This is a genomic window from Nonomuraea sp. 10N515B (genome assembly GCF_052245915.1).
Taxonomy (GTDB): domain Bacteria; phylum Actinomycetota; class Actinomycetes; order Streptosporangiales; family Streptosporangiaceae; genus Nonomuraea.
Genome location: NZ_JBQQBQ010000002.1, coordinates 168,802 through 225,201, shown reverse-complemented (window position 1 = coordinate 225,201; position 56,400 = coordinate 168,802). Strand labels below are relative to the sequence as shown.

The window sequence follows — 56,400 nt, the reverse complement described above, 5'->3', positions numbered from 1 at the left end:
GGATCGGCGACCAGACCCGCAGCGTCTCCTCCAGGATGCGCGCGATGACGTCGAGCTTCATCACGGTCTCGTACGAAGGCGGCTCGTCGCCCGGCAGCAGCCTGTCCACCTCCTCATAGGCGCGGGCCAGTGTGTGGGGCTCGCGCAGCAGGTTGTACAGGGCGAAGGAGAGCAGGCCGCTGGTGGTCTCGTGGCCGGCGATGAGGAAGGTGAGGACCTGGTTGCGGATGTTCTCGTCGGACAACCGCGCGCCGCTCTGCGGGTCGGAGGCCTCCAGCATCAGGCCCAGGAGGTCCTTGGAGCCGGTGGCGCCCTCGGCGCGCCGCTGCTTGATCACCTCGTCGACGAGCTCCTGCATGGTGGCGATGTCGCGCCGGTAGCTCTCCTCCTGCTTGCGCTTGAGCTTGGTGACGAACGGCAGCTGCTGGTTGCGCAGCATGGCCGCGGTCAGCGCACCGCCCATGGCCTGCAGGAACGGGTGCAGCCCAGGTGAGTCGAAGGAGTTGAACCGGTAGCCGAACCCGGTCAGCGAGATCGTGTCGAGCGTGAGCCTGGTCATGTCGTCGGCGACCGGCAGGTCCTCCCCCTGGCGACCTGCCCACGACGCGACGAGCTGCTCGGCGACCTCCAGGAACTGGGGATAGTACGCCTTCATCGAACGCTGGCTGAAGGCGGGCATCAGGATGCGGTGCGCGTGCCCCCACACCGGCTCGTCATGGTCGGCCGTGAAGAGCCCGTCGCCACCGAAGTCGCGCACGATCGACAGCGGCGGCTTGATGCGCTTGACCAACCGGCTCTCGTCGCACGCCTCCGCGACCAGGTCGGGGTCGAAGACGAGCACGATCGTGCGCCCGGCGACCTCGAGCCGGAAGATGCCCTCCTCCTGGTATCGGGATGCCACCTGGACGAAGTGCTCGATCGGCGCGTGTGAGGGAATCTGCAGCGTGTTGCCCAGGATGGGCAGGCCCTGTGGGGCGGGGATGCGCGACATGAGTGCTCCCTTGGAGTAGCCATACACCGTATGGCTGACGCTACCATACGGTGTATGGCAGCGAGTGCGCGCAGGGGTGCGCCCCTGACGCTTCAAGAGATCAGCTCCACGGCTCTGCGTCTGATGGACGAGGGGGGCGTGGAGGGGCTGTCCATGCGCAAGCTGGCGGCGGAGCTGGACGTCAACCCGATGTCGCTCTACCACCACGTGGAGAGCAAGGAGGCGCTGCTCGGGCTGGTCTGCCAGGGGGCCGCGCAGCGCATGCACCTGCCGCCGGACGACGGCGCGCCCTGGCAGCATCAGCTCAGGGCGCTGGCCCTCGCCTATCATCGGCACGCGCTCGAGCATCCCGCCCTGTGGACCTACGTCCACAACCATCCGGAGATCGTCTCTGACCGGCGGATAGCGCTGTGGGAGGTGCTCGACCGGATCCTGCGGCTGGCCGGGGTCCCGGAGGAGGAGCTGATCAGGACGGGGGACGTGCTGCACGCGTTCGTCTCCGGCTTCGTGATCTTCGAGACCCACGGGCACATGGCCGACGATCCCGAGGAGATCGACCGCACCTTCGACACGGCCATCAACGTGATCGTGCGCGGCCTTACAAGACCCGATTAGTCACCCGGCCACCACACGATCCACGCCCTCCTCCTCCCGTCGTGGCCTGTCGCCAGGGCGTCGATCAGACGGGCCCCGCATCGACGCCCTGAGGTGAAGGTCCTGCTCGCCGGAGGAGGTGAACGGCGAGCGGGTGAGCGCGGGCGGCTCAGGCCGACGCCTCCCACACGGCCTCGAAGGAGGCCTGAGGGATCTCGGTCAGCTCCCAGATCTCCAGCGGCTGGTCGGTGAGAAACCCCCGCTCGTCCTGCAGGTGCCGCCACCAATATCGGCGGGCGAGGCGATCGGCGCCGACCTCGACCTGCCGGACCGCCCAGTGTTCGCCCTCGCCCTCGACGCTCTCGAAGAGCCAGGCGCGGCCGTCCTCGTCGGCCATGTGCCAGTAGTAGCGGGGGGCGTCGGACTCGGCGAGCTGCCTGACCAGTGGTTGCCGGAGATCGTGGTGCACGGGCCCACTCTAGAGATCGGAGCCGTCAAAACTAGCGCTGGTACGCCCCGGCGTCCGGTGAGCCGGCCACGGGCTTGCCCGCCGCGTCCTTGGCGACGGCCTTGCCCCCGTACCACTTGGCGGTGAGCGAGAGGCCCCGGTCGAGCGCCGGGGAGCCGGGCCGCAGGCGCAGGTCCGTGCGGGAGACGAACTGCGGGTTCGCCATCACCGACTTGGGGCCGAGCTTGAACTTGGCCGTGCGGCCCTGGTAAACGCTGCCGGCCTCGTCCGCGCCCTGGCCGTCCTCCCAGCCGGCTTCCCCGCCCACGACGACGACGTTGTTGCGGAGCTTGAGTATCGACGGGGAGCAGCCGTCGTGGCAGGACCAGCCGATGGTGTCCTTGGCCGGCAGGTAGACCGAGTTGTGCACGGCGACGGTGCCCTTGACGGGTCCGACGATGTGGCGGGCGCCGCGGGTGATGAGGAAGGAGCCGCGGCTGCGCGAGGAGGTCACGACGTTGAAGGCGTAGACGTTGCCGGTGGCGGTCTTGCCCTTCTGGGCTCCCAGCTCGGTGAAGGTCTCGTTGTTCCTGGCGATGTTGTGGGTGACGCGGTTACGGTCGCCGTTGAAGATCTCGACGGCGGCCCCGTCGGTGCCGTAGTCCTGGCTCTTGGCGAAGCTGCCGGTGATGGTGTTGCCGGTGACGACGTTGTCGTCGCCGTTGAGCAGCACGCCGAAGGCGCCGGAGTCGTTGTCGCCGCCCTCGTCGTTGACGCTCATCCGGTTGTTGTCGGTCAGCACGCTGTCGCGGATGGTGTTGCGCGAGCCGGCGGCCGTGACGAACACGCCGGCGATGTTGCGGTCGGCCTGCACGCCGGTCAGCTCGTTGTGGTCGCCGTCGATCTGGAAGCCGGCCCAGCGGCAGCCGGAGGCCCGCAGGCCGCTGACCCGCCAGTGATCTCCCGAGATCACGACGCAGTCCGCCTCGTCACCGCTGATCTTGGCGAGCGTGCCCTTGCCGTACGGCTTGATGGAGATCGGCCGGGCCGCGGTGCCCTTGGCCGCCAGGGTGAGCGTGCCGGTGAAGGCGCTGCCGCGCTTGACGGCGACGGTGTCGCCGGGCTTGAGGTCGGCCGCGTTGACCTTGTCCAGCGACTTCCACGGCGCGGTCGCGCTGGTGCCCGCGGCGGCGTCGTCACCCGCCCTGGAGTCCACGTAGTACGTGGTGCCCGCCTGGGCTGATGCCGTGACCGGTGCGGCAGACAGGAGCGAAGCCATGACGGCTACGGACAACACCCTCATACGTGCACACCACTATCTAGTTAAAGCGCGGAATAGGCAGAGGACACCGTAGCGTGATCAATGCGTGAGGCGCCAGACACGCAGCGAAGGTCCGTCACCCGGGATGACGTCGCCGTCCTCGGCGTCGTACACGCCTTCCGCGCGCATCCCGATGTGCAGCGGTTCGCCGGGGGAGCGGCGCGCGCAGACCAGCAGCGTCTCCTGGTACGTCTCGCGCGCGAACACCAGACAGTCGGCGTCGGCGTGCAGCCAGCGCAGGCCGCCGTGGCGCAGCGCGGGCTCGGCGCGGCGCAGCCCGAGCAGGTCCTGATATCCGGCGAGGGTCCGGGGGTCCTGGTCGGCGGGCCGGTTCCAGGGCATGGGGGTGCGGGAGTGCTCGCCGTTCACGCCGGTCAGGCCGAACTCGCTGCCGGCGAACACCATCGGTGTGCCGGGCAGTGTGGCCTGCAGGCCGAGGGCGAGCAGGTGCCGCTCCCGGGACCCCGTGACGGTGCGGATGCGCGGCGAGTCGTGCGAGTCGAGCAGGTGCCAGGAGTGCCGGTACGACCGCCAGGACATGTGCGAGGCGAACGAGCGGAACGTGGCCAGCGTGGCCTGCCCGTCCCGTGCGGGCACGCCGCCCGGCACCCCCAGGAAATGCTCCAGGTCCAGCTCGGGGCCGCGCAGCCAGGTCCAGACGGGGCGGGTGAAGCCGCCGTAGTTCATGGTGCCGTGCCAGCCGTCGCGGTCCAGGTCAGGCGTGGCGTCGTGGTTGTGCTCGGCGATGAAGGCGGCCTGCGGGCCGAGCGCGCGCCGCAGCATGCGCGCGACCTCGTGGTTGTGGTCGGCGGCGCCGAGCCTGCCGGTCATGTTGGCCACGTCCACGCGCCAGCCGTCCAGCGGCCCGAGCCACTTCGTCAGCACGTCCCGCATGGCGGCGCGCACGCGTTCGCTGGCCCAGTTGAGTTTGGGCAGCGACTTGACGCCCCACCAGCTCTCGTAGTCGCCGGTCTCGGGGTCGAAGAAGAACATGTCCCGCTCGGGGGCGTTCACGTCGGAGACGGCGGCGGTGAACCATTCGTGGGTGTCGCCGCAGTGGTTGGTGGTGATGTCGCCGAGCAGCCGCATCCCGCGCGCGTGCAGCGCGGCGGACAGGCGGTGCAGCGCCGCGTCGCCGCCGAGGAGCGGGTCGACGGTGTCGAAGCTCGCGGCGTCGTAGCGGTGGGTGGAGCGGGCGGGCCAGATCGGCGTCAGGTAGACGGTGTCGGCGCCGAGGCTCTCGATGTGGTCGAGCCGCTGGGCGATGCCGTCGAGGTCGCCGCCGTAGAACTGCTCGGCGGTGCCGGGGCCGCTGGGGATGACCGGGTCGCGGTCCCAGTCGCGCGGCAGCGCCCAGTCCGGCAGCTTGCCCACGGGACGGGAGCGCTCGTATCGGTCGGGGAAGATCTGGTAGACGATCGCGTCCGCCATCCACCCCGGCGGCGGCTGGTGGCACACCAGGCGGAAGTCGCTCGCGTCGGTCAGGTCGTGCGTGACGAGCCCGGCCGCGGTCAGCCAAGCCTGGCCGCGGCCGGTGGTGAGCAGGAACCGGTAGGGGGTGACGGGGTTGACCGCGGTGATCTCGGCCCGCCACCAGACGTCGGTGCCGCCGAATCCCCGGATGTCACGCGACGTGCGCGCCGCCGCGACGTACCGCGGCTCGCCGTCATGAACCGTGCGTACGTGAACGCCGGTGACGCCGGCCGCGAGCGGCGCCCGCAGCCAGAGCGTCACCCGCGAGCCGAGCTCGGGCGCCTGCTCGGAGACGTACAGAGCCGAGCCGTCGTGATGCGGCTCCCCGATGTAGCGCAATGCACCTATCCCTTGACAGCTCCGGCGGTCAGCCCGGAGACGATGTATTTCTGCAACCAGAGGAACACACCTACCGTGGGAACGGCGGTCAGCAGCGTCGCCGCGGCGAACATGCCGAAGTTCGCGTTGCGATGGTCGCCGGCGATCATGCTGTACATGCCGACGGCGAGGGTCTTGCTCTCGGGGTCGCGCAGGAACACGTTGGCCATGAGGAACTCGCTCATGGTGCCGATGAACGCCAGCAGCGCGGTGACCGCGAGGATCGGCGTGACCAGCGGCATGATGACGCGCCAGAAGATCTGCGCGTGGGTGGCGCCGTCCACGGTGGCGGCCTCGTCGAGCTCCTTGGGCACGGTGTCCAGGAAACCCTTCATCAGCCAGGTGTTCACGCCGAGCGCGCCGCCCAGGTAGAGCAGCATGAGCCCCCAGACGGTGTTGAACCCGAACGCCGGGTACAGCTCGGTCACCCTGGTGAAGATCATGAAGATCGTGACGATGGCCAGGAACTGCGGGAACATCTGGATGAGCAGCAGCGCCAGCAGCCCGACCCGGCGGCCGGCGAAGCGCATGCGGCTGAAGGCGTAGGCGGCGAACATCGACAGCAGCAGGCTCGCGAACGACGCCACCAGCGCGATGAACACCGAGTTGAAGAACCACCGCGCGAACGGGTAGGTGTCGGAGGCGAGCAGGTTGGCGAAGTTCGCCGGGCTCGCCCCGTTCGGCAGCAGGTCGGTGGAGGCCAGCGTGCCCAGCGGGTTGATCGCCGCGGAGACCACGAACAGGATCGGGAACACCGCGAACGCGCACACGACGAGCACGAACACGTGCCTGAGGGCGATTTTCACGCGTAGACCTCCTCCTGCTTGCGCGTGCGCCGGAACGCCACGGCCGAGACGACCGCCACGATCGTGAAGATGAACACCGAGATCGCCGCCGCGAACCCGAACTGCGCCCCGCCCGCCCCGAACGCCAGCCGGAACGTGTAGGTGATCAGCAGGTCGGTGCCGCCCACCTGCGGGCTCTCGGCCGGGAACGGCCCGCCCTCGGTGGTGAGCGCGATCGCGTTGAAGTTGTTGAAGTTGTACGCGAACGACGAGATGAGCAGCGGCGTGAGCGCGACCAGCAGCAGCGGCAGCGTGACCCGGCGAAACGCCTTCCACGGCGTGGCCCCGTCGATGGAGGCCGCCTCGGTCAGCTCGCGCGGGATGGCCTGCAGCGCGCCGGTGGTGACGAGGAACATGTATGGGAAGCCGAGCCACAGGTTGACCAGGATCACCCCGAACCTGGCGGTCATCGGCTCGCCCAGCCAGTCCACGTTGGCCCCGAGCAGCTGGTTGATCAGCCCGAAGTCGCGGTTGAACAGGTCGCGCCACACCAGGAGCATGGCGAAGGAGGGCATCGCGTACGGCAGGATCAGCACGATCCGGTAGACGCGGGTGCCGCGCATCCGCGGGTGGTGCAGCGCCAGCGCCACCGCCATGCCCAGCGCGAACGTGCCGAGCACGGAGCCCAGGGCGAAGACGACGTTCCAGCCGAGCACTCCCACGAAATATCCGGAGATAGTGGGATCGGTCAGCACGCGGGCGAAGTTGTCGAACCCGACACCGACCTGCCAGCCCTGCGCCAGGTGCTCGCCCTTGGCGTTGACGAAGTAGCCCTGGTCCTCGTCGGCCGTCCAGGTGTCGCCGTTGCCGCGCACGCAGTCGCAGGCGGTGTCGTACACCAGCGCCGCCCGGCCCTCGACGGCCCTGCTCAGCCCGTTGGCCTTGATCACGCCACCGGCGGTCGGCACGGCCAGCGCGGAGATCTGCTGGGCGCGGGCGGCCGCCTCGGGCGCCTTGAGCACGGTCAGGCCCGGCGCCCTCAGCACCTTGCCGGTGACGCCGACCTCGGCGCCCGGCAGCGGCGTCAGCCCCTTGGGGGTGCCGAGGGAGACCTGCTTGGTCGACGGGTCCACCAGCAGGAACACCAGCTCCTCACCGCGCAGCGCGACCGTCAGGCCGTACTCGGGCGAGCCCGGGGCCTGCCGCACGGAGCCGGTCTCGATGGCGGTGATGGCGGCGGCCTTGTCGCCACGGTGCCCGTCGCCGAAGTTCGTGAACGCGGTGGTGACCGTGTAGACGACGGGGAACACCTGGAACGCGACGAGGAAGACGGTGCCCGGGATGAGGTATTTGGCCGGAATGAAGCGGCGGGTCAGGTAGAGGGAGGCGATGCCCGCGGTGGCCGCGCACAGCAGCCCGAGCGACACCCACGACTCGGCCGCGATCAGCGGCGGCACGGCGTAGACCAGGATCGCGGCGGCCACGGCCAGCACCGCGATCCTGCTCACCAGGAACGCCGTGGTGATCTCCCTGCGGGGCCGCTCGGGCGCGCTCACCCGGGCGGCCTCGCGTTCGTCCACAGACGATGACATGACCGTCAGTTCTTGAGCGCGCCGTCGATGCTCTTCTGCGCGGCCGCGGCCGCCTTGGCGGCATCGCCGCCCTTGACGACAGCGGTCTCGGCGATGCCGAACGGCTCCCAGATCGCCGCCATCTCGGGGATGGCGGGCATCGGCATGCCCTCCTTGCCTGCGTCCATGAACTTGACCGCGTCAGGGTCGGTGGCCTGGACCTCCTGCAGTGCGGCGGTCAGCGCCGGGGGCCGCGGGTCGGCCTCGTACAGGGCCTTGGCGACGTCCTTGTTGGTCACGTAGTTGGCGACGAACTCCTGCGCGAGGGCCTTGTTCTTGCCCTTGGAGGCGACGAAGAAGGACTGGACGCCGACGAACGGCGTGGCGGGCTTGCCGTCCTTGAACGCCGGGACGGCCGTGATGTCGTAGGTGATGCCGCCCTTCTTGACCTCGCTGATGGCCCACGGGCCGGAGACGAGGTAGGCGCACTTGCCGGAGGCGAAGTTGACGATGTAGTTCTCGTTGGTGATCGACGTGCGCAGCGCGCCGTCGCCCTTCTCGCCCAGGGCCTTGAGCTTGTCGAACGCCTTGACCGAGTCCGGCGCGCCGAGCAGCACCTTCTTGGGGTCGGGGTCGCCGGTGGAGGTGGTGCCGAACAGGGCGCCGCCGCCGGAGGCGAAGATCGGGTAGACGTGGAAGGCGTCGCCCTTCTGGCCGACGGGGAGGCAGAGCACTTCCTTCACCTTGCCGTCCGCCTTGAGCTTCTTGCCCTCATCGATCATGTCCTCGATCGTGGCGGGCGCCTCGGGGGCGAGCTTGGTGTTGCGGATCAGCGCGATGTTCTCCACCGCGTACGGCGCGCCGTAGATCTGGCCGTTGAAGGTCACCGCCTGGATGGCCTTCTCGGAGAAGGCGGCCTTCTGCTCCTCGGTCAGCGTGACCGGGTCGATGGCGCCGTTCTGCACGAGGTTGCCGATCCAGTCGTGCGCGCCGATCATGATGTCCGGGCCGCTGCCCTGCTGGGAGGCGGTGAGGAAGGTCTGCTGGTTGTCCTTGCTGATCTCCTTCACCTCCACCGTCACACCGTTCTCGGTGCCGAACTGGTCGGCGAAGGGCTTGAGCGGCTTGACGCGGCTGGGGTCGGCCCAGATCACGAGCGTGCCGGAGCTCGCGCCGGTGGTGGCCGCCGGGGCGGAGGCGGACGCGCTGGGCGCCGCCGGAGAGGCCGACTGGGAGTTGCCGCACGCCGTCGCGGCGAACGCGAGGGTCGCGAGGGCGGCCGTGCCGAGAGCCCTCATGCGCATGGGACCTCCTGAGGTCACGCAGGAACGGCGGCACGCAAGGACACGCACCGCCGCACGAAAGGAAAGCCAGTTTTCCGGGACGTTACTGTCTCTTTGCAAGAATTGGAAGAACTTGCAAAAAGCGTTACAGAAGCTCCACGTGAGATCTGCAACTTTCCGAAAGTTGCACTTGACCGGCGGAAGCGATCAGGACATCCTTCACCAGAACATCACCCGACATCTCGGGCATCCGGGGGAAGGACAGCCATGCTCGGCAACGACGACTGGTGGCGGGACGCCGTCGTGTACCAGGTCTACCCACGCAGCTTCGCCGACGCCGACGGCGACGGCATGGGAGACCTCGAAGGCGTGCGCGGCCGCCTGGACTATCTCGCCGGCCTGGGCGTGGACGCCATCTGGCTGAGCCCCTTCTACACCTCCCCCATGGCCGACGGCGGCTACGACGTGGCCGACTACCGCGACGTGGACCCCATGTTCGGCACGCTGACCGACTTCGACGCGCTGGTCGCCGACGCCCACGCCAAAGGCATCAGGGTCATCGTGGACCTGGTCCCGAACCACTCCTCCGACCAGCACCCGTGGTTCCAGGCGGACCTGCGCGACCGCTACATCTTCCGCGACCAGCCGAACGACTGGGAGTCCATCTTCGGCGGCCCGGCCTGGACACAGGTCGAGGACGGGCAGTGGTATCTGCACCTGTTCGCGCCGGAGCAGCCGGACCTCAACTGGGACAACCCTGACGTACGCGCCGAGTTCCGTGACATCCTGCGCTTCTGGCTGGACCGGGGCGTGGACGGTTTCCGCGTCGACGTGGCGCACGGCATGATCAAGGCCGACGGCCTGCCCGACGTGGGCCCGAAGGACGGCCCGCAGGCCCAGATGCTGGGCGATGAGCAGTTGCCGTACTTCGACCAGGACGGCGTGCACGACATCTACCGCGAGTGGCGGCCGATCCTCGACTCCTACCCCGGCGGCCGGATGGCCGTAGCCGAGGCGTGGGTGTCCTCGCCCGAGCGGCTGGCCCGCTACGTCGGCCCCGACGAGCTGCACCAGGCCTTCAACTTCGACTTCATGATGGCCGACTTCCACGCCAAGTCGTTCCGGACGGTCATCGAGAAGTCGCTCCAGGAGGCCGAGCTGGTGGGCGCGCCGACCACCTGGGTGTTGTCCAACCACGACAAGCCCCGCCACGTCACCCGCTACGGCGGACTGGCCCGCGCCCGCGCGGCCACGCTGCTCATGCTGGCCCTGCCCGGCTCGGCCTACCTCTACAACGGCGAGGAGCTGGGCCTGCCGGAGGTGCTCGACCTCCCCGACGAGCTGCGCCAGGACCCGGCCTTCCTGCGCCGGGGCGAGAGCCGCGACGGCTGCCGGGTGCCGATCCCGTGGACCGCGGCCCCGGGCTGCGGCTGGCGGGACCCGTGGCTGCCGATCCCGGAGGAGTGGACCGCGCTGTCGGCCGAGGCCCAGGAGGACGACCCGGACTCCACGCTGAACCTCTACCGGGCCGCGCTACGCCTGCGCAAGGAGCACCCGGCGCTCGGCGGCGCGAGCTCCGGCACGCTCACGTGGCTCGACTCCCCCAAGGACGTGCTGATCATCGAGCGCGACCCCGGCCTCGTCGTGGTGCTCAACACCGGCGAGGAGCCGGTGCGCCTCGACCTGGCGGGCGAGGTGCTGCTGTCCAGCGGCCCGCTGGCGGCCGACGGGTCGCTTCCGCCGGACACCGCGGTCTGGTTCCAGCGCTGACCAGTTGGGGGAATCTTTCCCTAAAAGCGGCATTTGACGGAAATTACGCTCGGTAGTGTCGGTGGGTGTCTGCCCTGTGGGCGAAGTCCCTACGGGGACGCGTCACCCTCATCGCGACGGCCGTAGCCGCCCTCGTGCTCATCCCCGTGGGCGTCGCGACGGTCCTCGTCACACGATCGCTGGTCGAGGCCAGCGTGTACGAGAGCACCCGCGACACCGCCGAGCGCATCGCGTACGAGATGCGCAGCGGCGCCCTGCCCCTGGGCGCCGCCATCCCCGTGTCCGACCCGGCGGTGGACCTGATCCAGATCGTCGGGGCGGACGGGCGGTTCCTGGCCACCAGCGACGCGGCCAGGAACCTGCCGCCGCTCAGCGACGTGCGCCCCTCGGGCGAGGACCGGGCCATCAGCACCACCCACTGCCTGCCGACCGAGTGCGTGCACCTGTCGGCGGTCCGGGTGAGCAAGTTCGCCGACTCCCCCGTCGTCTACGCCGGGCGCAGCACCCCCGACCTGCTGGCCACCAACACCCTCGAGGCGATCGTGTTCACCGAGATCGCGGTGCTGGTCGGGCTGGCGGGGTGGGCCACCTGGCTGGTCACGGGCCGGGCGCTGCGGCCGGTGGCGACCATGCGCGCGGAACTGGACGCCGTGCACGCCGGCGACCTGAGCAGCCGCGTCACCGAGCCGCACGGCGCGGACGAGGTGGTCGAGCTCGCCAAATCCGTCAACAGCACGCTGGCCCGGCTGGAACGCTCCGCCGAGCAGCAGCGCCAGTTCGCCTCCGACGCCTCGCACGAGCTGCGCACCCCCATCGCCGGGCTGCGCGCCCAGCTCGAGAGCGCCCAGCTCTACCCGGACGACACCGACATCGACCTGCTCGTGCGCAGCGCCCTGCGCGACACCGACCGCCTGGAGGCCATCATCACGGACCTGCTCCTGCTGGCCAGGATCGGCTCCCGGGTGGACGCGGCCAAGGAGCGGGTGGACCTGGCCGAGCTGGTCCGCCAGGAGCTGTCCATCCGCAGCGACAAGATCCCCGTGCGCGCCCACCTGGCCGAAGGGGTGCGGGTGGACGGCGTACGGCTCCAGCTCGCCAGGGTGCTGACGAACCTGCTGGACAACGCCCAGCGGCACGCCGAGCACTACGTCAAGGTCACCGTCTCCAGGGAGGACTGCATGGCCGTGCTGTCGGTCGAGAACGACGGCGTGGAGATCCCCCAGCAGGACCGTGAGCGCATCTTCGAGCGCTTCACCCGCCTGGACGCGGCCCGCAGCCGCGACGCGGGCGGCACGGGGCTGGGCCTGGCCATCGCGCGGGACGTGGCGATGGCGCACCGCGGCCAGATCACCGTGGAGGACTGCAGGGGCGGCGCCAGGTTCGTCCTGCGCCTCCCCGCTGTTTAGTCACTACCGCGACGCTCTGGCCCCCGGAAGCGGCGGCGTTCACGCCGCGGCCCGGCAGGGAGATCGGCGCCTTCTTCGGCGACTTCGAGCTCATCCCGCCGGGCCGCAAGCCCTAGACCTTCGTCAGCTCCTTCTCGCCGGCCTCCGGCTCGGTCCGCTCCTCGTCATCCAGCAGCGTGGCCTCGTCGAACGGGGCGTGCCCGGTCAGCACCTGCTCGGCGCGCTCCCGGTCGAACTCGCCCGTCCAGGTGCCGACGAGCACGGTGGCGACGGCGTTGCCGGCGAAGTTCGTCAGCGCCCTGGCCTCCGACATGAACCGGTCGATGCCGACGATGAAGCCCACGCCCTCGACGAGCTCGGGCCGATGCGCCTGCAGGCCGCCGGCCAGCGTGGCCAGCCCCGCGCCGGTCACGCCCGCCGCGCCCTTGGACGCGACCATCATGAACAGCAGCAGCGCCACCTGCTCGCCGAGCTCCAGCGGCGACCCGGTCGCCGTGGCGATGAACAGCGTGGCCATGGTCAGGTAGATCGCGGTGCCATCGAGGTTGAAGGAGTAGCCGGTCGGCACGGTGATGCCGGCCACGGTCCGGCTCACGCCCAGGTGCTCCATCTTGGCGATGAGCCTGGGCAGCGCCGTCTCCGACGAGGAGGTGGACAGGATCAGCAGGAACTCGCGGCCGAGGTACCGCAGGAGCGACCACAGCTTGACGCGGGCGACCAGCCACAACATCGGGCCGAGCACGACGCCGACGAACAGCAGGCAGGTGATGTAGAAGGCGGCCATGATGATCGCCAGGCTCTTGAGCGCCTCGATGCCGGTGGCCCCCACGACGGCGGCGATCGCGCCGAAGGCGCCCACCGGCGTCGCCCACATGATCATGGCGAGGATGCGGAACACGAGCCGCTGCAGGTGCTCCACGCCACGCAGGATCGGCGCGCCCTTGGCGCCCATGGCCTGCAACGCGAACCCGGTCAGCAGGGCCACCAGCAGCGCCTGCAGCACCGATCCCGAGGTCAGCGACGACACCAGCGTGTCGGGGATGACGCCGAGCAGGAAGTCGACCGTGCTACCGCTCTCGGCGCCCTTGGCCGCCTCCGCCTCGGCCGCCTGCCGGGCGGCGTCGGTGAGCTGGAGCCCCTCGCCCGGGTGGATGATATTGCCCACGACCAGGCCGATGAGCAGGGCGACCGTGGACATGACGATGAAGTAGCCGAGCGCCAGACCGCCGACCTTGCCGACCTTGGCCGCCTGCCGGACCGAGCCGACGCCGAGCACGATGGTGCAGAAGATGATCGGCCCGATCACCATCTTGATGAGCGAGACGAAGCCGGTGCCGAGCGGCTTGAGCTCCTTGCCCACGTCCGGCCAGAGAAACCCGACGAGGATGCCGAGCAGGACCGCCACGATGACGGCCACGTAGAGGTAGCGAGTGCGATCACGCATAGGGCGGTTCTCCAGCCATTTGGGGGGAAGTTCCGGTTGTGCGACTATGCGCTGCACAAGTGACCCAGGTCACGATTGCGTAAGTTACGTTCACGAAAGAAGTCGTTAACATGCGGCGCTGGAGCCTGGCGGGGCAGATGCTGGTCCTGCAGCTGCTGGTAGTCCTGGTCACGGCCACCGGCGGTGCCGTGCTGGCCTTGGTGCAGGCGCACGATCTGCTCACCCATGAGGCCCGGAGCACGGCCGAGGCGGTGGCGGTGGCCGTGGCCACGACGCCCGAGGTGCTGGAGGCCCTGGACGGCCCCGACCCGAGCGCGCGGCTGCAGCCGCTGGCGGAGGGCATACGCAAGAGCACCGGCGTCGACTTCATCACCATCATGAAGCCGGACGGCACCCGCTACACCCACCCCAACCCGGCCGAGATCGGCAAGAAATTCCGCGGCAACATCGGGCCGGCGCTGGCGGGCAGGACGTTCACCGAGACCTACACCGGCACGCTCGGCCCGTCCGAGCGGGCGGTCACCCCCGTCGTCTCGGACGGCCGGGTGGTCGCTCTGGTCAGCGCGGGCATCACGGTCGAAAGGATCAGCGGCTGGCTGCGTGACCGGCTGGCCTGGGGCGGGCTGATCGTGGCGCTCGCGCTCGGCCTGGGCGGCGCCGGCACGTGGCTGGTGACCGCGCGACTGCGCCGCCAGACCCACGGGCTCGACCCCGTGGAGCTGGGCCGCATCCACGCCCACCACGACGCGATCCTGCACGCCGTCAGAGAGGGCCTGCTGCTGATCGGCAAGGACGGCACGCTGACGCTGTGCAACGACGCCGCCCGGCACCTGCTCGGCCTGCCCGGCGACGCCGAAGGGCGGCACGTGGCCGAGCTCGGGCTCGCGGACGTGCTGACCGGGGACGAGGAACGCGTTCACCTGGTGGGCGACCGCGTCCTGGCCGTCAACAGCGCCGCCAGCCGGCTCGGCACGGTCGTGACCGTACGCGACCACACCGAGCTGCAGGCGCTGAGCGGCCAGCTCGACGCCGAGCGCGGCTTCGCCGACACGCTGCGCGCCGCCGCGCACGAGGCCGCCAACCGGCTGCACACCGTCATCACGCTGGTGGAGCTGGGCCGCACCGAGCAGGCCGTGGCGCTCGGCACCGCCGAGCTGCGCGCCGCGCAGGAGCTCACCGACCGGGTGGTGGGCTCGGTACGCGAGCCGGTGCTGGCCGCGCTGCTGCTGGGCAAGAGCGCCGAGGCCGCCGAGCGCGGCAGCGAGCTGGTCATCAGCCAGGACAGCGAGCTGGACGACCTGGGCCTGGACCCGCGGGAGCTGGTCACGATCGTGGGCAACCTCATCGACAACGCCATCGACGCGGCCACCCGCGTGGAGGTGCACCTGAGCGCGGACGGCAACGAGGTCCTCATCAGGGTCGCCGACAACGGGCCCGGGCCGGCCGACCCGGCGGCGTTCACCAAGGGCTGGACGACCAAGGGCGACGGCCGCGGGCTCGGCCTCGCCCTCGTGGGGCAGGCGGTGCGCCGGTTGGGTGGCACCATCGACGTGCGAGGCTCGGTGTTCACCATCAGGCTGCCCATCCCGGAGCGGCCGCGCCTGGACCGGGAGGGAGCACGATGATCTCGGTGCTGGTAGTCGAGGACGAGGAGATCACCGCCGAGGCCAACCGCATCTACGTCGAGCGGGTGCCCGGCTTCGAGGTGGCAGGGGTGGCCCGCTCCGGCGGAGAGGCGCTGCGTTTCCTGCGCAAGAGGCCCGTGGACCTGATCCTGCTCGACCTGCACCTGCCGGACATGCACGGCCTGGAGGTGTGCCGGGCCGTGCGCGCAGGCGGCCTCATGTGCGACATCATCGCCGTCACCTCCGCCCGCGACCTGGCCGTGGTCCGCTCGGCGGTGTCGCTCGGCATCTCCCAATACCTTCTCAAGCCGTTCACGTTCGCGACATTGCTCGAAAAGCTCACCCGTTACGCCCGGTTCAAGGACGAGGCGGGGGTCGCCGTCGGCCAGGGGGACGTGGACCGGGTGCTCGGCACCCTCAGAGGCAGCTCGGAGCTGCCGAAAGGCATGTCGAAGGACACCCTCGACGCCGTGGCCGCCAAGCTGCGCGAGCGGCCCGAGGGCATGGCGGCCCAAGCCGTGGCCGACGCGATAGGAGTGTCCCGTGTGACGGCCCGCCGCTACCTGGAACACCTGGTGGAGCTGGGTGTGGCGGCCCGCATGCCGCAGTACGGCGCAGTGGGCCGGCCAGAGCTTCTCTACCGGATACCCATAGAACGTTAATGACGGTGACGCTGGCCGTTCAATCCGGCCCTCTAGCTTCTGGGTGCTATCCGAAGCTTTTGAGGAGACACCGTTGCGAGTCTTGGCCGTTGTTCCCGCCCGCGGAGGTTCGGCGGGCGTACCCCTGAAGAACCTCGCCCTGGTCGGGGGCGTCCCGCTGGTCACCCGCGCGGTGCGGGCCTGCGTGCGCGCCGAGCTCGTGGACCAGGTCGTGGTCAGCACCGACCACGCCCAGATCGCCGAGACCGCCCGCGAGGCCGGCGCGCTCGTCGTCGAGCGTCCCGAGGAGCTCAGCGGCGCGACCGCCTCCAGCGAGTCCGCCGTGCTGCACGCGCTCGACGCCCTCGGCGAGGACCCCGAGGTGGTCGTGCTCGTCCAGTGCACGAGCGCGTTCATCGACCCCGACGACCTGTCCGCCGCCGTGCGCAAGGTGCTCGACGGCGAGGCCGACTCGGTCGTGTCGGGCCTGCCGACGCACGAGTTCCTCTGGACGGCCACCGGCGGCGGCGTCAACCACGACCCCGGCGTCCGCCCACGCAGGCAGGACCGCGACCCCGAGTTCCGCGAGAACGGCGCCTTCTACGTCATGCGCACCGCCGGGCTGCGCGAGCACGGCCACCGCTTCTTCGGCGCCATCGCCGTGCAGCCGGTGCCGCCGCAGCACGCCATCGAGGTCGACAACCCCGAGGACCTGGAGCTGGTCCGCGCGCTCGCGCCGTTCGTCGACAAGCCCGAGCCCATCGACGTCGACGCCGTCATCACCGACTTCGACGGCGTGCACACCGACGACCGCGCCTACGTCGACTCCGACGGCCGCGAGATGGTGCTGGTCAGCCGCTCGGACGGGATGGGCGTGTCGCTGCTGCGCCGCTCGGGCGTCAAGGTCCTCATCATGTCCACCGAGCACAACCCGGTCGTGGCCGCCCGAGCCCGCAAGCTCGGCGTCCCCGTGCTGCAGGGGCTGGCCGACAAGAGGACCGTGCTGCGCGACTGGCTGCGCATCGAGGGCCTCGACCCGGCCCGCGTGGCCTACGTCGGCAACGACGTCAACGACCTGGGCCCGATGGGCGAGGTCGGCTGGCCCGTCGCCACGCCCGACGCCCACCCGCGGGTGCGCGCCGCCGCCCGGGTGGTGCTGACCACGGCCGGCGGCTCCGGCGCGGTGCGCGAGCTGTGCGACCGCGTCGTGGCCGCCCGACCCGCGGTGCCGGTGGTCGAGGTCAAGGAACGGCCCCAGCTCGGCCCGGTCGCGATCGGTGACCTGCTGGTCGGCGACGGCGAGCCCGTCTACGTCATCGGCGAGATCGGCATCAACCACAACGGCGACCTCGACATCGCCCGCCGGCTCATCGACGTGGCCGCCGACGCCGGCTGCCAGGCGGTCAAGTTCCAGAAGCGCACCCCCGCGATCTGCGTGCCCGAGGAGCAGAAGGGCCAGATCAGGCAGACGCCGTGGGGCGAGATGACGTACCTGGAGTACAAGGAGCGGACCGAGTTCGGCCGCGACGAATACCGGCAGATCGCGAAATACTGCGACGAGCGTGGCGTGCACTGGTTCGCCTCGCCGTGGGACGTGCCGTCCATCGAGTTCCTGGAGGACATGGACGTCCTGACGCACAAGGTGGCCTCGGCCAGCGTGGCCGACCACGAGCTGCTGCGGGCCCTGGCCGCCACCGGCAAGCCGATCATCCTGTCGACCGGGATGTCCACGCTGTCGGAGATCGACGCGGCCGTGGAGATCCTCGGGGTCGATAAGCTGATCATGATGCACGCGACGTCCACCTACCCCCTGCCGCCGGAGGAAGCCAACCTGCGCACGATCACCACGCTCAAGGAGCGCTACGGCGTCCCCGTCGGCTACTCCGGTCATGAGCGCGGCCTGCAGATCTCGCTGGCCGCCGTCACGCTCGGCGCCGTGTGCGTGGAGCGGCACATCACGCTCGACCGGACGATGTGGGGCTCCGACCACGCGGCCTCGCTGGAGCCGTCCGGGCTCGAGCACCTCGTGCGTGACATCCGGATCATCGAGCAGGCCATGGGCGACGGCGTCAAGCGCGTCTTCCCCGGCGAGGAGGCCCCGAAGGCCCGCCTTCGCCGGGTGACCGTCTGACCGTCACCACCAGGAAGAACAAACCATTGATCACGCTCTCGGTCGTCGTGCCGATTCGAGACGGCGAGCGTTTCATCGCCGACGCGCTCACCTCGCTCTGCCGTAACGCTCGGCACGACTTCGAGTTCATCGTCGTCAACGACGGGTCCGTAGACGCCACCGGGGACATCATCGACGACTTCCGCGCCGATCTCCCCGGGCTGACCGTACTGCGCAATCCCGCGCCGGTAGGGCTCGCCGACGCCCGCAACACGGGCCTGTCGGCGGCCTCCGGCCGGTACGTGACGTACATGGACGGCGACGACTGGCTCGCCCCCGGCTACCTGGCACGGCTCGTCGAGGCCATCGACGGGCTCGGCTGCGACTTCGTGCGCGCCGACCACGTGCAGGTCGAGGGCCGAAAGCGGGTCGTGCACCGTGCCCCTCTGGCGCGGAGGGGCACGGTGCTCAACCCTCGCGAGGCGATCCTGCCCGCGAACGTGCGGACCATGGTCGACTACCCCTACGCCTGGGCCGGGGTCTACCGGCGCTCGCTGGGTGACCTGCTGCACTTCCCCGGCTCCCTGCACACCGCCGAGGACCGGCCGTGGATCTGGCGGCTGCACCGGGAGGCCGCCTCGTTCGCCGTGGTGTCGCTGGCCGGGGTGTTCTACCGGCGCATGGTGTCGGGGTCGCTGACCCAGGTCGGCGACGAGCGCCAGCTGCATTTCTTCGACGCCTTCGAGCTGGTGTTCAAGGATCTGGAGCCGGAGTTCATGCCCAAGGCGGCACGGAACTTCTGCGCGCTGCTTGCCCACCATCTGGAGATCGCCGATCGGTTCACGCCCACGCTGCGCGCCCGCTTCGAGGAGCGGGGCGCGCAGATGGTGCGCTCTCTGCCGCCGGAGATCGTGTCCGACGCGGTGTCGCGCATGTCCGTCGAGCGCGAGGCCACACTGCGGGCCCTGGTGCCCGACCTGCCACCCAGTCCGCACGTCCGGGTCCGCCGCGACCGGGAGGAGACATCGTGAAGGTCTTCTACGCCTCGACGTTGTTCGGGGCGATGTCGCTGGCCGCCGCGATCGACGACGGCCGGTTCGGCGACGGGCGGCGCGTCCTCGTCGTCTCCAACAACGCCGCCATCCCCGAGGTGTCGACGCCGCTGGACAAGACGCCCGGCTTCGCGGTGCTGCGCTCGCGCTTCGACGAGGTGCACTCCTGGAACGACCTCATCGCGCCGCTGCACCCGTCGGACTGGAAGGCACGCGTCATCGAGGTGCCGATGATGGAGCGCCTCATCCGCTCCCACTGGGGGCTGGACGGGGTCGAGGAGCTGGTGGTCGAATCGATCGCGGTGCCGCCCGCGCGGACGATCGCCGGGCTGGTGCGCGACTGCCCGATCACGGTCTACTCCGACGGGCTGATGAGCTACGGCCCGACCCGCGACCCGCTGCCCGCCGAGATCTTCCGCCGCATCGAACGGCTGCTCCACCTGGACCTGGTGCCCGGCCTGGCGCCGCTGCTGCTCAGCGAGTACGGCGTCGCGCCCGAGATCCTGCCCGCCGAACGCTTCCTGGCGATCGTCAGGGAGGTCACCTCCACCGCCCCCGACATGCTGGCCGGGCAGGCCGTCATCCTCGGCCAATACCTGTCGGCCCTGGAGATCGTCACGCCGGAGGAGGAGGCGGCGCTGCACGAGACGATGCTCAAGGCGCTGGCCGCCCGCGGCTACACCAACATCGTGTTCAAGCCGCATCCGGCCGCCGGGCGCCGGCACGCCCAGCTGATGCGGGCCGCGGCCGAGCCCTTGGGGGTGCGGCTGTCGGTGCCCGGGGAGAGCGTCCCGGCCGAGGTGTGCTTCGCCGCGCTCCGGCCCGAGCTGGTCGTCGGCTGCTTCTCCACCGGGCTGGTGACGGCGCAACGTTACTTCGGACTGTCCGTGGCCTCCTACGGCACGGAGTTCGTGCTGGACCGGCTGGCGCCGTACGAGAACAGCAACCGGATCCCGGTCACGATCGTGGACGCGCTGCTGCCGCGGCTGTCGGCCGAAGGCCACATCGACCAGCCCCCGGCCGTGGACCTGCCGGCGCTGGTGCGCGCGGTCGGCTACTGCATGCAGGCCGAGGCCTACCCCGACCTGCGGCCTGCGGGCATCGAGTTCGACGCCCGCTACTTCAAGCGCAAGCGTCTGGAGACGCTGGGCTTCGTGGCCAAGCCCAGCACGCTCACCCGGCTGCGGCGGAAGATCCGATCCGCGATCTGATCGCCCGGCGTCGAGGCCCCTGGCTCTCTGCCAGGGGCCTCGACGTTTGCGTCGGCTTTTCAGCGCCCAGCCATCGGCGCGCGATCCGCGGCATCGTCGCGCTCACCGCCCCGCGCGGCGGCGAAGGAGCGGCGGCGAGGGGCCGGGGTCAGGTAAGGGCGCGGCGAGGGGCCGGAGGTCAGGTGAGGGCGCGCAGGTAGCGGCGCATGCGCCGCTTGGCCTTGTAGCCGGCCCGCAGCATCGTGGGCGGCACCTCCACCCGCAGCCTGGCCCGCCGCCGCGCCGCCGCGAACTCGGGCCCATCGAGCAACGACTTGGCGGGCACCCGCGGCCGGGAGATGACCAGCCCGGTCAGCAGCCCCGCCCAGTCGTTGCGCTCCACCGGATGAAAGTAGTTGGCCGCGCACCAGGCCGCCGACGCCGTGCGGAAGTCGCCCGCCGCCAGCTCATCGAGGGTCCCCAGCAGGTCGCTGCCCTCGAACACCAGGTTGATCATCTCGGCGCTGACGCCGAAGTCGCGCAGCACCAGCAACGGCACGTCCAGCGCGATGGCCTCCAGCGCCGCCGTCGAGCTGACCGTGACGAATCCGGCGGCCCGCACCAGCTGATCGTGCATCGACCCCGCCTCGAACAGCAGCCGCCCCGGCTCGCCCATCTCCCGCCACAGCCGCTGGTAGTGGTGGCGCTCGTTGTGCGTCTGCCGCTCGTCCTCCAGCGCCCGCAGCTTGACCACCACGTCCAGGTCGGGCCGCAGCCGCGCCAGCTCGGCCAGCGCCACCAGGATCCGCTCGCGCTCCTCGCGCTCGCGCGGCACCTTGGCCTGGGTGGCGAACACCACCCGGTTGCCCCCCTGGGCGGCCACCTTGGACCGCAGGAACGGCAGCCGGGCCAGGCCCACCGCCCCTCCCCCGCCGAGCCGGCGGGCGATCTCGCCGAACTCGGCCACCTCCCGCTCACTGTGCACCACGAACAGGTCGCACCCGCTGCGGAACTGCCACGCCTTGTCGGTCGCCGGCACCGAGATGCCCGGCAGTCCGCTGACGAACACCGGCCGTGGCCTCAGGTCCGCGAGCACCTCGGCCACCAGCACGTCCACGACCGGTCCCGTGCAGGCCACGAGGATCACGTCGGGCCGGATGCGCTCGGCCGCCCGGCGCACCGACCGGGCCGACATCACCGCGGGCGCCTCCCGCTCGCCCACGGCCGCGGCGATCTGCTCGGGCGAGGGCGCGATCGGCGTGCGGACCACCACCAGGTCCGTCACGCAACCCTCGGGCAGATCGGCGAGCAGGCAGGCCGCCCACTTCAGGTACGAGTCGGAGTCGGCGACCGCCAACACTTTCAACCGGACACTCCAGTCAGATGCGAGCGAAGGGCGGGAGCCGCCCTGCTGGTCCACCAGTCATCGGGAACGTCCACGGGCTCGACGGCGACGCCGCGCGGGCTCAGCAGCACCCGCAGCGAGGTGATCGCGGTCGACGGGAGGCTGAGCACGCGCTGGCCGGAGTCCAGGCCGCGCAGGGTCAGCTCGGCGGGCGCGCCGGCGTCGTGGACGGTGATCCCGGGGCGCTCCCGGATCAGCGCCACGTCCACGGGGTCCTCGCGGCGGTGCGGGTAGTAGGCGACCGGCTCCTGCGAGGCCAGGTCCGTCAGCCAGCGTAGGTAGCGGTCGCGGTGGACCAGGCCGTTCCTGACGAGCGAGGTGCCGAGGACGACGGTGCGCTCGGCGGGGCCCTCGGCGCTGGGCGGCTGGGCACGCAGCCAGGCGAAGTCGTGGCGGACCAGGTCGACGCCGGCGCGGCGTACGCCGTCCTCCAGGTCCTTGTCCACGTCGAGCGCGGTGAAGACGGAGACCTTGCTCAGCCGCAGCCGCAGCGCGGCCGCCAGGCCGAGCACGGCGCGCAGCTTGGTGGGCTGCGCGCGGGCCCGCAGCAGCGGCCGGCGAGGCCCCGCGGCCAGCAGCTCCAGCAGCCGGATCGTGGCCAGCCCGTCGTCGACGATGACGATGCGGCCCGGGTTGGAGATCAGCCAGCGCAGCTGCACCTTGCCGGAGAAGGCGTCACCCACGGCCTGCACACGCCGCGGCATCTGGTCGCGCGGCTCGGCCAGCTCCAGGCCCTCGGGCAACCCGAGCCTGCGCAGCTCCTTGCGCGTGGCCTTCAGTGGCCGCAGGCCCGCTCGCGGCACGACGGCCGTCGCGGGCCCGAGGAGCCCGGCGTGGTGGGCCTCGACGGCGCACAGCATCTGGAGCGGGGACTCCACCCAGGCCGACGCCTGTTCGACCACTCGTTCGCCCTCCCCGCCGGGTGATGGCCCGTTCATGACCGCTCCAAGTTAGCCTTGTCGCCTTAAGCCGCCTGGAACGGAACGTGAACAATGGAGGGTATGAACTCGCTCATGCTCAACACCGACGGCGTGCAGATCCCGCAGCTCGGGTTCGGCGTCTGGCAGATTCCCGGCGGCGAGGCCGAGCAAACCGTGCGGATCGCTCTGGAGGCCGGCTACCGGCACATCGACACCGCCTCCGCGTACGGCAATGAGGAGGGCGTGGGCCGGGCCGTGCGCAGCGCCAAGCGCCCCCGCCATAAGCTGTTCGTCACCACCAAGCTGTGGAACGCCGACCACGACCGCGCCGAGCAGGCCTTCGATGAGAGCCTGGCCAGGCTGGGCCTTGACTACGTCGATCTTTTCCTCATCCACTGGCCGGTCCCGAAGCAGGACAAGTACGTGCAGGCGTGGAAGGCCCTCGAAAAGATCTACCGTGACGGGCGGGCCAAGGCCATCGGCACCTCCAACTTCACCGTCCAGACCCTGACCAGGCTCATGGACGAGGCCGAGATCACGCCGTCCATCAACCAGATCGAGCTTCACCCCTACCTGCAGCAGCGCGAGATGCGCGCCTTCCACGAGGCCAACGGCATCCTGACCGAGGCGTGGAGCCCGCTGGGCCAGGGCCAGGGCCTGCTCGACGACCCGGCGCTGAGCGTGCTGTCCGGCAAGTACGGCAAGACGCCCGCCCAGATCGTGCTGCGCTGGCACCTGCAGCTCGGCAACGTCGTCATCCCCAAGTCCGCCACCCCGTCGCGGATCCGCGAGAACATCGACGTGTTCGACTTCATCCTCGACGCCGAGGACATGGCCGCGATCGGCGCCATGAACAGGAACAAGCGCATCGGACCCGACCCCGACACCTTCAACATGACCTGATACGTCTACGATCTCCCCTTGTGCGGGATTTTGCATGGGGAATAGCGGCGACAGGCGGCATAGCGCGCACGGTGGGAGCGGCCATCGTGGCCGAACCGGGCATGCGGGTGGCCGCCGTCGGCTCCAGGAACCTCGGCCGGGCGCAGGCCCTGGCCGCGACGCTGGGCGCGGAGTCGGCCTACGACTCCTATGAGCGGCTGTGCGCCGACCCGGCCGTGGACGCGATCTACGTGGCCACTCCGCACGCCCAGCACCTCCAGGTGGCCGAGGCCGCCATCGCCGCCGGCAAGGCCGTGCTGTGCGAGAAGCCGCTGGCCGCCACCGTGGACGACGCCGAGAAGATGGTGCGCCTGGCACGCGAGGCGGGCGTCTTCTTGATGGAGGCCATGTGGATGAGGTTCAACCCCCTCATCCAGAAGATCGCCTCCGATGAGCGCTTCGGCGAGATCCGCTCCGTGCAGGCCTCCTTCGGCTTCTCCCTGCCCTACGACCCCGCCCACCGGCTCTGGGCGCCCGAGCTGGGCGGCGGCGCGCTGCTCGACCTGGGGATCTACCCGTTCGGGCTGGCCCAGTTGCTCCTCGGCATGCCGACCGGCCTGCGTGTCACCGGCTCTTTGGCCCCGAACGGGGTGGACGCGGAGGCGGGCGGCGTTTTGCTCTACCCGGGCGGCAGGCATGCTCTCGTGGCGACCTCGTTGCTCGGGAATTACCCGAACGATGCCAGCGTTGTGGGCACTCAGATGCGCGCGGACATCCAGGCTCCGTTCTGGGCGCCGCAGCGGATTCTCCTCACCGGGCCCTCCCTGGAGCCGGAAGAGCATGTGCTCGATCCGGCCGACAACGGGTACGCCGGGGAGCTCCGCGAAGTCCGCGCAGCCACGGCCGAAGGCAGGACCGAAAGTTCGATCATGCCGCTTGACGATTCCCTTGCCATGATGGGGCTTCTGGCCGACGCCCGCGGGCAACTTGCCTAACTGGGCTTTTATCTAGTTGTAATCCTCTTGCCGCATGTATTACCTTATGGGGCATCTTGAGGTATGCGTCCGGTTTGTCCGGTCGCGTCCGACCATCGCACGAAACATCACAGGACAGTCCTGTGACCGCTGAATCCGCCTTGCGCGGAACCGGGGACCCAAGTCTTTGGGGCGAATCGGCACTTCGGTGCCGTAGGGCAGCTTCCACGCCCGAGCCCGTCAGCTAACCCGGTAAGCGGCATGGAAGCAAGGAGTAAACCCCCTCGATGGCCAAGTTCCGCATCCCCGCTGCCGCCAACAAGATCAACATCGCCCGCGCCGCCCTCGGCGCCACCGTCCTGGCCACCGCGGTCACCGCCCACGTCACGGGCACCGCCATCGCCGCCGCGGACAAGCAGCCGGTCGCCACCGCCGAGCAGGCAGGCGCCAGGACCAAGACCGGCGAGACCAAGATCAACGTCACCGCCGATCAGGTCCTGGCCCTGGCCAGGTCCCAGGTCGGCACCAGCGAGAACGCCGCCGGCGGCGGCACCAAGTACCAGCAGTGGTACGCCAACTCCCAGCGCGCCGCCGAGACCATCGCCCGCGACGGCGGCAGCCGCGCCATGTATCTGAACGCCGCCTGGTGCGCGATGTTCGTCTCCTGGGTCGGCGAGCAGACCGGCGCCCGCCCGCAGGTCGGCTGGGACGCCTGGACCGTCGCCCACGCCAAGTGGTTCAAGGCCAACAACCGCTTCGGCACCGTCGCCAAGCCCGGCGCCGTCGTGTACTTCTCCTGGAGCGGCAGCAAGAACATCCGTGACATCAACCACGTCGGGTTCGTCGTGAAGGACAACCAGGACGGCACCATCTCCACCATCGAGGGCAACACCGGCAACGGCAAGGTCGAAGAGCGGACCCGGCCGAAGGCGCACGTCGTCGGCTACGGCTACCCCGAGTACGCCGCCTGACCCTCCCCCGCCCCAACGAGCGCGCGTCCCCGAGACATGGGACGCGCGCTCGCCGCGTTCACGGCCCGACCGCAGGCCTTCAGCCGAGAAAAAACCGCGCCAGAGCGGCGGCGACCGCGGCCGGGTCGTTCTCCATCGGGATGTGACCGGCGCTCGGGACGCGGACCAGGGAGGTGTTCGGCATCTCGGCGGCGAAACGCTCGGCGTACCGGACCTCCTGGAAGGTGTCGTTCTCCCCCCACACCAGCAGCTTCGGCGTCCCGTCGGCCTGCAGCGCGGGCACCAGGTCCAGCGTGTAGCGGCCGTCGGCGGCTCCCGCCAGCGCCATCCACGACCGTCGCACCCGGGCGTCGTTCCACGGGTCCAGGTAGTCGGCCAGCTCGGCCTCCGTCGCGGGGCGGTGCAGCGCCGTGGTGACGGCCGTGCGGCGGGCGGCCAGCAACTCCTCCGCGGTCACCGCCGCCACCACCGCCGGATCACGGAAACGGGCCACGCCCGGCACCGGCCACGAGTCGTACGTGACCGAGTTGACCAGCGCCAGCCGCCGCACCTTCACCTCGCCCGCGGCCAGCAGGTGCTGCGCCACCGCGCCCCCGATGTCGTGCCCCGCCACCGCCAGCGGCTCGCCGGCGCCCACCGCCGCCGCGAACCGGGTCACCCACCCGGCCAGCGCCGGGACCGTCGCCGTCGCCATGGCGAGCTCCCCTTCGGAGCGCCCCAGCCCCGGCAGATCCACCGCGACGGGACGCAGCCCCGCCGCGGCCAGCTCGTCCAGCACCGGCTGCCAGACCCGGCTCCAGTACGTCCCGTGCAGCAGCAACACAACCGGACCCCGCTCGCCCGCCGTCAGATAGCTGGCCTGCCGCCCGTCGACTTCGATCGTCATTCGCTCAGACATGGCATAACCATCGGGTTCTGACCAACCGCCGGTCAAATACCAATTAGGGTATGCCGCTATGACGTTAGCGCAGCTCCGGGCGTTGATCGCGGTCGCCGAGCACGGCGGCTTCACCGCCGCCGCCGACCACACCGGCATGTCCCAGCCCGCCGTCAGCCGCGCCATCGCCGCGCTCGAACGCGAGCTCGGCGCGGCCCTGTTCGTACGCCACCGCGACGGCATCGCCCTCACCGAGGCCGGCCGCCGCGCGGTCAACCGGGCCCGCGAGGTGCTGCGCCACTTCGACCTCGTCCGCGCCGACGTGGCGGCCGCCGCCGGCCAGATCACCGGCGAATTGCGCCTGGCCAGCCTCCCCAGCGCCACGGGAACGCTCATCGCCCGGTTGCTGCGCGCGTTCACCGACCGCTACCCGCAGGTGCGCGTACGGCTGTTCGAGGGGGTGGACGACGACATCCGGGCCTGGCTGCACCGGGGCGCCGCCGAGGTCGGCGTCGTGACCTTGCCCGCCCCCGGACTGGACACCGTCCCGCTGAGCACCCACGACATGGTGGCCGTGCTGCCCGCCGGCCACCCGCTCGCCGATCAGGCAGTGGTGCATCTCGCCGATTTCGCCGACCGGCCGTTCATCCTGACCACCGCCGGCTGCCGCCCGCTGATCATGACCGCGGCGCGGGCGTCGGACGTACGGCTCGACGTCGCCTTCGAGGCGAGCGGCCCGGCTGCCATCCTCGAGATGGTGGCCGCGGGGCTCGGGGTCAGCATCGTTCCCACCCTGGGCCTGCCCGCGGACCTCGGCGCGGTGGTCACCCGGCCGCTGAAGCCGGGTATGACCCGCTCGCTCGGGCTGGCCGTCCCGTCGCTGGCCGGCTGTGGTCCTGCCGCCAGCGCGTTCCTCGATCAGCTGAACGCCTTTACAACGTAGATTTTTCGGTTCGGAGTGGCGCGGCGCGGAACTTCGCGAAAGAGTGTCGATTCGCCCCGCAGCCGTTCGACGCGTTGGCGAGACGTGTGAAGGGAGAAACACCGATGAAGTTCATGATCGTCGGCAAGGCCAATGCGGAGACCGAGGCCGGGGTGCTGCCCAGCCAGGAGCTCGTCGACAACATGCACGCCTACAACGAGTCGCTGGCCAAGGCCGGAGTGCTGCTGGCCGCCGAAGGGCTCTACCCGAGCTCGCAGGGCGCGCAGATCGCCTACAGCGGCGGCAAGGCCACGGTGATCGACGGGCCGTTCGCCGAGGCCAAGGAGCTCATCGCCGGGTTCTGGCTGATCCAGGTGAAGTCCAGGGAAGAGGCCCTCGAGTGGGCGCTGCGCCTCCCGGTGCCGCCGGGGCACGAGGGGATCGGGCTGGATGTGTGGCGGGTGTTCGACGCCTCGGACGTGCCGGACGACTCGATGCCCGCCGAGGAGCGCGAGCGTGAGGAGGCCATGCGCGAGCGCCTCCGCGCCGACCAGCCCGGCGACTGACCGCGGCACCGGCCGCCTCATCAGCGCGGCGTCGTCCACCAGCACCTACCGCGTGACCACGGCGGCGACAGCGGTTGCGAGGCGGCGTGCGGCCCTGGTGTTATGGGCCCGTGACGGCTACCGACACGCATCGCGCGATCGAGGCGGTTTGGCGGATCGAGGCGGCCCGGCTCATCGCCGGACTGGCCCGGCTGGTGCGCGACGTCGGCCTCGCCGAGGAGCTGGCACAGGACGCGCTGGTCGCCGCCCTGGAGCAGTGGCCCGAGTCCGGGGTGCCGCGCAACCCCGGCGCCTGGCTGATGACGGTCTCCAAGCGCCGCGCCATCGACCTGATCCGCAGGAACGAACGCCTCGAACGCAACCTGGCCGAGCTCGGGCACCGGCTGGAGCACGAGGCAGAGCTCCCCGAGGTCGATGAGATCGAGGACGACCTCCTGCGCCTGGTGTTCACCGCCTGCCACCCGGCGCTGTCGATGGAGGCGCGGGTGGCGCTGACGCTGCGCGTCCTCGGCGGCCTGACCACCGAGGAGATCGCCCGCGCGTTCCTGGTCCCGGAGTCCACGGTGGCGCAGCGCATCGTCCGCGCCAAGCGCACCCTGGCCGACAAGCAGATCCCCTTCGAGGTCCCGCAGGGCGCCGAGCTGGCCGGCCGCCTGGCCGCCGTCCTGGAGGTCATCTACCTCATCTTCAACGAGGGCTACTCGGCCACGGCCGGCGACGACTGGATGCGCCCCGCCCTGTGCGAGGACGCCCTGCGCCTGGGCCGGGTCCTGGCGGGCCTGCTGCCCAAGGAACCGGAGGTCCACGGGCTCGTGGCGCTGATGGAGATCCACGCGTCCCGTTCGGCGGCCCGCGTGGGCCCCTCTGGCGAGCCCGTTCTCCTGCTCGAGCAGAACCGCGCCCGCTGGGACCAGCTCCTCATCCGCCGCGGCCTGACCGCCCTGGAGCGCGTGGAAGACCTCGGCGGCGCCCATGGCCCTTACGCGCTCCAGGCCGGCATCGCCGCCTGCCACGCCCGCGCGCTCAACCCCGAGGACACCGACTGGGTGCGCATCGCCGGCCTGTACGAAGAGCTGGCCAAGCTGTCGCGCTCCCCCGTCGTCGAGCTCAACCGGGCGGTCGCCCTGTCCATGGCCTACGGCCCGGCGGTCGGGCTCGAGCTCCTGGACCAGATCATGGAGGAGCCTTCGCTGAAGGACTATCACCTGCTGCCGAGCGTCCGCGGCGACTTCCTGTTCAAGCTGGGACGGCGGGAGGAGGCACGGGCCGAGTTCGAGCGGGCGGCGGGCATGACCCGCAACGCCCGCGAGCGCACACTGCTGGAGGAACGCGCCGCCGCCTGCCGCGCCGGCACCGCGCCCACCCCGCCCTGAGTCCGGGCCACAGGCGCCGCAGGAGTTCCACGGCACCCGCGGCGAGGTCACGGTCGCCCTTGCGAGGCGGCTCTTTGCTGGATGTCGCCGCAAGCGTGCTTTGCGAGGGCGATCGCCCCTGTTTACGCATGCGCACTCCGTCGGGGCCTTGCTTGGAGGCCTCGCAACGTGGGGCGTGACCGTGAGCAAGCGAAGGTGTACGGGCGACATGCCCAGGATGTGACACAAAAGATGTCTCTTGTGGTGGGAGCGCTCCCAATCGGGTCTTTGCGTACTTTATCCTCGTAAGTCCGACTTCATCTTTCCAAATCGCACCATTGGTAACGGTTGCGTTTCGGTGGATTGACGTGTAGACGCCGCAAGGGCACCCTTTGTGGGAGCGCTCCCAAACACTCCTACCGCGGCGGAGCGTATGCCGCGGTGCACTCCCCCAACATTCACCCGAGAAGGGGTCCACCATGATGACCAGCAAGCGTCGCGGCGGTCTGGCCGCGGCCTCTGTGCTCGCTGCGGCGGCGCTGACCGTCGCGTCCTGCGGCTCCGGCAGCACGCCGCAGTCCAGCGGCGCTCCGGCCTCCTCGGCGGCGGCCCAGCCGGTCACGATCCGCGTGCAGACCTTCGGCGGCGGCACGAACTTCGGCTACAAGAACGCCATCGACAAGTGGAACGCCGAGCACAAAGACATCCAGATCAAGCACGAGAACCTCACCGACCAGTTCGAGCAGCAGTACTGGCCGCAGATGATCCAGTGGCTGCAGGCCGGCAACGGCGCGGGCGACGTGGTCGGCATCGACGAGGGCGGCATGGGCCTGGCCAAGGCGCACCCCGAGTGGTGGGCCGACCTGAAGGAGTACGGCCTGGAGTCCCGCAAGGCCGACTTCCCCGCCTGGAAGTGGGAGACCGGTGTCAGCACCGACGGCAAGATCTTCGGCCTGGGCACCGACATCGGCGGCATGAGCATCTGCTACCGCACGGACCTGTTCAAGAAGGCCGGCCTGCCGACCGACCGGGCGGAGGTCAGCGCCCTGTGGCCGACGTGGGACGAGTTCATGAAGGTCGGCCAGCAGTTCCAGGGCAAGCTCAAGGACACCAAGTGGGCTGACGGCACCAACACGCTGTACCAGGTGGTGCTCTACCAGGAGGCGGCCAAGAACGGCAACGTCGCCTACTTCGACCAGCAGAACAACCTCATCGTCGACAAGAACCCGGCGGTGAAGACGGCCTTCGACTTCGCCTCGAAGATGAGCCAGGGTGGCCTGACCGCCAAGCTGCGCAACTTCACCGACGAGTGGGCGGCGGGCACCCAGAAGGGCTCGTTCGCCACGCTCGGCTGCCCGTCCTGGATGCTCGGCGTGGTCAGCGGCAACGCCGGCGACGGCGGCGCGGGCAAGTGGGACGTCGCGTCGGTGCCGGGCGGCGGCGGCAACTGGGGCGGCTCCTGGGTGGCCGTGCCCAAGCAGTCCAAGAACCCGAAGGAAGCGGCCATGGTGGCCGACTACCTGACGCAGGCGCAGACCCAGGCGAGCATCTTCGCCGACTTCGGCAACATGCCGAGCAACACCAAGGCTCAGCAGGAGGCGGCCGTGCAGGGCGCGAAGAACGAGTTCTTCAACGACGCCCCCATCGGTGAGATCTTCGCCAAGTCGGCGTCGAGCCTGCAGCCGGTCTTCCTCGGCGTGAAGCACGCCCAGGTCAAGAACGCCATCGAGTCGGTCATCCAGGGCATGGACGACGGCTCCGTCCCGCATGACAAGGCCTGGCAGCAGCTGGTCGACGACGCGGTCAAGGCCGCGGGCTGATCTCCCCGCCCGGCCCGCCACCAGCGGGCCGGGCCTGTTGCTGCCGACAAGCTGCCGAAAAGGTCTGTTATGAGCCTCGACACCCTTCCGCGGGCGATGCGGAACTCGCATCGGCGTGACCGCCCGCCGGGCCGCCGCTGGCGGTCCCGGCTGGACGTCAAGGCGATGCCGTACGCCCTGGTGTCCCCCTACTTCATCCTGTTCGCCGCCTTCGGGCTCTTCCCGTTGGCCTTCACGCTGTACTACTCGCTCTACGACTACGACCTGGCCGGGACCACGGAGTGGGCCGGGCTGGGCAACTACACCGCGCTGCTCGCCGACGACGACTTCTGGCGCGCCGTCGTCAACACGATCGGCATGTTCGTCATCGCCACCGTCCCGCAGATGTTGCTGGCGCTGTTCCTGGCCAACGCCCTCAACAAGCGGTTCAAGCTGCGCCTCGCGATCCGCATGAGCGTGCTGCTCCCGCTGGTGACCTCGGTGGTCGCGGTCGCGGTGGTCTTCACGCAGCTGTACGCCCGCGACTGGGGCCTGGTCAACTGGATCCTGAGCGGGTTCGGCGTGGACGCGTTGAACTGGCGGGCCGAGCGCATCCCTTCGTGGATCGCCATCGCGACCATGGTCGACTGGCGCTGGACCGGCTACAACGCGATCATCTTCCTGGCCGGCATGCAGACGATCCCGCGCGACCTGTACGAGGCGGCCGCGATCGACGGCGCGTCGCGGCGCAGGCAGTTCTGGCAGATCACGCTGCCGATGCTGCGCCCGACCATGATCTTCGTGGTGCTCAACTCCACGATCGGCGGGCTGACGCTGTTCTCCGAGCCGACCACGTTCTACAACGGCAACGTCGACGGCGGGTCGCAGGGCCAGTTCCAGACGGTGGCCATGTTCATCGTCAAGCAGGGCTTCCGCGAATTCGACTACGGCTACGCCGCCGCGGCCGCCTGGCTGCTGTTCCTGCTCATTCTCATCGGCGCGGCGATCAACTTCCTGTTCGTACGCAGGATCGGGGGCTCGAAATGACCAACTGGTCTCCGACCATCCTCACCAGGGTCATGCTGGGCGTGGCCGTCCTGCTGTCGGCGTTCCCGCTGTACTGGATGCTGGTGATCGCCTCCCGGACCAACGCCGACGCGGTGGCGGTGCCGCCGCCGTTCCTGCCGGGCGGCAACCTGGGCGAGAACATCGTCGCGGTGCTCAACAACCCGGACGCGCACTTCCTGCTGGGCCTGACGAACTCCTTCATCGTGGCGAGCGTCGTCACCGTCTCCGTCGTCATCATCTCGACGCTGGCCGGCTTCTCCTTCGCCAACCTGAACTTCAAGGGCCGGAACCTGCTGCTGGTGCTCGTGCTGCTGACCATGGCGGTGCCGCTGCAGCAGATGGGCGTCGTGCCGCTCTACCGGCTCATGGTGAGCCTGGAGTGGACGGGCACGCTCACGGCGGTCATCCTGCCGTACCTGCTCAACGGGTTCGGCGTGTTCCTGATGACCCAGTACACCCGGCAGGCCGTGCCGATGGAGCTGGTCGAGGCGGCCAGGGTGGATGGCGCCGCCACGCTGCGGATCTGGTGGAACGTCGTGCTGCCCGCCGTGCGGCCGGGCATGGCCGTGCTCGGCATCAACACGTTCATGCTCATGTGGAACGACTTCATGTGGCCGCTGATCGTGCTGACACCGGACAACCCCACCGTGCAGATCGCCATCACCCAGCTCAACGCCAGGTTCTCCACGAACTACACGTTGATCTTCGCAGGCACGGCGCTGTCCATCATTCCGCTCATCGCGGTATTCGTCGCATTCGGCCGTCAGATCGTCGGCGGACTCATGGAAGGTGCGGTCAAGGCGTGACGACTCAAGAGGAACAGACGCGTGCCGGGCTGCGCTTCCCCGCGGGCTTCGCGTTTGGCGCGGCGACCTCGGCCTACCAGATCGAAGGCGCCGTCCAGGAGGACGGGCGGGGCGTCTCCATCTGGGACACCTTCGCCAAGACCCCGGGCCGGGTGCTGAACGGGCACAACGCGGACGTGGCCATCGACCACTACCACCGCTACCGGGACGACGTCGCCATCATGGCGGAGCTGGGCCTGACGGCCTACCGGTTCTCGGTCTCCTGGCCGCGCATCCAGCCGACCGGCTCGGGCGAGGTCAACCAGAAGGGGCTGGACTTCTACAAGCGGCTCACCGACGAGCTGCGCGGGCACGGCATCGACCCGTGGCTGACCCTCTACCACTGGGACCTGCCCCAGGAGCTGGAGGACCAGGGCGGCTGGCCCAACCGCGACGTCGCCTACCGCTTCGCCGACTACGCGGCGAAGGTGCACGAGGCGCTGAAGGACCACGTGCACACCTTCAGCACCGTCAATGAGCCATGGTGCGCCGCGTTCCTCGGCTACGCCTCGGGGGAACACGCCCCCGGCCGGCGCGAGCCGCAGAACGCGATCAGGGGCGCGCACCACCTCAATCTGGCCCACGGGCTGGCGGTGCAGGCGATGGACGCCCGGCGGGTGGGCGGCTGCGTCAACCTGTACGCGATCACCCCCGCGACCGACAGCGTGGAGGACCTGGACGCGGCGCGGCGCATCGACGGACTGCAGAACCGGTTCTTCCTGGACGCGCTCATGCTGGGCCGCTACCCGGAGGACGTGCTGAACGACCTCCCTGTCGAGATCGACTTCATCCAGCCGGGCGACATGAAGATCATTAACGCACCCATCGACGTGCTGCTCGTCAACTACTACAGCCGCTTCACGGTCTCGGGAGCACCAGGCGGCAAGCAGTCGGCGGCGGCGGCTCCCACGGACACGGGTTCGCCGTGGGTGGGCAGCGAGCACGTGTCGTTCGTCAGCGGCGGGCAACCGGTGACGGCGATGGGCTGGGAGATCGACGAGAGCGGGCTGGTGGAGGTCCTGACGCGGGTGGCGCGGGAGTACCCGGCGGTCCCGATGGTGGTCTCCGAGAACGGCGCCGCCTTCGACGACGTGCTGGTGGGCGGCCGGGTGCACGACCGGGAGCGGCAGGCGTACGTGGAGGCTCACCTCGGCGCGTGCAAGGAGGCCATCGACGCGGGCGTGCCTCTGGAGGGGTATTTCGCCTGGTCGCTGATGGACAACTTCGAGTGGGCGTGGGGCTACGGCAAGCGGTTCGGCCTGGTCCATGTGGACTTCGAGACCCAGGAGAGGCTGCTCAAGGACAGCGCGCTCTGGTACTCGGAGATCATCCGGCAGAATAGGCAACATGAACCGACCGACTCTTGAGGCTGTCGCGGCTCGGGCCGGTGTGGGCCGGGGCACGGTGTCGAGAGTCATCAACGGCTCGCCGAACGTCAGCGCCAAGGCCCGCGAGGCCGTCGAGCTGGCGATCCGCGAGCTGGGCTACGTGCCCAACCGTGCGGCGCGCGCCCTGGTGACGCGCCGTACCGACACGGTGGCGCTGGTGGTGTCCGAGTCGCAACTGCGGGTGTTCGACGAGCCCTACTTCGCCGGCACCATCCGCGGCATCGGCTCGGCGCTGGCCGAGACCGGGCTGCAGCTCATCCTGGCGATGGCGCGCACGCCCGAGGAACACGAGCGTCTGGAGACCTACCTGACGGGGCAGCACGTCGACGGCGTGCTGCTGCTGTCGCTGCACGGCGCCGACCCGCTGCCGGGCCGGCTGGAGGCGATGGGCGTGCCGACCGTGCTGGGCGGCCTCCCCGTCGGCCTCAACCCTTACAGCTATGTGGACATGGACAACAGGGCAGGGGCCCGGCAGGCGGTCAAGCACCTGCTGGGCCTCGGCCGCCGCCGGATCGCCGCGATCGCCGGCTCCCAGGACATGGGCGTGGGCGTCGACCGACTGGCCGGCTACCGCGACGCGTTGCTGCCCTCGGGCCTGCCCGAGCTGGTGGTGTACGGGGACTTCTCCGAGCAGAGCGGCGCCACGGCGATGGCCGAGCTGCTGCAGCGCCATCCCGAGGTGGACGCGGTGTTCGCCGCGTCCGACCCGATGGCGCTGGGGGCGATGCGCGTGCTCAAGGCCGCCGGCCGGGCGATCCCGGAGGATGTGGCGGTGATCGGGTTCGACGACTCCAAGGCCGCGGTGAGCGCCGACCCGCCGCTGACCACCGTCCACCAGCCGACCGAGGCCATGGGCCGGCAGATGGCCAAGCTGCTCGTCGCCCGCATCAACGGCGAGGTGCTGCGCCAGCCCGTCGTGATCCTGGACACCCATCTCGTACGCCGCGAATCCGCCTGACCAGCGAGGAGTTCCGTGGACAGCAGGACCAAGCGCCAGTTAACCGCCGCCGAGCTCGACGCACTCGCCCACCGGGCGCTGGGCACGGGCGTGTGGTCGTCGACCGAGCTGACCGACGGCTACGCCAACGCCGTCTGGCGGCTCGCACTCGAGGACGGGCGCGAGGTGGTGCTGAAGTTGTCGCCGCCGCCCGAGCTGGACCAGCTCAGCTACGAGCGCAACCTGCTGCGCATGGAGGCCGCCGCCATCGAGCTGGCCACGGGGGCGGGGGTCCCGGTCGCGCCGCTGGTGCACGCCTGTTACGACGACCCTGTGCTGGGCGGCGACTACCTGATGCTGGCCGCGCTGGACGGGGTGTCGTGGAACGACGTCAAGCCCGACGTCAAGCCCGGCGACGAGGCCGCGCTGCGCCGTGAGCTGGGCCGCCATCTGGCCCGGTTCAACGCGGTGACCGGCGAGGTGTTCGGCTACCCGCACGCCGGGATCGTGGGCCGGACGTGGCGGGAGGCGTTCCTGGCGATGGTGGCGGCGCTGCTCGGGGACACCGAGCGCTATCCGACGCCGCTGCCCCGGCCGGTCGAGGAGATCATGGCCGTGTTCGAGGCCGCCTCGCCCGTGCTCGACGAGGTGACGACGCCGCACCTGGTGCACTTCGACGTGTGGGTGGGCAACGTCTTCCTGGATCTGCGCGGCACGCCGCGGATCCAGGCCATCATCGACCACGAGCGGGCGTTCTGGGGCGACCCGATCGCCGAGTTCGTCACGCCGACGATCTTCGGCGAGCTGCGCGAGGACGACCCGCTGCTGGCGGGCTACCGCGAGGTGACGCCGCTGGAGCTGACTCCGGCGGCGCTCACCAGGCTCGACCTCTACCGGGCCTACCTCTCCTTGATCCTGCTGGTGGAAAACGGTCCCCGGCAATATCCGGAGGAGGAATACGCCAGGCTCCGCGACGGCGCGACGCGGTCACTGACGGACATGCTGGACCGCCTCGTACGCTCCTCCCTCGGGGCCCGCGGCTAGCTTCGCGCACTGGCCGGCGCCGGCGCCGGCCAGGTTGTTCGGCACGCCCAGGTCGGCGGGCGCCGGCGTGTTGCCGGTGCAGGCGAGGGCTCCCTTGACGGTGGTGTCCGACAGGATCGGCGCCGTGTTGCCGGTCAGCAACGCGGCGCCGCGCAGGTCAGCGCCCACGACGACCAGCTCGGCCGCCCCGCTGACGGTCAGTGCGCCCTCGACGCGGGCGTCGAGCAGGTGGACGGCGGCCGGCTTCGACGCGGTCAGCGCGCCAGTGACACGGCCGCCGGTGACCACGATCGAGGCCCCGGACCTGACCGTGACGGGGCCGGTCACCTGCGCGTGGTCGAGGCAGGTGACGCCGCCGGCGACGACGAGGGCGCCCCGGTGCTCGCCGGTGACCGTGCGGGTGCAGGCGGGCGGCGGCGCGATCGTGGTGACGGTGAAGCTCTTGGCCTTGCCGAGGTTGCCGGCGGCATCGATCGAGCGATATTCGATCGTGTGGCGGCCGCGCGGCAGCTTGCCGTACACGAGCGAGTCGATGACCGTGCCCTGCTCGGAGAACGTCCACGGCAGCTCGGAGGACGTGGGCCAGCCGAAGTAGTTGAACCAGCCGTCGCCGTCCACCCTGGACTCCGCGACCACATACCCGTCGCGGTCGTCGGTCCCGGTGAGCCGCATCGAGAACGGGCCGTTGTAGACGTAGGTGTCGCCCGACCTGGCCAGCGGCTGCGACAGCTCGTACGCCGTGCGCGGCGCCTCCGCGTCGACCGGCCACGTGAGCGTGCGTCCGCCGAGCGCCGCGGTCAGCGTGTGCGCCCCCGGGCCGAGATCGAGCTCGCCCAGGTCGAGGTCAGTGCCGCCCTTGACGGGTTTCCCGTCGAGCATCCAGGTGATCTCGGGGACGGCGGTGGCCGGGTGGGTGGTCTCGACGTACACGACGTCGGCGCGGCCGAGCGGCCGGTCCGTCGGCGTCGAGGAGACGACGGCGGGCTCGACGCCGTCCGGCGGAGTGGTCAGCGCGGTGTCCACCGTCCAGGTGCGGGACCTGGTCATGGACTGCCTGATCGCCGGGTCCCTGACGAACCCGGTCGGGTCGGAGACGGCGGCCGTGACCGTGTGCGTGCCCGGCGCCAGGTTCAGGGTGCGCAGGTCGAGCGCGTCCCGCTCGCCCGGCAGCTCACGGCCGTCCACGGTCCACGTGGTCGTCAGCGAGTGGCTCACGGGACGCATCGGCTCCACCCACAACACCCGATCGGCGCCGACGGGTGCGTCCGCGGGCGCCGAGTCCTGGATCAGCGTGGTCTTGGCGGTGATGCGCTGCGTCATGATCTCGCGGCTGACCTGGTCGAAGTAGTAGCCGAGCGTCTTCATCATCGAGTGCGCGCTCGGCCGCCACACGCCGGTCGTGGAGTAGAGGCCGCCCTCGTAGCGGCCGACGGGGCCGCCGGACTCGCTCGGCTCGCCCAGCCAGCGCCACCACTTCTTCTGCTGGTCGCGCAGCTGCTGCTCGGTCAGCAGGGTGTGGTGGGCGCTCGACGGCTCGGGCCCGGTGTAGGCGCCGCCGGGGACGCCGCGCTGGTAGTAGTCGTACTCGTCCTGCAGGCCGCCCAGGGAGTGGCCCAGCTCGTGCGGGCTGATCAGGGCGGACATGCTGTTGCTGCCGGAGGCGGTGGCGTACGTGCCGCCCGCGCCGCCGTAGGTGGCGCTGTTGGCCAGCGCGAGGATCTGCCGGTTGGCGGGCGCGGTGCCGGTCACCAGGTTGGCGTAGCGGGTGGCGGCGGCGTTGTCCATGGTGATGAGGCGCTGGACGCTGCTGGGGTTGCAGCGGCCCCAGAAGCCCATGCTCAGCGGCGTCGTCCGCCTGGGCGCGTCCAGGCCGGGGTCGCAGCTGATGCCGGACTCTCCGGAGACGATGTCGATCCGATAGACGTTGATGTAGTTCCGGTACGACTTGAACGGCTCGATCGACCACATCACGTTGAGGTGCCGGTCGGCGTCGGCCTGGAACTCGGCCTGTTCGGCCTCGGTGTAGCCGTCGCCCATGAGGATCAGGTTGAACCGCTTGGCCGGAGGACCGGTGACCTGCACGGGCACCACGGCGGCCGCGCCGGGCTCAGCGGCGGCGTGAGCGGCGGATAACGGGACAGAGGGCACGGTCAGGACGACGGCGGCCATGATCAGGACCGCGAATCTACGCATGCTCCGCACTATCTCTCAGCCGACGATCATTGCCCAGACGCCACGGGCCCGGGCTCAGGTCTCGGGCAGGTCGGCCAGCATGATGGGCTGCGTCGTGGGTTTCTCCGAGCCGCTCGCCGGCTCGACCGTGATCGCCACTTTGTCGTCGTCACGCAGCGGGGTGAGCATCATGGGCGCGGTGACGCCGTCGTCGGCGGGGCTGAGCACTCCGGCCGGGCGCGGGCCGCCGGGGCCCATCAGCCACAGCTCGTACGCCTGCGTGTCCGGCAGCTTGCGCAGGTCGGACGAGGTGAACACCATGCGGCCCTTCGACCGCGAGATCACGATCGTGCCGGTGCCGCCGGAGGTGACCGGCTGGCGCAGCGTCTCGGCGTCGGCGGCGGCCAGCACGGCCACCAGGTCGTCGTTCCTGGCGGTCAGCTCTCCCAGGTCGCGGCGGGCGTCGAAGGCGACCGCGCCGAGCGCCACCGCGGCCGCCGCGGACACGGCCGCCAGTCCCGCCAGCACCTTCGGCCGCTTACGGCGCAGCGGCACCACTTGGCCACCGACCTGTCCACCGATCTGGCCACCGATTTGGCCACCGGCCTGGCCGGCGCTCTCCAGAGACGGCCCTTGCGCGGACACCGGCACCGCAGGGAACACCTGCACCTCCCCCGGCCCCGGCACGGGCGCCGGCGGCAGGGCCTCGCGCGGAAGCCTGAGCGTCGGCGGCTCCCCCGGCGCGAGGGGCGGCGCCTGCTCGGCCCAGGCCGAGCGCCGCCCACGGGACTCGTGCGCGGCGGCGAGCAGGCGGCTGCGGAGCCGGGCGGGCGGCGGCTCGGCCACCGTCTCCGCCAGCCTGGCGGCCGTCTCCCGCAGGCGCCGGACCTCGGCTCCGCAGACCCGGCACGCACGCAGGTGCTCCTCGAACAGCACCCACTCGGCGTACGGCAGTGCGTGCACGGCGTAGGCGCCAGAGAGGGTGTGGAGTTCGTCGTTCATTTCCACTCCCACGGTGAGAGGCGGCTCACGCATGTACTTCGGCCGCTCGGGCACGCTGGATGGCCCCGAGCCCTGCTCATTTCACATGACGTGCGCCACAGCGGCGGGGGTGGATACCAAAACGTGGACATTGGGGTCGGTAGCGGCGGCCTGCGTGGAATACCCTCGTATCTCGTGAGCAGCAATCTTCTGGATCTTGATTCCTGGCGAGCCCTCCCCGCGGCCCAGCAGCCCGACTGGCCTGACCGCGGCGAGCTCGACAAGGTCGTCTCCGAGCTCGGCGGCCTGCCCCCCTTGGTCTTCGCCGGCGAGTGCGACCAGCTCAAGGACCAGCTGGCCGCCGTCGCCCGCGGCGAGGCCTTCGTCCTGCAGGGCGGCGACTGCGCCGAGACCTTCTCCGGCGCCACCGCCGACAACGTCCGCAACAAGCTCAAGACGCTGCTGCAGATGGCGATCGTGCTGACGTACGCGGGCAAGGTGCCGGTCGTGAAGATCGGCCGGGTCGCCGGTCAGTTCGCCAAGCCGCGTTCCAAGCCGACCGAGACCCGCGACGGCATCGAGCTGCCCGCTTACCGGGGCGACATGGTCAACGGCTTCGAGTTCACCGCCGAGTCGCGCAATCCGGATCCGTGGCGGCTGCTCAAGGCCTACCACTCCTCGGCCGTGACGCTGAACCTGGCGCGGGCGTTCACCAAGGGCGGCTACGCCGACCTGCGCCAGGTGCACGCCTGGAACCAGGACTTCGTGGCCGAGTCGCCGGCCGGGCGCCGCTACGAGCAGCTGGCCAGGGAGATCGACCAGGCGCTGGCGTTCATGCACGCCTGCGGGGCCGATCCGGAGGAGTTCCACACGGTCGAGTTCTACTCCTCGCACGAGGCGCTGATCCTCGACTACGACCGGGCGCTCACGCGCATCGACTCGCGCACGGGGCTGCCGTACGACGTGTCGGCGCACATGGTCTGGATCGGCGAGCGCACCCGCCAGCTCGACGGGGCGCACGTCGACTTCTTCGCCCGCATCCGCAACCCGATCGGCGTCAAGCTCGGCCCGACGACCACGTCCGAGGAGGCGCTGGCGCTCGTCGAGCGGCTCAACCCGGACAACGAGGCGGGACGGCTCACGTTCATCACCCGGATGGGCGCCTCCAAGATCCGCGAGCATCTGCCCGCGCTGGTCAAGGAGGTCACGGCCTCCGGGGCGCAGGTGGCGTGGATCTGCGACCCGATGCACGGCAACACCTTCGAGGCGCCGAGCGGCCACAAGACGCGGCGGCTCGACGACGTGCTGGACGAGGTGGCCGGGTTCTTCGAGGTGCACCGGGCGCTCGGCACGCATCCGGGCGGCATCCACATCGAGTTCACCGGCGACGACGTGACCGAGTGCGTCGGCGGCGGGCACGGGATCGTCGAGGGCGACCTGGCGACCCGTTACGAGACGGCCTGCGACCCACGCCTCAACCGCAGCCAGTCCCTTGACCTGGCCTTCCGCGTGGCCGAGCTTTACCGCGGCTGACCGCCGCCGCGCGCCCGCCCGGTGACCCGGTGCTGCCGTCGTGTGCCTGATACCTGGCGGCAGCGTGATCTGCGTCTCATTGGCGACAAGACCAGAACGATTTTCGGGTTACTGCGGGCGCGGCGGCATTAGGATCTCCCACAAGTCGCCAAATATGGGAGAAAACGTGGACAGTGCCCCTGAGGGGGTGGACCCCAACGTCCCCAACGTCGCGCGCATGTATGACTATTACCTCGACGGCAAGGACAACTTCGCGGCCGACCGGGCAGCGGCGGAGCAGATACTCAAGACCTTCCCCAACACCAAGGAAGGTTGCCGCGCGAACCGCGCGTTCTTGAAGCGCGCGGTGCGGCACGTGGTGGACGAGGGCGTCCGGCAGATCGTGGATCTGGGCGCCGGCCTGCCGACCCAGGGCAACACCCACGAGAGCGCCCCCGACGCGCGCGTCGTCTACGTGGACTACGACTCCGTGGTGTGCGTGCACGGCAGGGCGCTGCTGGCCAGGAGGGAGAATGTCGACTTCATCCAGGCCGACGTGCGCGAGCCGGACGTGCTGCTGAACAAGCTGGACGGCCTGATCGACTTCGACCGGCCCGTGGCGTTCATGCTGCTGGCCATCCTGCACTTCGTCCCCGACGACAACGCCTACGCCCTGGTGAAGAAGCTGCGGGAGGTGAGCGCGCCGGGCAGCCGCCTGGTGATCAGCCATGCGGTGGACTCCACGCCGGACACGACCCCGCAGGCGATCGAGATCTACAAGAAGGCCACGGCCTCACTCAACCTGCGCACCCGCGAGGAGATCCTGCGGTTCTTCGACGGGTACGAGCTGGCCGAGCCGGGCCTGACGTATCCAGCCGCGTGGCGTCCGGACGACCCGGACGGGCCGGGCAACGGCATCGACTTCGGCTACGTGGGGGTCGGCCGCCTCAAAGCGGCGAACGCTTAGGCCCGAGAGCGGCAGCTTGCGTGACCAGCGAGGGCCGAGTGAGCGCGACCATCAGCACGACCTAACATGCCGAAGCCCCGCCAGGTATGGGCGGGGCTTTCGCGTTCGGTGGTCAGCTCTGCCCGGCCTTCTTCATCTCCTCGGCGAGCTCGGCCCTGATCGCGTCCATGTCGAGGGCCCGCACCTGACGGATCAGGTCCTCCAGCGCCGGCGCCGGGATGGCCCCGGCCTGGGCGAAGACCACGATGCCGTCGCGGATCGCCATGAGCGTGGGGATCGAGGTGATGTCGAACCCCTGCGCGAGCCCCTGCTCGGCGTCGGTGTCGATCTTCCCGAAGGTGATGTCGTCATGCTTGTCCGACGCCTGCTCGAAGATCGGCCCGAACTTCTTGCACGGCGGGCACCACTCCGCCCAGAAGTCGAGCAGCACGATCCCCTTGTCGGCGATGTCGTTGAAGTTCTTCTCGGTTACTTCCATGGTCGCCACAAGCGGCTCCTAGCTCGTCGGTGAGTGTGTCCTCGCTGTCAAACCACGTACCCGTTCCCAGCATTCCATGCGCGGCCCCGCTCGGGGCCGCGCATGGAGGGATCAGCTGGCGCTGGGCAGGGTCAGACCGACGACCAGGGGGTCGTGGTCGGAGGAACGGTAGGCGTCCGGCTTGTACAGGCCGGGCGGGTTGTACTCGGTGTTGTAGTCGAGGATGCGCGGCTCGTCGGCGTTGATGTGCCAGATGGTCGCGCCGGTCACCCGCTTGAGCAGCTGCTTGCCGACCAGGGCGTGGTCGAGCTCGCCCGCGAGGCCGTCGAAGAGGTAGCTGTAGCGCTGCGGCGCGGGCACGAACTTCTTGGTCACGCCGGCCAGGCCGCCGGCCTCGAGGGTGTCGATCGGGTCCTCCTCGCCGTAGGCGTTGAGGTCGCCGAGCACGATCGGGTTCGGCAGCTCCTGGTCGGCGATGATGCCGAGCAGCGCCTTGGCCTGGGCGACGCGGGTGGGGTTCCAGCAGCCCTGGCCGTCGCCCTGGTCGGTGTCGGGGCCGCTGGAGGGGCAGGAGCCCTTGGACTTGAGGTGGTTGACCACCATCGTGAACGGCTGGCTGCCGCTCTTCCTGCGGAAGGTCTGGATCAGCGGCGGGCGGCTGAACACCGGGTCCTGGGACGCCTTGGCCTCGCCGACCGGAGTGAGCTTGCCCGGCTTGTAGATCAGGCCGACCTGGATGGCGTCGGTGCCGGGGTACGGGTGCGCGAGCGCCGCGTACGTGCCCGCCCCGACCTCGGCGTTGACGGCGTCCACGAGCGCCTGCAGCGCGGTCTGGCCGTTGTTCTCGACCTCCATGAGCGCGACCGCGTCCGCGTTGAGTCCCTTGAGCGCGGCGACCAGCTTGGCGAGCTGGCGCTGCTGCTCGGCGGCGGTGGTGGCGCCCCGCGAGCCGAGCGTGGTGAACCAGTTGAGCGTGTTGAACGAGGCCACCTTGACGTTGCCGATCACCGGCAGCGGCTTGGGCAGGCGCGGGTTGAGGTTCTTGTAGTCGATCGCCTTGGTGGGCTGCAGCCGGCACTTGCCGAACCCGTACCCGAGCACGCCGGTGATCCCCGTCGCCACGTCGCCGGCCCGCACGATCGGCGGCAGGGTGGCGGGGTTCTCCCGGTTGGAGCCGTCGTCGACGAGCAGCGAGCGGCGGGCGTTCAGCGCGGGGTCCACGCCGGGCCGGTCCGTCGGCTGGTAGAGCCTGCCCTGCGAGGACAGCGTGACCTCGCCGTAGCGGCCCAGGTTGTAGTGGTCGCTGACGGTCAGCGGCTGCGGGAACGTCAGCAGCATGCTCTCGACCGGCTCGAGCCCGCCCGGGTTCTCACCGGTGGGCAGCGTGGACGACTGCGCCGCCACGCTTCCGGTGCCGCACACGTCCACGGCGGTGACCGGCGACAGCTCGGTCCAGCCGTTGAACTCGATCGCCCGGCCGGTGACCAGCACCCGGTCGCCGACCTTGACGTCCTTGAACGACTCGCGCGCGAACGCGAACAGCCCCTCGGAGGTCTTCGGGTCCGCGTCCGGCCGCGTGTCCTGCAGGAAGAAGCCGCTGAGCTGGTCGGTCCGCTGGAAGTCGCCGGTCACGACCCCCTCGACGCGCACGGTCTGGCCCGCCATCGGGGTGGCGTCACCGGTGCCCTGCACCTGCGCGGCGCGATGGGTGGCAGGGGTGTCGCAAGGAGTGGCCGGGGCGGCCGCCGCCGGGGTCGCGGAGAGGCCCACCGCGACGAGGGCAGCAAGTGATGCTCGGGATAAAACGCGCATGACGGGCACTTTACGGAGGTGGGGCAGTTTCGACCGCATATTTCCGCGTAAAAGTGGATCGAACATTAAACCACCGAACCTTGACATGGGGCCGCCGCGGGTATGCCCACTGCATGGACTGGGTCACCTGCGCGTATTCGGTTGCCTGTACCGGAATCGCCGGCCGGCCGTCCGGCCTCTGTCTCGCCCATCTGTCACCGGAACAACTCCCCGAGGCGCTCGACCAGATGTCCCCGGGCCGCCTGCTGGACCTGCGCGGCACGACCATCACCACCGACCTGCTGTCCAGGGTGCTGGAGGCCACCGGCGGCAGACCCGGCCGGGCCCGGCTGGACCGGGTCAGGTTCACCGGCGACGTGCGGCTGTCGGGTGTGACGTTCGCCGGCGACGTGTCGCTCGACGACGCCAGGTTCGACCGGCTGGCCTCGTTCTTCGGCGCCCGGTTCGAGGGCAACGTGTCGCTGGCCGGCGCCCGGTTCGCCCGCGAGCTGTCCTTCCACGGCGTCACCGTGCGCGGGCACGTCTCCCTGGATCGCGCCGTGATGGCCCGCGACGCGCTGTTCAGCCAGGCGGTCTTCGGCCACGGGCTGTCCGGCGAGCGGGCCAGGTTCGACGGGTTCGCCACGTTCGACGGCGCCCGCCTCGGCGACGGGGCCGGGTTCCGGGGGGCGCGGTTCGGCCGTACGCTGTCCTTCCGCAAGGTCAGCGGGCACGCCGGGTTCGAGGCCGCGCACTTCGCCGCGGACGCGTACCTGTCGGCCACCGGCCGGCTGTCGGCCGCCCGCGCCCGCGCGGACGGCCTGCTGGACGTGATGGTGGCGCGGTGCGGCGTGAACCTGCGCGGGGTGGAGGTGGCCGGGGCGACCACGCTGCGGCTCACCGACTCGCAGGCGGACCTGGAGGGCGCGGTGCTGCGCGGCCCGGCCACGGTGAGCGGTCGGGGCACCTCCACGGTGACCTCACTGCGCCAGGTGGAGGCGGCCGATCTGGCACTGCGCGGGCTGGACCTGTCCTCGTGCAGGTTCGCCGGGCTAGCCCACCCGGCCGGGGTACGCGTCAAGGACTGCACGTTCGCGCTGACCACGCGCGGCATGCGGGTGAGCCTGCGCCGGCCGATGCTGCGCTGGTTCTCCCGGCGCAGCGCCCTGGCGGACGAGCACGGCATGGACGGCGGCCCGGCCCTCGGACTCACGGCTGACCGGCTGGCCGCGCTCTACGCCGGGCTGAGGCCCAGCGACCGCGCCACGTCGGCGGACTTCGCGTTCGCGGCGATGGAGATGCGCCGCCGGGCCGGCCACCGATGGTGGTTGTCGGTGTGGTGGCTGCTGTCCGGGTCCGGCCTGCGCCTGGGCCGGGCGGCGGCCTGGTTCACGCTGCTCGCCGCGCTGGCCGCGGCCGCCGTCCTGTGGGCCCCGATGCACCGCTAGAGCTGGGCGGCCAGATCGGCGACGCGGCGGAAGTGTGACGGCCAGCCGCTGCCCATGATCCGGCGCGACATCTGCTGCAGCTCGTCGCCGGGGTCGAAACCCTCGTGGTCGAGGAACAGCCGGGTGCCCTTGCCCTCGGGCTCCAGCCGCCAGGTGACCGTCCAGTCGGCCTGTTTGCCGTCGCTCCAGCTGATCTTCAGCAGCTTCTCCGGCTCCAGCTCCAGCACCTCGCAGTGGACGATCCCGTCGAAGCCCACCTGCTTCTTGGGCTGGGTCCGGAAGGTGAACCGGTGCCCCACCTCCGGCTTGAAGTCGTTCGGCATGAGCCACTGGGCGACCAGCTCCGGCTCGGTGAGCGCCCGCCACACCTTCGCCGGCGGGTGCGCGATGAACTGGTCGAGCCTGATCGCTCGGAGGTCTTCAGCCGCCTTGTTCATTTTCTTCCATTTCGTCGAGGAGCTTCGTGAGGTTCGCGAGCTTCTCCCGCCAGAACCGTTCGTACGGGGAGAGCCAGTCGCGGATCTCCATCAGCGGCGCCGGCTCCAGCCGGTAGTGCCGCTCCCTGCCCTGGCGGGTCTCGGACACGAGCCCGGCGTCCTTGAGCACCTTCAGGTGCTCCGACACGCTGGGCCGGCTCATGTCGAACCGCTCGGCCAGCCGGCCGGCGGGCTGGCCGCCCTCTTCCAGCAGCAGGCGCAGCAGCTGACGCCGGGCCGGGCTGGCCAGCGCGGTGAACACGTGGTCGGCGGTCATAGCTCGCTGACGACGAATCCGTTGCCGAAGGGGTCGTGGAAGAGCAGCTGCCGTCCCCACGGCTGGTCGGATGGCCCTTCGCAGGCGACGCCGTTGTCACGCAGCCGTGCGGCCAGCGCGTCGAGGTCCGGTGCGCCGACCACCAGGCCGCCGATCGGCGCCATGTCAGGGAACCAGGAGGCCAGCAGGAGCGCGGTCTCGGCGCCCTTGGGGGCGACGGTGAGCCAGCGGCCCATCGGGAAGGGATTGTCGGTGCGCACCTCGAACTCGAGCACGCCTGTGTAGAACGCCAGCGCCCGCTCCTGGTCGGCCACGGGCACGGTGATGGTGAGGATGGATGAGATCGGCATGTCAGCCACTATACGTAGGTTTTTTCCTACGCGACAACCCGGATCCGCGGAATATCGGGGATTTCCCCGAGTGAACCCCTGAGGGTGCTCCTCGTAAACTGAGAATCATGCTCATCGACGACTACGTGGCCGAGCTCGATCACGCGCTCGCCGGACCCCACGGCCCCAAACGGGACCTGGTCGTCGAGGCACGCGACAGCCTGACCGACGCCGCCGACGCCCTAGAGGCCGGCGGGCTCGGCCGGGCGGAGGCCGAGCGCATCGCGGTGGCGGAGTTCGGGCCCATCGGCGAGATCGCCCCCGGCTACCAGTCCGAGCTGACCTCCACGTCGGGGCGGCGCCTGGGTTTCCTGCTGTTCCTCAGCGTGCCGATCACCGTACTGATGTGGTCGGTGTTGTGGCGCATGTTCCCCGCCGACGACGACGTCTGGAGGACCCAGCCCGTGTGGTTCTCGCCGGTCTCCCGGCTGCTCGACATCATCCAGCTCGCCGTCGGCGTCTACGGCGGGCTCGTGCTGTTCGCGCTGGGCCGGGGCGCCAAGTGGATCCGCCGGCCCCGCCTGCTCACCAGGTCGCTGGCGGTGGTGGTGTGGATCTCGCTGCCGGTCACCATCGGGCTCGCCCAGCTTCTCACGCACGGCACGGAAGGCGCCGGCAACCTGGGCTCCCTGCCCTCCGTGCTGGCCAACCTCGTGACCACGGCGCTGTGGGGGCTGCAGGTCTACGGTGCCGTCTGGTGCATGCGCATCACCCGGGCCGCCCGCCGGTCAGCCTGACGCCCTGGCCTCCGCGCGCAGCACGCTGCCGATCACGGTGGTGAACTCCCGCCAGGCCGACCGCTCCCCCTCGAGCTGCCTCCTGCCCGCGTCCGTCAGCCGGTAGGTGCGGCGCTTGCGCCCGCCGACGGTCGCCCACTCGCTGGACAGATAGCCGATGCGCTCCAGCCTGCGCAGCGCCGGGTAGACGGTGCCGGTCGGCACGCTCAGCGCGCCCCCGCTGCGTTCCTGCAACGCCTCGATGATGGCGTAGCCGTGCAGCGGCTCCCGCTCCAGCACTGAGAGCAGCAACGCGTCCATGTGCCCGCGCAGCGCGTCCGGATTCATGTGTCAGATCTTAGGCAACCGGTCAGCATGTAGGCAGTCTACATGTAGTCTGTCTATATGTAGGTAGACACAACAACGGAGTCGTGATGGATGTACTCGACCTGGCCCGCACACAGTTCGCGGTGACCAGCGGGCTGCACTTCCTGTTCGTCGTGCTCACGCTGGGACTGGCGCCGCTGGTGGCGATCATGCACACCCGCTGGGCGATCTCGGGCAGGCCGCTGAACGAGGCGATGACCCGGTTCTGGGGGCAGATCTACGTCATCAACTACGCGCTGGGCATCGTGACCGGACTGGTGATGGAGTTCCAGTTCGGGTTGTCGTGGAGCGGGCTGTCCCACTACGCGGGCGACGTGTTCGGCGCGCCGCTGGCCATGGAGACCCTGGTGGCCTTCTTCCTGGAGTCCACGTTCCTGGGGCTGTGGATCTTCGGCTGGGGGCGGCTGCCGAAGTGGCTGCACCTGGCGTGCATCTGGCTGGTGACGCTGACGGCGTATGCGAGCGCGTTCTTCATCATGGTCGCCAACTCCTACCTGCAGAACCCGGTCGGCTCCGTCGTGCGTGACGGGCGGATGGAGCTGGTCGACTTCGGTGCGCTGCTCACCAACCCGTCACTGGTGTTCGCGTTTCCGCACGTGGTGGGGGCCGGGCTGTTCACCGGGGCCATGGTGCTGGTGGGGGCGAGCGCGTATCAGCTGCGCCGCCGCAGCGAGCACGTGGAGTTCTTCACCAAGTCGATGCGCACCGGCGTGGTCGTGGCCTCGATCGGGATCTTCATCACGATGGGGTTCGGCTACGCGCAGTTCGCCGTCATCCCGGTCGAGGGCAAGTTCGACGGCAACGTGGGAGCGGCGATCGGGCTCGCCGTCATGATGGAGATCGGGCAGCTGCTGGGGCTGATCGTGCTGCTGGTGATGCTGCCGATGATCCGCGTTCTGCCGCGATGGCGGTGGACGCACCTGCTGCTGATGGCGATGACGCCGCTGCCGTTCGTGCTGTCGATCGCGGGCTGGGTGGCCAGGGAGGTCGGCCGGCAGCCGTGGATGATCTGGGAGAAGCTCACCGTGGCCGACGCCATGTCGCCGGGGCTGACCTCGGGCATGGTCACGGCCTCGCTGATCGGGTTCGTCGTCGTGCTGGGGTTGCTGGCGGTCGTCGACTACGTGCTCATCGCGCGGGTCGTCAAGCGAGGGCCGCGCGACCCGGACCTGGGCGCCGCCGCCCGCGAATCCCGTACGCCGGCTATGAGCTTCTAGGGGTGCTGAGATGGAAGTGATCTGGTTCGTTCTCTTCGCGGTGCTGCTGGTGGGATATTTCGCCCTTGAGGGGTTCGACCTGGGGGTGGGGCTGCTGCTTCCCGTTCTGGGGCGGACGCGGGAGGGTCGCGACCGCATGGTGGCCGCGGTGGCGCCGTACGTGCTGGCGAACGAGGTGTGGCTGGTGGCGGTCGCCGGGACGCTCTTCGGGGTCTATCCGCAGCTCGAAGGCGAGGTGTTGTTCGGTTTGTACCCGGTGGTGGTGGCGATGCTGCTGAGCTGGGTGCTGCGGGACGCCGGGCTGTGGTTCCGGCGCAGGATCGACGGCCGGCGGTGGCGCGGGTTCTGGGACGCGATGATCGCGTTCGGGTCGCTGGGGCTGTCGTTCGGGTGGGGCATGGCGCTGTACGCCGCCGCCACCGGGTTCGCCTCGTCGCCGGTGCATCCGGTCGGGCTGATGCTGGGCGTGGTGGTAACGCTGCTGTTCGCCCTGCATGGGTGGACGTTCCTGGCGTGGCGGGCGCCCGGCGATTTCCCGGAGCGGCGAGTAGGGCTCGGCAGCGGTAGCTTGCGTGACCAGGCCGGGCCCGTAGGGAGCGCGACCATGAGCACAGCGGCCCGGTCAGGGCGGGCGCTGATGCTGTCCGGGATCGTCGCCGCGCTGCCCGCGGCGGGGCTGCTGGCGGGGGCGATGCCGTACCTGCTGGAGCACAGCACGCCGGCGGCGACCCTGAATGTGCTCAGTCTCATGGTGCTGCCGTGCGCACCCATCATGGTGGGCGCGCAACTATGGGTGTGGAACACTTTCCGTCCAGGAAAGGATGCCTTCCGTCTCCCGTCGTTCTTCTAGAGGACTCGTGCACAAGGATCTCCTGCGGCTCATGCGGGCCGAGCGGTCGGTACGCCGCCACCTGGCCGTCACCATGGCCGCGGCCGTGCTGGCGGGGCTGCTCGTGCTCGTGCAGGCCGAGTTGCTCGCCGGGGTGTTGTCCGGACGGTTCGCCGCCGCCGCCCTGGCCGGGCTGGCGGCGGTGGTCTGCCTGCGGGCGGTGCTCGCGTGGACGCAAGGCGTCTTCGCCGGGCGCACCGCGACCGGGGTCAAGTCCGCGCTGCGCCACCGGCTGCTGGGCCGGCTGCGCGACCTCGGTCCTGGACGGCTCGCCGCGCACCGCTCGGGCGAGCTGGTCACGCTCACGGGGCGCGGGCTGGACGGGCTGGACGCCTACCTGACCGGTTATCTGCCGTCGATCGCGGTGGCCGGGGTGGTGCCGGTGGCCGTGCTCGTGCGGTTGTTCGCCGCCGACCTGGCTTCGGCGGTCATCGTGCTGATCACGCTGCCGTTGATTCCGATCTTCGGGGCGCTGGTCGGCATGACGACCAAGGCCGTGACCGAGCGCCAGTACCGGGCGCTGTCCCGGCTCGGGGGTCACTTCCTGGACGTGGTCCGGGGGCTGCCCACGCTGCGGGCGTTCGGGCGGGCGCGCTACCAGGCCGGCGTCATCCAGGAGGTGGCCGACGCGCACCGCAGCGCGACCATGAAGACGTTGCGGGTGGCGTTCCTGTCGTCGCTGGTGCTGGAGCTCTGCGCGTCGCTGTCGCTGGCGCTGGTGGCGGTGCCGATCGGGCTGCGGCTGCTCGGGGGCTCGCTGGATCTGACGACGGCACTGCTGGTGTTGTTGCTGGCGCCGGAGGCTTACCTGCCGCTGCGGGCCATGGGGACACGCTTCCACGCCTCCATGGAGGGGGTCGCGGCGGCCGACGCCGCCTTCGCCGTGCTCGACTCCGCCGGGGACCCGCCGGCCTCGGAGAGGCGGCAGGCCGCGCCCTCCAGCGGGGCCCCGGAGATCCGGCTGGAGAACGTGACCGTCCGCTACCCGGGCAGGGACACCGCCGCGCTGGAGAACGTCACCCTGACCATCGGGCCGCGGGAGCGGGTCGCCCTCGTGGGCGAGAGCGGTGGCGGCAAGAGCACGCTGCTCCATCTCCTGCTCGGCTTCGTACAGCCTGCCGAGGGGCGGGTTCTGGTGGACGGAGTCGAGCTGCGGGATCTGGACGTGGCGAGCTGGCGGTCGCGGCTGGCGTTCGTGGCGCAGAGGCCTCACCTGTTCGCGACGTCGGTGGCCGACAACATCCGGCTCGGGGCTCCTTCGGCCTCTCCGGAGGACGTACGCCGGGCCGCCGGCGCCGCCCATGCCGACTTCGTGACCGCGCTCCCCCAGGGGTTCGACACCGTGGTGGGTGAGCGGGGTGCCAACCTGTCCGCCGGGCAGCGGCAGCGCATCGCGCTGGCGCGGGCCTTCTGCCGTCCCGGAGCGTCGGTCCTGCTGCTCGACGAGCCCACCGCGCGGCTGGACGGGCGCAGCGAGGCCGCGGTGGTGGCGGGGACGGCGGAGCTGGCCCGCGACCGCACGGCCGTCATCGTCGCCCACCGGCCTGCCATGATCGATCTCGCGGACCGCGTCATCCGGCTCCACGAGGGCCGCGTCATCTCCGACACCACCCGCACTCCGAGCTCCCCCGCCCCCCGATCGGCGGACGGGCACGTGACGGCACCCGCAGACGGGGTGACACCCGCGGACGGGCACGTTGCGACACCCGCGGACGGGCATGGCGCGACACCCGTGGACGGGCATGGCGCGACACCCGTGGACGGGCATGGCGCGACGGCCGCGGACGGGCACGTAGCGGCGGGGCGGCGTGAAGGGGACGAGGGATGACAGGGCGCATGGGAAAGCGGCTGGTGTGGGCGGTGCTGGCCGGAGCGGCGGCGGACCTGGCCGGGCTGGGTCTCATCGCCGCCGCGGCCTGGCTGATCACGAGAGCCGCCGAGCAGCCGCCCCTGGCCGCGTTGAGCGTGGCGATCGTGGCGACCAGGGCGTTCGCCACGAGCAAGGGCGTCTTCCGTTACCTCGAACGCCTCACCGGCCACGACGTGGCGCTCCGCGCCCAGGCCGGCACCCGTGAGGACCTCTACCGGGCCCTGATCCCGCCCCAGCAGCCCCGCCACGGCGGCGCGGATCTGCTCAGCCGCATGGTGGACGACACCGAGGCCGTGCAGGATCTGCTCGTCCGCTGCCTGCTCCCCGCGGCCGCCGCGGCCATCGCCGGGCTTGCGGCGGTCGTCATCGGGCTGACGATCCTGCCGGCGGCGGCACTGGTGCTGGTGGCCGGGCTGGCGCTGGCCGGGATGCTGCTGCCCGCCGGCACGGCCGCCGCCGCCCGCCGCTGGTCGGCCAGGATCGCCCCGGCCAGGGCGGCGCTGGCGGGCCGCGTGGCCGACCTGGTGCACGGCTCGGCCGACCTGGCCGCGTACGGCGCCGACGACGCGGCACTGGCCAAGGCCGAGGCGGCCGACGAGACGCTGGCCGCGCTCGAGCGCCGCCAGGCCCGCGTCCACGCCGCCGCTCTGGCCGGGGGCACGCTGGTGCAGGGGCTGACGGTCGCGGCCGTCGTTCTGCTCGCCCAGGGGGCCGGCGTCGGCTCGGTCGGCACGGCCGTGCTCGCGCTGACGGCCCTGGTGTCGTTCGAGCCGGTGCTGCCGCTGGCGGCGGCGGGCGAGCGGATGGCGGGCATCACGGCGGCGCTGCGTCGGCTGCGTGAGGTCCGCTCGGCCGCGCCGGCCGTCGCCGACCCCGCCGCACCCGCGCCCAAGCCCGAGTCCCCGCTCACGATCGAGGTCCACGACCTGGTGGTACGCCACCCCGCTCCGCCTGCCACGGCCGACGCCACACCGCCCGGCCACGGTGACCGCCTCGTCGAGGACGGGGTGGCGGCGCGCGACGGGCGGCCCGCTCTGGACGGGGTGTCGTTGCGGCTCACCCCCGGTAAGCGGGTGGCGATCGTCGGGCCGAGCGGTGCGGGCAAGAGCACGTTGCTGGCCGCGCTGATGCGGCTGGTCGAGCCGGAGTCCGGGAACGTCAGAGTCAACGGCGTGGACCTCGGGGACCTGTCGGGCGACGACGTGCGCGCCCTGATGACCGGCCTCACCCAGGACCCCTACATCTTCCGCGCCACCCTTCGCGACAACCTGCGCCTGGCCGGCCCCGAGGCCGACGACGAGAGGCTGCGCCGCGCCGTGCGGGACGCCAGGCTCGACGGCTGGGTGGAGCGGACCGGGTGGGACGCCGAGCTGGGCGAGGACGGCAGGACCGTCTCCGGCGGGCAGCTGCAGCGGCTGGCCCTGGCCAGGGCGCTGCTGTACGACCCGCCGGTGCTGCTGCTCGACGAGCCCGCCGAGGCGCTCGACGAGGATGCCGCCGACCGGCTGATGAGCGACCTGCTCGACGTGACCGAGGACCGCACCACGGTGCTCGTGACGCACCGGCTCAAGGGCCTGGAGACGGTCGACGAGATCGTGGTGCTGGAGGAGGGCCGCGTGATCCAGCGCGGCCGCCACGACGAGCTCGTCGCCGTCCCCGGCTACTACCGCGACCTGTGGGAGTCCGAGGTCCTCACCAGAAGGTGACGCCCCTGGCGCCGCTCTTGAGTTTGTGCTGCCATCTGGTTTACGATACAAACCAGTTTGAGCATAAGAGGAGTTGCGATGGCAGATGAGCAGGCGCCGACCCCCGAGGAGATGATGCGCCTGATCGAGGAGCAGAGCGCCATCGCGGCGAAGCACCTGCGCGGCGAGCCACTGCTCTACTACGTGCCGTGGGGGTTGGCCTGGCTGCTCGGGTTCGGCGCGCTCTTCCTCCACTACGGGCTCGACGGCGTGCCGGACGGGCCGGTCTCCTTAGGGCAGGCGCTGGCCGTGCTCTTCGCAACCCAGATCCTGGCGGGCGCCGCCACCGGCTTCGGGATGGCGAAGGTCAGCAAGGGGGTGCGCGGCGAGAGCGCGGCCAAGGGCATGATGTACGGCTACTCGTGGTTTGCGGGCGTGGCCCTGATGTGGGTCATCTGCATGCATTTCACCTTCAATCTGCCGGAGGCCGAGTCCACCCTGCTGTGGTCGTCCGGCTTCCTCCTGGTGCCGGCGCTGCTCTACATGGCCGGCGGCGCGATCTGGACGAGCTGGCCGATGTTCTTCATGGGTGCCTGGATCGCGGCGGTCGACGGCGTCGGCGTCCTGCTGGGGATCGGCTGGCACACGCTGCTCGCGGCCGTGCTGCTCGGCGGCGGCCAGGTCGCCTTCGGATTCTGGCTCAGGCGGCGCATGTGACCGCCGACGGCGCCGTGCCCGAGCTCGACCCGGTGATCCACGCACAGGCCCGGTTGCGGGTGGTCGCCACGCTCAACAGCCTGGGGGAACGCGACGAGATCGCCTTCCCCTCGCTCAAGGACCTGCTCGGCATGACGGCGGGCAACCTCTCGGTCCACCTGACCAAGCTCGAGGATGCCGGATACGTCCGCATCACCAAGACGCACAAAGGCCGCACCCCGGTGACGTACGTGGCGCTCACCCAACGCGGGCGGCTGGCTTTCGAGGACTACACCAAGGCGATCCGCGCCTTGCTGGACAACGCTGGGGGCAACGTATGACGATCCTCGCCAGAGCGATCGAGGTCACCCGCCGCTACGGCGAGGTGCTGGCGCTCGACCACGTCTCGCTCGATATCAAGGCCGGCGAGCTGGTCGGCCTGCTCGGCCCGAACGGGGCGGGCAAGTCCACTCTGATCAACCTGTTCGTGGGGCTGCGCCGGCCCACGTCCGGCACGGTCGAGCTGCTCGGCGGCTCGCCGCAGGATCCCGCCAGGCGGCGCGGCATCGGGGTGACGCCCCAGGAGACCGGGTTGCCCGAGTCGTTACGCGTCGGCGAGATCGTCGACTTCGTGTCGGCGCATTACCCGGAGAAGACGGACAAGGACGAGCTGCTTGCTCGTTTCGGCCTGGGCGACCTGGTCAAGCGGCAGGTGGGCGGCCTGTCGGGCGGGCAGCGGCGGCGGCTGGCCGTGGCGCTGGCGTTCGCGGGGCGGCCGCGGCTGGTGTTCCTCGACGAGCCGACCACAGGGCTGGACGTCGAGGCCAGGCGGGCGCTGTGGGACGGCATCAAGGCCTTCCACGACGACGGCGGCACGGTGCTGATCACCAGCCACTACCTGGAGGAGATCGAGGCACTGGCCGAGCGGGTGGTGGTCGTCGGCCACGGCCGGGTGCTGGCCGACGACACGGTGCGGGCCGTACGCGACATGGTGGGGGTGCGGCGGGTCTCCCTCGTCGCCGAGAGCCTGCCCGAGCTGCCCGGCGTGCTCGGCTCCGAACGGGCGGACGGCCGGGTCAGCCTGGTCACCGCCGACCCCGACCGGCTGGTCGTCGAGCTGGTGCGCAGCGGCGCGCCGTTCTCCGGCCTGGAGATCAGGCCGACCACTCTGGAGGAGGCCTTCCTGGCCATCACCTCGAAGGAGACCGCGCATGTCTAGCCTGGTCGTCGCGCACACGCGCTATCTCATGATCGAGCAGATCAGGGTGCCCATCGGCCTGCTGGCCAGCTCCCTGTTCCCGGCGATCTCGATGCTGGCCTTCGTGGTGCCGTTCGCGGGCCAGGATCCGGTGGCCGCGACGTCGGCGACGGGCTCGCTGATGTTCTTCGGCGCGATGTCGGCCGCCGTGATCGGGCTCAGCATCTCGGTCGCGCAGGACCGCGAGCTGCCATGGAACCCCTACCTGCGCACGCTGCCCGCGGGCCCGTTCGCCCACTTCGCCGGCCGCATCCTGTCCACGCTGGCCGTCATGCTGCTGTCGGTGATCCCGGTGCTGCTGGTGAGCGCGATGTTCACCGAGGCGACGATCACTCCGGCGAAGCTGCTGCTCGGTCTGGGCACGCTGGTCGTCGGGGTCGTCCCGTTCATGCTGATGGGCCTGTTCATCGGCTTCTCGCTGGCGCCCAAGGCCGCGATCGCGGTGTCGCAGATCGTGTTCTTCCCGCTGGGCATCCTCGGCGGCCTGTTGCTGCCGCCGCAGGCCTTTCCCGAGTTCATCGAAGTCGTCTCGCCGTACGTGCCGACCAGGGGCGGGGCCGAGCTGATCTGGTGGGCCACCACGGGCAGCAGCCCGGACCCCGTGGCCCTGGTGATGCTGGCGGTGTGGACCGTCATCCTGGCCGCGGCGGCGGCGTGGGGCTACCGCCGTGACGAAGGCCGGCGTTTCACCTGATCACAGGGGGTGTGCCGCCGAGTCCGCAGCGATCTCGACGGCACACCCGTCAATGTGGGGGTCCTGGGTTATTTCTTCTCTTCGAGGGTGACGGTGACCTCGTTGGTCTGCCCGTCCCGCACATATGTGATCTTGACCTGTTGACCAGGTTTGAAACCTCTGACCTGCCCAACTACATTATCTCCCCCGTCAACCGCCTTGTCGCCGATCTTCGTGATCAGGTCGCCCTGCTTCAGCCCGGCCTTCTCCGCCGGGCTTCCGGCGGTGATCTGGCTGACGAGGGCGCCGGCCACGTCGCCGGTCGCGTCGGTGACGCTCACGCCGAGGAAGGCATGACTCACCTTGCCGGTGCTGATGAGCTGGTCGGAGACCTGCTTGGCGGTGTTGACCGGGATGGCGAAGCCGACACCGCCGCCCGCGGCCTGCGAGGCGATCGCGGTGTTGATGCCGACCAGTTCGCCGGCC

At 70.5% G+C, this 56,400-nt stretch carries 52 protein-coding genes and 1 riboswitch (2 of these 53 cut by a window edge); of the genes, 32 read left to right on the top strand and 20 right to left on the bottom strand.

Translation table 11 applies throughout. From position 1 onward, the window contains the following. Window positions 1-991 carry the start of a bifunctional cytochrome P450/NADPH--P450 reductase gene (locus ACTWQA_RS03435; protein WP_443157834.1) on the bottom strand. Its footprint begins 2,123 nt before the window's first position, so 991 of the gene's 3,114 nt are visible here — the first part of the coding sequence; it begins with the start codon at window positions 989-991; the stop codon falls past the left edge of the window. A 54-nt stretch (window positions 992-1,045) separates the two neighbouring features. Here ACTWQA_RS03435 and ACTWQA_RS03430 point away from each other — a divergent pair, with 54 nt between their 5' ends. Next, window positions 1,046-1,606: a TetR/AcrR family transcriptional regulator gene (locus ACTWQA_RS03430; protein ID WP_443157833.1), complete on the top strand. Its 561-nt coding sequence runs from the start codon at window positions 1,046-1,048 to the stop codon at window positions 1,604-1,606. 148 nt (window positions 1,607-1,754) lie between these two features. On the opposite strand, the gene ACTWQA_RS03425 is transcribed toward ACTWQA_RS03430, so the two are convergent. From ACTWQA_RS03425 to ACTWQA_RS03400, 6 genes are all read right to left on the bottom strand, one after another. Next, window positions 1,755-2,054, bottom strand: a complete 300-nt coding sequence (locus ACTWQA_RS03425; RefSeq protein ID WP_443157832.1) for a hypothetical protein — start codon at window positions 2,052-2,054, stop codon at window positions 1,755-1,757. 31 nt (window positions 2,055-2,085) lie between these two features. Continuing rightward, complete coding sequence (locus ACTWQA_RS03420; RefSeq protein ID WP_443157831.1) at window positions 2,086-3,312, bottom strand: right-handed parallel beta-helix repeat-containing protein; 1,227 nt, start codon at window positions 3,310-3,312, stop codon at window positions 2,086-2,088. A gap of 81 nt (window positions 3,313-3,393) precedes the next feature. Next, a complete protein-coding gene (locus ACTWQA_RS03415) occupies window positions 3,394-5,166 on the bottom strand; it encodes a glycoside hydrolase family 13 protein (protein ID WP_443157830.1) in 1,773 nt (590 codons plus the stop codon). A 5-nt stretch (window positions 5,167-5,171) separates the two neighbouring features. Then, entirely contained in the window at window positions 5,172-6,011 is an 840-nt protein-coding gene (locus ACTWQA_RS03410; protein ID WP_443157829.1) for a sugar ABC transporter permease, read from the bottom strand. Beyond that, a complete protein-coding gene (locus ACTWQA_RS03405) occupies window positions 6,008-7,582 on the bottom strand; it encodes an ABC transporter permease subunit (RefSeq protein ID WP_443157828.1) in 1,575 nt (524 codons plus the stop codon). Before ACTWQA_RS03405 ends, ACTWQA_RS03410 begins: the two co-directional genes overlap by 4 nt. Window positions 7,583-7,587: 5 nt before the next feature. Further along, window positions 7,588-8,865, bottom strand: a complete 1,278-nt coding sequence (locus ACTWQA_RS03400) for a sugar ABC transporter substrate-binding protein (protein WP_443157827.1) — start codon at window positions 8,863-8,865, stop codon at window positions 7,588-7,590. A gap of 246 nt (window positions 8,866-9,111) precedes the next feature. On the opposite strand from ACTWQA_RS03400, the gene ACTWQA_RS03395 reads away from it, so the two are divergent. Continuing rightward, window positions 9,112-10,614, top strand: coding sequence for a glycoside hydrolase family 13 protein (locus ACTWQA_RS03395; RefSeq protein WP_443157826.1), 1,503 nt, complete (start codon window positions 9,112-9,114; stop codon window positions 10,612-10,614). 65 nt (window positions 10,615-10,679) lie between these two features. Then, window positions 10,680-12,020: a sensor histidine kinase gene (locus ACTWQA_RS03390; protein WP_443157825.1), complete on the top strand. Its 1,341-nt coding sequence runs from the start codon at window positions 10,680-10,682 to the stop codon at window positions 12,018-12,020. Window positions 12,021-12,132: 112 nt separating this feature from the next. On the opposite strand, the gene ACTWQA_RS03385 is transcribed toward ACTWQA_RS03390, so the two are convergent. Then, complete coding sequence (locus ACTWQA_RS03385) at window positions 12,133-13,464, bottom strand: cation:dicarboxylate symporter family transporter (RefSeq protein ID WP_443157824.1); 1,332 nt, start codon at window positions 13,462-13,464, stop codon at window positions 12,133-12,135. Between the two features lie 110 nt (window positions 13,465-13,574). On the opposite strand from ACTWQA_RS03385, the gene ACTWQA_RS03380 reads away from it, so the two are divergent. The 5 genes from ACTWQA_RS03380 (at window position 13,575) to ACTWQA_RS03360 (ending at window position 20,103) form a co-directional block, all read left to right on the top strand. Continuing rightward, the gene (locus ACTWQA_RS03380; protein ID WP_443157823.1) at window positions 13,575-15,089 is read left to right on the top strand and encodes a sensor histidine kinase; all 1,515 of its coding nucleotides are present in this window, start codon (window positions 13,575-13,577) and stop codon (window positions 15,087-15,089) included. Next, a complete protein-coding gene (locus ACTWQA_RS03375) occupies window positions 15,086-15,751 on the top strand; it encodes a response regulator (protein WP_443157822.1) in 666 nt (221 codons plus the stop codon). Before ACTWQA_RS03380 ends, ACTWQA_RS03375 begins: the two co-directional genes overlap by 4 nt. A gap of 73 nt (window positions 15,752-15,824) precedes the next feature. After that, window positions 15,825-17,861 (top strand): N-acetylneuraminate synthase family protein, encoded by a 2,037-nt coding sequence (locus tag ACTWQA_RS03370; protein WP_443157821.1) that lies wholly within the window; start codon window positions 15,825-15,827, stop codon window positions 17,859-17,861. A 47-nt stretch (window positions 17,862-17,908) separates the two neighbouring features. Next, entirely contained in the window at window positions 17,909-18,871 is a 963-nt protein-coding gene (locus tag ACTWQA_RS03365; RefSeq protein ID WP_443157820.1) for a glycosyltransferase family 2 protein, read from the top strand. Beyond that, window positions 18,868-20,103 (top strand): polysialyltransferase family glycosyltransferase, encoded by a 1,236-nt coding sequence (locus ACTWQA_RS03360; RefSeq protein ID WP_443157819.1) that lies wholly within the window; start codon window positions 18,868-18,870, stop codon window positions 20,101-20,103. Before ACTWQA_RS03365 ends, ACTWQA_RS03360 begins: the two co-directional genes overlap by 4 nt. A gap of 178 nt (window positions 20,104-20,281) precedes the next feature. Here the strand turns inward: ACTWQA_RS03360 and ACTWQA_RS03355 are convergent, their stop codons facing one another. Together ACTWQA_RS03355 and ACTWQA_RS03350 are read right to left on the bottom strand one after the other, a co-directional pair. Then, the gene (locus tag ACTWQA_RS03355; protein ID WP_443158023.1) at window positions 20,282-21,442 is read right to left on the bottom strand and encodes a DUF6716 putative glycosyltransferase; all 1,161 of its coding nucleotides are present in this window, start codon (window positions 21,440-21,442) and stop codon (window positions 20,282-20,284) included. A 2-nt stretch (window positions 21,443-21,444) separates the two neighbouring features. Further along, window positions 21,445-22,425: a hypothetical protein gene (locus ACTWQA_RS03350; protein ID WP_443157818.1), complete on the bottom strand. Its 981-nt coding sequence runs from the start codon at window positions 22,423-22,425 to the stop codon at window positions 21,445-21,447. A gap of 63 nt (window positions 22,426-22,488) precedes the next feature. Between ACTWQA_RS03350 and ACTWQA_RS03345 the strand changes: the two genes are divergently transcribed. From ACTWQA_RS03345 to ACTWQA_RS03335, 3 genes are all read left to right on the top strand, one after another. Further along, window positions 22,489-23,310 (top strand): aldo/keto reductase, encoded by an 822-nt coding sequence (locus ACTWQA_RS03345; RefSeq protein ID WP_443157817.1) that lies wholly within the window; start codon window positions 22,489-22,491, stop codon window positions 23,308-23,310. A 20-nt stretch (window positions 23,311-23,330) separates the two neighbouring features. Continuing rightward, the gene (locus ACTWQA_RS03340) at window positions 23,331-24,284 is read left to right on the top strand and encodes a Gfo/Idh/MocA family protein (RefSeq protein ID WP_443157816.1); all 954 of its coding nucleotides are present in this window, start codon (window positions 23,331-23,333) and stop codon (window positions 24,282-24,284) included. A gap of 117 nt (window positions 24,285-24,401) precedes the next feature. After that, window positions 24,402-24,537: riboswitch (cyclic di-AMP (ydaO/yuaA leader) on the top strand. A 13-nt stretch (window positions 24,538-24,550) separates the two neighbouring features. Beyond that, a complete protein-coding gene (locus ACTWQA_RS03335) occupies window positions 24,551-25,234 on the top strand; it encodes a CHAP domain-containing protein (RefSeq protein ID WP_443157815.1) in 684 nt (227 codons plus the stop codon). Window positions 25,235-25,313: 79 nt separating this feature from the next. Here the strand turns inward: ACTWQA_RS03335 and ACTWQA_RS03330 are convergent, their stop codons facing one another. Beyond that, the gene (locus ACTWQA_RS03330; RefSeq protein ID WP_443157814.1) at window positions 25,314-26,132 is read right to left on the bottom strand and encodes an alpha/beta fold hydrolase; all 819 of its coding nucleotides are present in this window, start codon (window positions 26,130-26,132) and stop codon (window positions 25,314-25,316) included. A 58-nt stretch (window positions 26,133-26,190) separates the two neighbouring features. Here ACTWQA_RS03330 and ACTWQA_RS03325 point away from each other — a divergent pair, with 58 nt between their 5' ends. The 9 genes from ACTWQA_RS03325 (at window position 26,191) to ACTWQA_RS03285 (ending at window position 36,032) form a co-directional block, all read left to right on the top strand. Continuing rightward, window positions 26,191-27,054: a LysR family transcriptional regulator gene (locus ACTWQA_RS03325; RefSeq protein WP_443157813.1), complete on the top strand. Its 864-nt coding sequence runs from the start codon at window positions 26,191-26,193 to the stop codon at window positions 27,052-27,054. A gap of 104 nt (window positions 27,055-27,158) precedes the next feature. Next, window positions 27,159-27,599, top strand: a complete 441-nt coding sequence (locus ACTWQA_RS03320) for a YciI family protein (protein ID WP_443157812.1) — start codon at window positions 27,159-27,161, stop codon at window positions 27,597-27,599. A 110-nt stretch (window positions 27,600-27,709) separates the two neighbouring features. After that, window positions 27,710-28,972, top strand: coding sequence for an RNA polymerase sigma factor (locus ACTWQA_RS03315; protein WP_443157811.1), 1,263 nt, complete (start codon window positions 27,710-27,712; stop codon window positions 28,970-28,972). 458 nt (window positions 28,973-29,430) lie between these two features. Continuing rightward, window positions 29,431-30,771, top strand: a complete 1,341-nt coding sequence (locus ACTWQA_RS03310; RefSeq protein WP_443157810.1) for an ABC transporter substrate-binding protein — start codon at window positions 29,431-29,433, stop codon at window positions 30,769-30,771. Window positions 30,772-30,840: 69 nt separating this feature from the next. Next, window positions 30,841-31,797 (top strand): carbohydrate ABC transporter permease, encoded by a 957-nt coding sequence (locus ACTWQA_RS03305; RefSeq protein WP_443157809.1) that lies wholly within the window; start codon window positions 30,841-30,843, stop codon window positions 31,795-31,797. Beyond that, window positions 31,794-32,624 (top strand): carbohydrate ABC transporter permease, encoded by an 831-nt coding sequence (locus tag ACTWQA_RS03300; RefSeq protein WP_305917963.1) that lies wholly within the window; start codon window positions 31,794-31,796, stop codon window positions 32,622-32,624. The genes ACTWQA_RS03305 and ACTWQA_RS03300 overlap by 4 nt, the downstream gene beginning before the upstream one ends. Next, window positions 32,621-34,030, top strand: a complete 1,410-nt coding sequence (locus tag ACTWQA_RS03295) for a GH1 family beta-glucosidase (RefSeq protein ID WP_443157808.1) — start codon at window positions 32,621-32,623, stop codon at window positions 34,028-34,030. The genes ACTWQA_RS03300 and ACTWQA_RS03295 overlap by 4 nt, the downstream gene beginning before the upstream one ends. Beyond that, window positions 34,011-35,009 (top strand): LacI family DNA-binding transcriptional regulator, encoded by a 999-nt coding sequence (locus ACTWQA_RS03290; protein ID WP_305917965.1) that lies wholly within the window; start codon window positions 34,011-34,013, stop codon window positions 35,007-35,009. The genes ACTWQA_RS03295 and ACTWQA_RS03290 overlap by 20 nt, the downstream gene beginning before the upstream one ends. 15 nt (window positions 35,010-35,024) lie before the next feature. Beyond that, window positions 35,025-36,032, top strand: coding sequence for a phosphotransferase family protein (locus tag ACTWQA_RS03285; protein WP_305917966.1), 1,008 nt, complete (start codon window positions 35,025-35,027; stop codon window positions 36,030-36,032). Here ACTWQA_RS03285 and ACTWQA_RS03280 read toward each other — a convergent pair. Then, complete coding sequence (locus tag ACTWQA_RS03280; RefSeq protein ID WP_443157807.1) at window positions 35,976-38,225, bottom strand: M64 family metallopeptidase; 2,250 nt, start codon at window positions 38,223-38,225, stop codon at window positions 35,976-35,978. The genes ACTWQA_RS03285 and ACTWQA_RS03280 overlap by 57 nt on opposite strands. 54 nt (window positions 38,226-38,279) lie before the next feature. After that, complete coding sequence (locus ACTWQA_RS03275) at window positions 38,280-39,206, bottom strand: anti-sigma factor domain-containing protein (protein WP_443157806.1); 927 nt, start codon at window positions 39,204-39,206, stop codon at window positions 38,280-38,282. A 174-nt stretch (window positions 39,207-39,380) separates the two neighbouring features. Between ACTWQA_RS03275 and ACTWQA_RS03270 the strand changes: the two genes are divergently transcribed. Both ACTWQA_RS03270 and ACTWQA_RS03265 read left to right on the top strand, forming a co-directional pair. After that, on the top strand, window positions 39,381-40,718 hold the full coding sequence (locus ACTWQA_RS03270) for a class II 3-deoxy-7-phosphoheptulonate synthase (protein ID WP_305917969.1): 1,338 nt from the start codon (window positions 39,381-39,383) through the stop codon (window positions 40,716-40,718). A gap of 166 nt (window positions 40,719-40,884) precedes the next feature. Further along, entirely contained in the window at window positions 40,885-41,664 is a 780-nt protein-coding gene (locus tag ACTWQA_RS03265) for an SAM-dependent methyltransferase (protein ID WP_443157805.1), read from the top strand. 112 nt (window positions 41,665-41,776) lie between these two features. On the opposite strand, the gene ACTWQA_RS03260 is transcribed toward ACTWQA_RS03265, so the two are convergent. Both ACTWQA_RS03260 and ACTWQA_RS03255 read right to left on the bottom strand, forming a co-directional pair. Beyond that, window positions 41,777-42,142, bottom strand: a complete 366-nt coding sequence (locus ACTWQA_RS03260; RefSeq protein WP_371825802.1) for a thioredoxin family protein — start codon at window positions 42,140-42,142, stop codon at window positions 41,777-41,779. Window positions 42,143-42,253: 111 nt separating this feature from the next. Beyond that, window positions 42,254-43,954: an ExeM/NucH family extracellular endonuclease gene (locus ACTWQA_RS03255; RefSeq protein WP_443157804.1), complete on the bottom strand. Its 1,701-nt coding sequence runs from the start codon at window positions 43,952-43,954 to the stop codon at window positions 42,254-42,256. A 113-nt stretch (window positions 43,955-44,067) separates the two neighbouring features. Between ACTWQA_RS03255 and ACTWQA_RS03250 the strand changes: the two genes are divergently transcribed. Further along, a complete protein-coding gene (locus ACTWQA_RS03250) occupies window positions 44,068-45,381 on the top strand; it encodes a pentapeptide repeat-containing protein (RefSeq protein WP_443157803.1) in 1,314 nt (437 codons plus the stop codon). Here ACTWQA_RS03250 and ACTWQA_RS03245 read toward each other — a convergent pair. From ACTWQA_RS03245 to ACTWQA_RS03235, 3 genes are read right to left on the bottom strand one after another with little or no spacing between them, the layout of a single operon-like run. Then, window positions 45,378-45,818 carry an SRPBCC family protein gene (locus ACTWQA_RS03245; RefSeq protein ID WP_443157802.1) on the bottom strand — a complete coding sequence of 147 codons (441 nt, stop codon included), beginning with the start codon at window positions 45,816-45,818 and terminating at the stop codon, window positions 45,378-45,380. The genes ACTWQA_RS03250 and ACTWQA_RS03245 overlap by 4 nt on opposite strands. After that, a complete protein-coding gene (locus ACTWQA_RS03240) occupies window positions 45,802-46,134 on the bottom strand; it encodes an ArsR/SmtB family transcription factor (protein ID WP_305917975.1) in 333 nt (110 codons plus the stop codon). Before ACTWQA_RS03240 ends, ACTWQA_RS03245 begins: the two co-directional genes overlap by 17 nt. Then, the gene (locus tag ACTWQA_RS03235; protein ID WP_305917976.1) at window positions 46,131-46,484 is read right to left on the bottom strand and encodes a VOC family protein; all 354 of its coding nucleotides are present in this window, start codon (window positions 46,482-46,484) and stop codon (window positions 46,131-46,133) included. The genes ACTWQA_RS03240 and ACTWQA_RS03235 overlap by 4 nt, the downstream gene beginning before the upstream one ends. A 107-nt stretch (window positions 46,485-46,591) precedes the next feature. Here ACTWQA_RS03235 and ACTWQA_RS03230 point away from each other — a divergent pair, with 107 nt between their 5' ends. Continuing rightward, entirely contained in the window at window positions 46,592-47,260 is a 669-nt protein-coding gene (locus tag ACTWQA_RS03230) for a permease prefix domain 1-containing protein (protein ID WP_443157801.1), read from the top strand. Here ACTWQA_RS03230 and ACTWQA_RS03225 read toward each other — a convergent pair. Next, window positions 47,252-47,587 (bottom strand): helix-turn-helix transcriptional regulator, encoded by a 336-nt coding sequence (locus ACTWQA_RS03225; RefSeq protein ID WP_127932579.1) that lies wholly within the window; start codon window positions 47,585-47,587, stop codon window positions 47,252-47,254. The two genes, ACTWQA_RS03230 and ACTWQA_RS03225, sit on opposite strands and share 9 nt — an antisense overlap. Before the next feature lie 86 nt (window positions 47,588-47,673). Between ACTWQA_RS03225 and ACTWQA_RS03220 the strand changes: the two genes are divergently transcribed. The 8 genes from ACTWQA_RS03220 to ACTWQA_RS03185 all read left to right on the top strand — a co-directional run bounded on the left by ACTWQA_RS03220 (window position 47,674) and on the right by ACTWQA_RS03185 (window position 55,935). After that, window positions 47,674-48,843 (top strand): cytochrome ubiquinol oxidase subunit I, encoded by a 1,170-nt coding sequence (locus tag ACTWQA_RS03220; RefSeq protein ID WP_443157800.1) that lies wholly within the window; start codon window positions 47,674-47,676, stop codon window positions 48,841-48,843. Between the two features lie 10 nt (window positions 48,844-48,853). Continuing rightward, on the top strand, window positions 48,854-49,693 hold the full coding sequence (locus tag ACTWQA_RS03215) for a cytochrome d ubiquinol oxidase subunit II (RefSeq protein ID WP_443157799.1): 840 nt from the start codon (window positions 48,854-48,856) through the stop codon (window positions 49,691-49,693). 7 nt (window positions 49,694-49,700) lie between these two features. Further along, window positions 49,701-51,560 carry a thiol reductant ABC exporter subunit CydD gene (gene cydD, locus ACTWQA_RS03210; RefSeq protein ID WP_443157798.1) on the top strand — a complete coding sequence of 620 codons (1,860 nt, stop codon included), beginning with the start codon at window positions 49,701-49,703 and terminating at the stop codon, window positions 51,558-51,560. Continuing rightward, a complete protein-coding gene (cydC, locus tag ACTWQA_RS03205) occupies window positions 51,557-53,308 on the top strand; it encodes a thiol reductant ABC exporter subunit CydC (RefSeq protein ID WP_443157797.1) in 1,752 nt (583 codons plus the stop codon). Before cydD ends, cydC begins: the two co-directional genes overlap by 4 nt. A 78-nt stretch (window positions 53,309-53,386) precedes the next feature. Beyond that, window positions 53,387-54,004, top strand: coding sequence for a hypothetical protein (locus tag ACTWQA_RS03200; RefSeq protein ID WP_443157796.1), 618 nt, complete (start codon window positions 53,387-53,389; stop codon window positions 54,002-54,004). Further along, window positions 54,001-54,324 (top strand): winged helix-turn-helix domain-containing protein, encoded by a 324-nt coding sequence (locus ACTWQA_RS03195; RefSeq protein WP_327582735.1) that lies wholly within the window; start codon window positions 54,001-54,003, stop codon window positions 54,322-54,324. The genes ACTWQA_RS03200 and ACTWQA_RS03195 overlap by 4 nt, the downstream gene beginning before the upstream one ends. After that, window positions 54,321-55,202: an ABC transporter ATP-binding protein gene (locus tag ACTWQA_RS03190; protein WP_443157795.1), complete on the top strand. Its 882-nt coding sequence runs from the start codon at window positions 54,321-54,323 to the stop codon at window positions 55,200-55,202. The genes ACTWQA_RS03195 and ACTWQA_RS03190 overlap by 4 nt, the downstream gene beginning before the upstream one ends. Continuing rightward, complete coding sequence (locus tag ACTWQA_RS03185; RefSeq protein WP_443157794.1) at window positions 55,195-55,935, top strand: ABC transporter permease; 741 nt, start codon at window positions 55,195-55,197, stop codon at window positions 55,933-55,935. Before ACTWQA_RS03190 ends, ACTWQA_RS03185 begins: the two co-directional genes overlap by 8 nt. 68 nt (window positions 55,936-56,003) lie before the next feature. Here the strand turns inward: ACTWQA_RS03185 and ACTWQA_RS03180 are convergent, their stop codons facing one another. Next, a protein-coding gene (locus tag ACTWQA_RS03180) for a S1C family serine protease (protein ID WP_443157793.1) crosses the window boundary here: on the bottom strand, window positions 56,004-56,400 show its end. 842 nt of this gene lie beyond the right edge of the window; 397 of the gene's 1,239 nt are visible here — the last part of the coding sequence; the start codon falls outside the window, past its right edge; it ends in the stop codon at window positions 56,004-56,006.

Bases quoted from the DNA above. Each gene is read 5' to 3' on its own strand.
- ACTWQA_RS03430 (WP_443157833.1), top strand. From the start codon at position 1,046: ATGGCAGCGAGTGCGCGCAGGGGTGCGCCCCTGACGCTTCAAGAGATC.
- ACTWQA_RS03420 (WP_443157831.1), bottom strand. From the start codon at position 3,312: ATGGCTTCGCTCCTGTCTGCCGCACCGGTCACGGCATCAGCCCAGGCG.
- ACTWQA_RS03405 (WP_443157828.1), bottom strand. From the start codon at position 7,582: ATGTCATCGTCTGTGGACGAACGCGAGGCCGCCCGGGTGAGCGCGCCC.
- ACTWQA_RS03400 (WP_443157827.1), bottom strand. From the start codon at position 8,865: ATGCGCATGAGGGCTCTCGGCACGGCCGCCCTCGCGACCCTCGCGTTC.
- ACTWQA_RS03395 (WP_443157826.1), top strand. From the start codon at position 9,112: ATGCTCGGCAACGACGACTGGTGGCGGGACGCCGTCGTGTACCAGGTC.
- ACTWQA_RS03385 (WP_443157824.1), bottom strand. From the start codon at position 13,464: ATGCGTGATCGCACTCGCTACCTCTACGTGGCCGTCATCGTGGCGGTC.
- ACTWQA_RS03380 (WP_443157823.1), top strand. From the start codon at position 13,575: ATGCGGCGCTGGAGCCTGGCGGGGCAGATGCTGGTCCTGCAGCTGCTG.
- ACTWQA_RS03375 (WP_443157822.1), top strand. From the start codon at position 15,086: ATGATCTCGGTGCTGGTAGTCGAGGACGAGGAGATCACCGCCGAGGCC.
- ACTWQA_RS03350 (WP_443157818.1), bottom strand. From the start codon at position 22,425: ATGAACGGGCCATCACCCGGCGGGGAGGGCGAACGAGTGGTCGAACAG.
- ACTWQA_RS03345 (WP_443157817.1), top strand. From the start codon at position 22,489: ATGAACTCGCTCATGCTCAACACCGACGGCGTGCAGATCCCGCAGCTC.
- ACTWQA_RS03335 (WP_443157815.1), top strand. From the start codon at position 24,551: ATGGCCAAGTTCCGCATCCCCGCTGCCGCCAACAAGATCAACATCGCC.
- ACTWQA_RS03330 (WP_443157814.1), bottom strand. From the start codon at position 26,132: ATGTCTGAGCGAATGACGATCGAAGTCGACGGGCGGCAGGCCAGCTAT.
- ACTWQA_RS03325 (WP_443157813.1), top strand. From the start codon at position 26,191: ATGACGTTAGCGCAGCTCCGGGCGTTGATCGCGGTCGCCGAGCACGGC.
- ACTWQA_RS03320 (WP_443157812.1), top strand. From the start codon at position 27,159: ATGAAGTTCATGATCGTCGGCAAGGCCAATGCGGAGACCGAGGCCGGG.
- ACTWQA_RS03310 (WP_443157810.1), top strand. From the start codon at position 29,431: ATGATGACCAGCAAGCGTCGCGGCGGTCTGGCCGCGGCCTCTGTGCTC.
- ACTWQA_RS03305 (WP_443157809.1), top strand. From the start codon at position 30,841: ATGAGCCTCGACACCCTTCCGCGGGCGATGCGGAACTCGCATCGGCGT.
- ACTWQA_RS03300 (WP_305917963.1), top strand. From the start codon at position 31,794: ATGACCAACTGGTCTCCGACCATCCTCACCAGGGTCATGCTGGGCGTG.
- ACTWQA_RS03290 (WP_305917965.1), top strand. From the start codon at position 34,011: ATGAACCGACCGACTCTTGAGGCTGTCGCGGCTCGGGCCGGTGTGGGC.
- ACTWQA_RS03280 (WP_443157807.1), bottom strand. From the start codon at position 38,225: ATGCGTAGATTCGCGGTCCTGATCATGGCCGCCGTCGTCCTGACCGTG.
- ACTWQA_RS03275 (WP_443157806.1), bottom strand. From the start codon at position 39,206: ATGAACGACGAACTCCACACCCTCTCTGGCGCCTACGCCGTGCACGCA.
- ACTWQA_RS03260 (WP_371825802.1), bottom strand. From the start codon at position 42,142: ATGGAAGTAACCGAGAAGAACTTCAACGACATCGCCGACAAGGGGATC.
- ACTWQA_RS03255 (WP_443157804.1), bottom strand. From the start codon at position 43,954: ATGCGCGTTTTATCCCGAGCATCACTTGCTGCCCTCGTCGCGGTGGGC.
- ACTWQA_RS03250 (WP_443157803.1), top strand. From the start codon at position 44,068: ATGGACTGGGTCACCTGCGCGTATTCGGTTGCCTGTACCGGAATCGCC.
- ACTWQA_RS03245 (WP_443157802.1), bottom strand. From the start codon at position 45,818: ATGAACAAGGCGGCTGAAGACCTCCGAGCGATCAGGCTCGACCAGTTC.
- ACTWQA_RS03240 (WP_305917975.1), bottom strand. From the start codon at position 46,134: ATGACCGCCGACCACGTGTTCACCGCGCTGGCCAGCCCGGCCCGGCGT.
- ACTWQA_RS03235 (WP_305917976.1), bottom strand. From the start codon at position 46,484: ATGCCGATCTCATCCATCCTCACCATCACCGTGCCCGTGGCCGACCAG.
- ACTWQA_RS03230 (WP_443157801.1), top strand. From the start codon at position 46,592: ATGCTCATCGACGACTACGTGGCCGAGCTCGATCACGCGCTCGCCGGA.
- ACTWQA_RS03225 (WP_127932579.1), bottom strand. From the start codon at position 47,587: ATGAATCCGGACGCGCTGCGCGGGCACATGGACGCGTTGCTGCTCTCA.
- ACTWQA_RS03220 (WP_443157800.1), top strand. From the start codon at position 47,674: ATGGATGTACTCGACCTGGCCCGCACACAGTTCGCGGTGACCAGCGGG.
- ACTWQA_RS03215 (WP_443157799.1), top strand. From the start codon at position 48,854: ATGGAAGTGATCTGGTTCGTTCTCTTCGCGGTGCTGCTGGTGGGATAT.
- cydC (WP_443157797.1), top strand. From the start codon at position 51,557: ATGACAGGGCGCATGGGAAAGCGGCTGGTGTGGGCGGTGCTGGCCGGA.
- ACTWQA_RS03200 (WP_443157796.1), top strand. From the start codon at position 53,387: ATGGCAGATGAGCAGGCGCCGACCCCCGAGGAGATGATGCGCCTGATC.
- ACTWQA_RS03190 (WP_443157795.1), top strand. From the start codon at position 54,321: ATGACGATCCTCGCCAGAGCGATCGAGGTCACCCGCCGCTACGGCGAG.
- ACTWQA_RS03185 (WP_443157794.1), top strand. From the start codon at position 55,195: ATGTCTAGCCTGGTCGTCGCGCACACGCGCTATCTCATGATCGAGCAG.